We start from the raw sequence: 56901 nt of genomic DNA, 5'->3' as shown, positions 1-56901 counted from the left end.
CTGCTGGTGCCCGGCACGGCGCTGCTCGCGTTCACGGTGTCCGGCGACCGGATCCGCTCGATCGCGATCTACACCGCCGGCGCGCACCACGGACAGCGGCCGGACGGCCGGCCCTGGGTGCGGCCGGACCGCTCAGTCGCGATCGACGCCGTAGACGCGCACGACGGACGGCGGGAGGACGGCGGCGAGGGCGGCCAGGGCCGGTAGGAGCGCCACGATCCGGTCGGGGGCGAGGCGATCGCCGGGGCGGGAGACCCAGACGAGGTCGCGCCCGGCGATGCGCCAGCCGAGGAGCCCGTAGCGGCGGGTCACGTCGAGGACCTCGCCGGTCACGAGGGCGTCGGCGAACGCGGGGTGCCGCGCCGGCGGCGCGCCGTCGAGCTCGGGCGGGTGCTGGAAGGCGAGGGCGGCCCAGGGCGGCACGGGGCCGACACGCCCCTCGGCGCTGGGCTCGCCGTTGGCCGGGTCGGGGATCACCGCCACCGGCGGCAGCGCGACGGGCAGGTGCAGGACGCTGACGGTGCGGTACCCCGCGGAGGACCCCAGCACCGTCGTGTCGAACAGCGTGAAGAGGCGCCCGGCCGGCTCGACGGCGCCGGTGAGCTCGTCGGCCGGGTCGAGGTCGGCGACGGCGGCCCCGGCGGCGCGCCAGCGGTCCTCGACGGCCCCGAAGCCCGGGCGTGACCCGCGGCGGGCGTAGTGCCAGCCGCGCTCGAAAGCGAGCTGCGCACGCGCCGTCCGGCCCCGTCTGGCCACACAGACTCATCCCCCGAGCTCGATCATTCACCGAGAGCGTAGCCCTCGTCACCGGGCGCGCGCGACCTCGAACCAGACTTCCTTGCCTCCCGCGGGGATCGACGAGGTGCCCCAGTCCACCGCGACCGAGGCCACGATGAGCAGGCCGCGGCCGTTCTCGCTGTCGGCCCCGGCCGGGCGCGGGTTCGGCAGCCGCTCGCTGCGGTCCTCCACGGTGACCCGCAGCCGGTCGGCCCCGAGCTCGAGGCGCACCAGGACGGCCCCGACGGTGTGCTGGATGGCGTTGGTGATGACCTCGTCGAGCAGCAGCAGGGTGTCGTCGGCGATGCGGCGCTCGCCCCACGCGGTGAGCACGTCGGCGGCGAAGCGGCGGGCGGCCGAGGCGCTGACGGCGTCGCCGCGGAAGCGCCGCTGGGCGGTCGGGCGGAACCCGTCGGCGGGCTCGGGGCGCTCGTCGACGGCGAGGAAGACCACGGCGACGTCGTCGGAGCGCGGCTGCGGCCCGACGTCGGCGCTCAGCACGTGGTCGAGCACCGCGGCCGGCTCGCCGGGCGGGGCGGAGCGCACGGCGTTGCGCAGGTCGGCGAGGCCGTCGTCGAGGTGGTACCGGCGGTCCTCGACGAGCCCGTCGGTGTACAGCAGCAGCCCGGCCCCGCCCGGGACGAGGAACGTGGTCTCGCTGTAGACGATGTCCGGGCTGACACCGAGCGGCGGCCCGGGGCGCAGGGTCAGGATGTCGGCCTCGCCGCCGGCGCGCATCACGGGCGGCGGGTGCCCGGCCAGGACCGCGGTCGCGGTGCCCTCGGCCAGGTGCAGCTCCAGGTAGGCGCAGGTGGCGACGGCGTCGGGGGCGAGGTCGAGCAGGAGCCGGTTCACGCGCTGCATGACCACCGACGGGCTGTGCCGCTCGGCCGCGTAGGCCCGCAGCGCGTTGCGGACCTGCCCCATGACCGCGGCGGCGGTGGCGTTGTGCCCGACGACGTCGCCGATGACGGCCGCGACCACGCCGTCGCCGAGTGGGATGACGTCGTACCAGTCGCCGCCCACGTCGGCGCCGTGCGTCCACGGCAGGTAGCGGGCCGCGTGGCGCAGCCCCGGCACCTGCGGCAGCTCGGCGGGCAGCAGCGCCCGCTGCAGCTCACCGGCGATGGACAGCTGCGCCTCGAACAGCAGCGCCCGCTGCATCGCCTGCGCGCACACCGCGGCGAAGGCGGCGAGGTTGGCGCGCTCGGCCTCGTCGAACTCGCGCGGGCTGCCGTACCCGATGACCAGGGTGCCGAGCACGTCGCCGGCCGCGGCCAGGGGCAGGAACGCCCACGCCTGCCGGCCGCCGCTGGGGATCGGGGCGGCGTCGCCGGACTGCGCCGCCGCGAACTCCTGCAGGCTGTTGAGGTAGCGGGCCCGGCCGGTCCGCGCCACCTCGGTCGCCGGATACGGATGTTGCAGCGGTACCGCCTGCAGGCGCTGCACCACCAGCGGTTCGTAGCCGGCGTGGTACTGCAGCACCAGGTGGTCGTCGCGGCGCAGCAGCACCGCGAGGCCCTGGCCGCCGGCGGACGGGCGCAGGACGGCGCCGATCGCGGAGTACACGTCGGCGGCCGTGCTCGCGGCGACCAGCGCCGTGGTGACCGCCTGCAGCGCGGCGTTGCGCCCGGCCGCCCGGCGCGCCGCGGCCATGCTCTGCTCGAGCCGCTCCTGCTGGTGGACGAGCGCGGTGACGTCGCGGAACGACACGGCGACCCCGTCGGCCCCGGCGTTCGCGGCGCCGACCTGCCACACCTGGCCGACGTCCTCGTAGCGCAGCTGCTCCTGCCACGGCCGCCCCGACTCGGCGACCTCGCGCCAGCGCTCGATCAGGCCGTGCACCTGCACCTGGCCGCCGGCGAGCTCGCTCCAGCGGCGCCCGATCGTCTCCTCCACACTGCGCCCGGTGAGCGCGGCGCCGGGGCGGTTGACGTACTCGCAGACGAAGTCGTGCACCGCCCCGGACGCGTCGCGCAGGGCGCGCAGGAGCGTGAACCCGTCGAAGGCGGCGTCGAGCACCTCGTACAGCCGCGTCCCACCGGCCGACTGCGGCCCGAGCGTGACGGCGCGCAGGTCGACGAACCGCGCGGCGAACCCGTCGCCGCTGGGCCCGATCCACAGCTCGAAGTGCCCGGACACGCTGGGCCGGTCGTAGTAGACGGTGCGGGAGACGGGCTCGCGGGTCTCGACGACCTTGCGGTACAACGGGATCGTGCTGTCGTTCACGGTGTCGGGCCACAGCTGCCGGTACCGCCCGCCGACGAGCTCCTCGCGCGGCTGACCGAGGTATCGCGCCCCGGCCTCGTTGAGGTAGAGCAGCTGGAAGTCGACGATGTCCCCGCCGTCGCCGCGCACCGCGCGGGCGAAGGCCCACCCCTGCGGGTCGGCGTCGAGGACCGCGAGCACGTCGGCGGAGGGCAGCACGTCCGTCCCGTCGACCATGCCGCCATCATCCCGAACCCACCGCGCGGACGCCAACCACTCCCCGGCGAAGCCCCGCGCCGGCCTTCAGAGCGTATCGAACAAACGTACAACACCACTGGCCGCGGGGTCAGGGCTGCAGGCGGGCCGTTGTCCAGCCGGTCGGGGTGCGGTCATAGCGCAGGCGGCGGTGCAGGCGGTCGGTGCTGTCGTGCCAGAACTCGATCGACTCGAAGGCGAGGCGGTACCCGGCCCAGGTGTCCGGCCGCCCGGCCGGGCCCGCCGCGCCCAGTTCGGCCGCGCGGGCGCGCAGGGCGGCCTCGTCCCGCAGCGGCTCGCTCTGGCGCGAGGCGGCCGCCATCGCCCGGGCCACCGGTGCCCGCTCGGCGAACAGGGCGTCCGACTCGGGGTCCGCGAGGCGGTGCACCGGGCCGGCGACGTGGAGCTGCTGGAGGGTCTCGCGCCAGAAGAAGGTCGCCGCCGCGTACGGGTTGGCGGTCAGGTCGCGGCCCTTGCGGCTCACGGTGTGGGTGCCGAAGACGAGGCCGTCGGGGCGGATGTGCTGCACGAGCACGGTGCGGTTCGACGGGCGGCCGGCGGCGTCGGCGGTGGCCAGGGCGATCGCGTTCGGCAGGGCGATGCCCCGGCCGGCGGCGGCGTCGAGCCACGTGCGCAGCAGCGCCACCGGGTCCGCGGGCGGGTCGGCGAACTCGGGCAGCGACAGGTCGTCCATGCGGCCACGGTACCGACGCTCAGGTCGGCCGGGCGCGCTCGGGCGGGCGTTCAACCTCCGCGGGCGAGGCCGGCAAGATCGACCGAGCCGGGCGAGCCCGGCCGCGCTCAGGCCTCCTCCGGTGACGCCGGCACGTTCAGGCGGGCCAGGAGGGCGCGGCGCTCGGCGCCGAAGCCCGGTGCGTCCGCCGCGCGCGGGTGGGGCAGGGCGACGCGCCGATCCTCGGCGATGCGGCCGGCGTCGAGGATGAGGATGCGGTCGGCCAGCAGGAGCGCCTCGTCGACGTCGTGGGTGACGAGGAGGGCGGCGAAGCGGTGGCGGGCCCGCAGCCGGCCGAACAGGGCCTGCATCTTCAGGCGGGTCAGGGCGTCCAGGGCGCCGAACGGCTCGTCGAGCAGCAGCAGGTCGGGGCGGCGCACCAGAGCGCGGGCGAACGCGACGCGCTGGGCCTGGCCGCCCGAGAGCTCGAACGGCCACGCCGAGGCGCGGTCGGCCAGGCCGACCTCGGTGAGGGCCTCGCGGACGCGTGCGGGCAGGTCCGCGCCGCGCACGCCGAGGGCCACGTTGGCCGCCACCCGTTTCCAGGGCAGGAGGCGGTGTTCCTGGAAGACCACGGCGGTGGAGCCTTCGGTGCGGTACACCCCGGAAGCCTCGGCGTCGAGCCCGGCCAGGACGCGCAGGAGGGTGCTCTTGCCGGAGCCGCTCGCGCCCAGCAGCGCCACCACCTCGCCCCGGGCGATGGTCAGGTCGACGCCGTCGAGCACGACGGTGGCGCCGAACGCGCGGCGGACCGCCGTCGCGGTGGTCACGTCGCCCGCAGTCCCCGGTGCCATGCCAGGAGCCTCCTCTCGCCGTAGCGCAGCGCGAGGTCGGAGAGCAGGCCGAGGGTCGCGTACACGAGCAGGCCCAGCACCACCACGTCGGTCTGGCTGAACTCGCGCGCCTCCATCATCATGAAGCCGAGCCCGCCCTGGCCGTTGACCTGCTCGCCCACGACGAGGCTGAGCCAGCAGGCGGCGAAGGCGAAGCGCAGGCCGAGGAACAGCGAGGGCAGCGCGCCCGGGACGACGACGTGCCGCACCCGTTCCAGCGGGGTGAGGCCGCAGGCGCGGGCGGCCTCGACCAGGCGCTCGTCGATGCCGCGGATGCCGGCGTACGTGTTGAGGTACACCGGGAAGAACGCTCCCAGCCCCACCAGCGTCACCTTCAGCGACTCCCCGATGCCGACCCAGATGATGAGCAGCGGCACGAGCCCGAGATGGGGCAGCATCCGGGCCATCTGCACGGTCGGGTCGACGAGGTCGTCGCCGAGGCGCAGCAGCCCGGCCACCGCGCCGAGGGCGAGGCCGAGCAGGCCGCCGATGAGCAGGCCCAGCGCCGCCCGCTGCAGCGAGTCGAGCAGGTAGCCGCCGAGGGTGCCGTCGGCGGCGAGCCGCCAGCCGGTCGCCAGCACGGTGCTGGGCGCGGGCAGCTTGTCGGTGTCCAGCAGGCCGATGCGGGCGCCGCCCTCCCACGCGGCGGCCAGCAGGACCGGCGTGACGGCGCGCCGCCACCGGCGGGCCCGGCCGCGCCCGGCCGGCGGCTCGGCGCCCACGGCCCGGGCGGTGCGCGGGCGCCGGTCCAGCAGGGTCATCGCAGCAGGTCCGAGTACTGCTCGTCGACGCGGGACCTCATGTCGACCTTGCCGGGAATGAGCTGCAGGTCGGTGAAGCCGTCGGCGATCTGCTGCAGCTCGTCGCCGATCTGCGGGCTGATCGCGGCCAGGGGCTGGGCGCTGCGTTGCAGGGCCCGGCCGGCGACGTCCTCGGGGATGCCGAGCTCGGGGGCGAGGATCTTGACGCGCTCGGCCGGGTTGGCGATGCCCCAGTCGGTCACCTCGCGGTAGGTCTTGAGGAACTCGCGGATCTTCGCGCTCTTGGACCTGAGGGCCTGCGGCGAGACGAGCAGGTACTCGCGGTTGTTCGCCAGGCCCGTGGCGTCGACGAGCACCTTGACGCCGGCGTTCTCGGCGAGGGCGAAGTACGGGTCCCAGATGATCCAGGCGTCGACCTGGTCGTTGTCGAAGGCGGGGCGGGCGTCGGCGGGCTTGAGGTACTGCACGTCGATGTCCTTGATGGTCATCCCGTTGGCCGCGAGGAGCTTCACGAGCAGCCAGTTGACGTTGGAGCCCTTGTTCAGTGCGACCTTCTTGCCCTTCAGGTCCTTGAACGAGGTGTACCCGCGGGAGGCCTTGACGAGCACCGCCTCGCCCTTGGGCACCGGCTGCGAGGTACCGATGATCCTGAAGTCGATCCTGCCCGCGGCCGCGAAGATCGGGGGCGCCTCGCCGACCTGGCCGATGTCGATCGCGCCCGCCTTGGTGCCCTCGGTGAGGGCCGGCCCGCTCTCGAACAGGTTCCAGGTCGTGCCGGGCGCCTCGGCCTTGCGGGCCTTGACCAGGCTCAGGCCGCCGAAGCGCTGGTAGCCGATGCGCAGCGGCTCGTCGGCCGCGGCCGCGGCCGGCTCGTCACCCTTGGCGCAACCGGCCGTCAGCGTGGTGGCGAGCAGCAGCAGGACGCCGGCCAGGGCGGTCCGTAGACGCATCGATGACTTCCCGATAGTGGTTCGTGAATCCTTTGCCCCGGCACTATACCCACATGCCCTACCGGTTGACTAGGATTAGCACGTGACCCTCACCTTCCACTGGTTCCTGCCCACGAACGGCGACGGCCGCGACATCGTCGCCGGCGGGCACGGCGCCCAGCCCGGCGCGGCCGGCGGGGTCCGCCCCGTCACGGTGGCGTACCTCGGCCAGATCGCCCGCACCGCCGAGCAGCTCGGCTTCGAGGGCGCGCTCACGCCGACCGGGCTGTGGTGCGAGGACGCGTGGCTGACCACGGCGATGCTGGTGGCGGCGACCCAGCGGCTCAAGTTCCTGGTCGCCTTCCGGCAGCCACGCGGAGGTGGCCGACCGCATCGAGGAGTATCACCGCCTCGGCATCACCGAGTTCATCCTGTCCGGCTACCCGCACGTGGAGGAGGCGTACTGGTTCGGCGAGGGCGTGCTGCCCGTCCTGCAGGCCCGTGGCCTGTGGCGGCACCCGTCCGCCCCACCGGCGGAGCCGGCGTCGGTCCCCTTCGCGGGAAGGTAGCTGTCGGGAACCCGATGCCGCCACGGTGAACGGTTCCGGCCCGGCCGCGTGTCTCTCGGCAGGTGACCGAGCAAACTCGCGGAGGGGGCACCATGAACAGCATCGTCCGGCGAATCATCTGCATCGCAGGCGTCGCCGCGATCGCGGTCGCGGGCAGCGCCGTGCCCGCGCAGGCCTATCACTACAAGACCAGCAACGGGTGTACCCCGGGCAAGTGGTCGACCCCGGACCCGAACCCGAAGTACTACATCCACATCAACGAGTTCTTCGCCGCCGGCTGGAACGCGAGCGACCTCGGGGACCTCGACGCGGCCGTGTACGACGTCATGCGCGAGTTCAACGCGATGGGCGGGACCACCGCGTCGGTCGACACGTCCGGCATCAACAACAACGTCGAGCCGTACGAGGCGAACACGCCGTTCAACGACACCAGCCCGACCATCCACATCGGATTCACCGACGACCCGAACGAGGTCGACACGAGCGGCGTGGCCCGGGCCAGCGCGAAGTACCTGCCCGACGCGTCGTGCGAGTACGACGAGGTGCGCATCACCTTCGAGGACAAGAGCCTGCTGGACTGGAACTTCGGCACGCCGTCGAACTACTACACGGCCACCGACACCGACTCCTCGGGCGCGTTCTGGTTCCGGCCGGTCATGATGCACGAGCTGCTGCACGCGTTCGGACTGGACCACTCGGCCGACTCGTACTCGTTCATGAACGGCGGCTGGTACCCGTGGGCGGGCGGCGGCGGCGACATGGCCGACGCCATCAAGCCGCTGCCCGACGACGTCCGCGCGCTCCGCGACCTGTACCCGGCGTCCGGCGACCGGTCCGAGATCGCGCTCCTCACCACCTGGTACGACCGGAACCGCATCACGTCCGGCGCGGCCGACCAGGTGTGGGTGTGCAGCCCGAGCCGCGGCAGCGCCATCTCGACCGGCGCGCTCGCCACCGCGTACTGCGGCGTGGGCGGCCCGAACGCCGGCTCGACAACGGTCTGCGCGGGCGACAACGTCTATGCGTGGTACGTCATGGCGAACTACTCCACCGACACGGCCGACGACATCAGCGTGCGCATGTACCTGTCCACCGACGACGTGTACAGCAGCAACGACCTGCTGTCGCCGAGCACGCCGAGCCCGACCGTCGAGGCCGCGCGCTCGAAGGTGATCGGGAACCGGCTGGAGGTGCCGAGCGGGCTGACGTCCGGCACGAAGTACTACGTCATCCTCCACGCCCTCGGCACCACGTCGTCCGGCGACTGGGTCGAGGACTGGACCCCGCTGCCCGGCCGGCTCACCGCCTGCTGAGCGGTCAGGGCCGGGTTCCCGTGCGGGTCAGCTCCATGGCGAACGTCTGCCGCCGATCCGTCCCGGTGAACCCGGCCTGCCGCCAGGTGTCGCCCTCGATCGTGGCCTCGAAGCGGACCGGCACGCCGGGCGCGACCTCGTAGCCCCAGCCGAACGAGCCCGGGCCGACCTCCAGCGGCACCTCCACGCAGCCGCCGGCCGAGTAGGCCCGCCAGGTGCAGCCGCCGGCCTCGGCGTCGAAGCGCGCCACGGCGAACGCGGTGAAGCGCACGTCGTCCCGGTCGCCCGGCGCCGTGGCGCACCCCTCGACGGTGACCAGCGCGCCCCCGAGTACCGCACGGACCACCTCCTCCTGGTCGAACTCGACGGTCCGGGGGCCCACCGCGGTCCAGCCGCGCCCGCGCCAGTGCCCCAGCAGGAAGCCCAGCCGATCGGCGGCCGTGTTCACGCCGTGCCCACGGCCGGGGCCGTCGCCAGGCTCTCGGCCGCGGCGCGAGCGCGGGCCAGGCCGGCCGCCCGGGCCCGCATGCCGGTGCGGATCGAGTACCCGATCAGCGCGGCCAGGAACGCGAAGGGCAGCAGCGTGGCCACGGTGTTGGCGAGCTCGAAGTCGTCGATGCCGTACGCGGCCGCGATCCGCAGCGCCGCCTCGAGCAGGAAGCCGAGGCCCCAGACGATGGTGATGCGATACTGCGAGGCGCGGAAGTCCGGGTACTGCCACAGGCTCGACCAGTGCCGCATCCCCTCGCGGGTGCCGTCGGTGGCGAACTTCGCGCCGAAGTAGAACATCAGCGGGCGCGGCAGCAGCAGCGACAGCAGGCACACCGCGCCGAACCCGCCGGTCACCAGCGAGTCCTTGGCGATGAGCAGCCGCTGGTCGGCCCCGCCGAACAGGGTCGCCGCGGACGACAGCAGCAGGAACAGCAGGATGACGGCCGAGGCGCCGCTGAGCGTGCGCGCCCGGATCCAGGTGATGGCCATCATCGTCAGCGGGCCGATGCCGGAGACCAGGTAGGCGATGCGGTCGCCGGCGCCCAGCCGCTCCGCCACGGAGAACGCGACGAGCGCCAGGCCCACGTCGAAGACCGCGGTGAGCAGGAAACCGGTGAGCATCGCGCGGCGACCGGCGGGTTGACTCATGGAGGGGTACCCTTCAATTGTTACGGAGGAGCTCACGACCGTGAACGTAAACCTAACATCACCGGCCGATGCCGGGCCACCCCGGCGCAGCGCGAAGGTGGGGCTGGTGCCGTTCGTGTTCGGCGCCGCCGGGGCCGACGAGCTGCCGGGCACGGTGCTGGTGGGCGTGCTGGGCGACCTCGGGATGTCCGCGGTCGCGGCGCGCGGCCTGCTCGCCCGGATGCGCGATGACGGTCAGCTGGCCGTGCGGCGGCAGGGGCGGGGCGGGCTGTACCGGCTCGCCGGGCCGTTCGCGGACGCGTTCCGCCGCCTGCGCAGCGGGGAGCGGCCGGGCCCGCCCCCGCCCTGGCCCGGCCACTTCCACGCGCTGCTCTACCAGGTGCCCGAGGCCCGGCGCGCCTACCGGGACCGCCTGCGCCGCCTCGCGCAGCTCGCCGGCTTCGGCATCATGCAGCAGGGCGTGCTGATCGCGGTCCGCGACCTCGCCGGCGACCTGGCCGGCGTGCTCGCCGAGGCGCCGCCGGACTGCCGGGTGCAGCCCGCGACCCTCGGCCTGCCGGTCGCCGACGCGGCCGCGGTCGCGCGGACGGCCTGGAACCTTGACGCCGTCGCCGGCGGCCTGGCCCGGCACGTGGCCGTGCTCGCCGGGGCCCTGGCCGCCGCCGGGCCGCCGCCCACCGGCCCCGACGCCCTCGTCCGCCTGGCGGGCCTGCTCAACCCGGTCTACGTGGACCTGATCCAGGACCCGGGCCTGCCGGCCGCGCTGCTACCGGCGGGCTGGCCGCGGCCGGAGCTGGACCGGCTCATGGCCGAGACGCGGGCGCGCCACGTGCCGGCGGCGGCGCGGTACATCCACTCGCTGGTCGCCTTCACGGCCGGCTGAGCGCCTCGAGCTCGTCCGGCAGCCGGCCGCCCACGGGCACCGCCCCGGAGGCGGCGAGGTCCCGCAGGCGGCCGGCCACCGCCTCGGTTTCATTCCCTATCGGCGCTCAGCCGTACGCCTCGAACTCGTAGATCCGCGCGGCGCCGCCGGTGCCCGACTGCTCCGCGGCGATGACGTTGAGCCGCAGGTACCGCGCCGAGACGTTCACCCCGTGCGTGGTCACGCTCGCGGTGTTGCCGCGGGCCTGCACGATCGTCGTCCACGTGGTGCCGTCGGTGGACGCCTGCACGTCGTAGTCGCGGGTGTTCCAGGCCGCCGACTCCCCGCCCGCGCCGGCGTGGCGGATGGTGACGGTCCTGACGGTGGCATTGGCCCCGAGGTCGACGCGCCACCACTTGGACGCGCCCGTCGAGCACCACTTGTCGCTGGTGCCGCCGGAGACGCTGCCGTTCACCGCCTTGGCCGGGCCCTCGTTGGCGTTGCAGGACGAGTCGGCGGTGGCGGGCTTGTTCAGGGCCAGGTTCGCCGACGCCGGCGGCGCGGAGTCGAACGACGGCGGGGCGTCGGCGGCCGCGCTCCCCCACGCGGTGTTCGCGGTCGTGCCGAGGGTCAGGTCGACGGTACCGCCGGCCGCGAGCACGCTCTCCGGCAGCCACGGCCGCGTGGTCGTGGCCCCGTTGAGCTTCGCGCTCTGGATGTACGGCGCGTTCGTCGCCGCGCCGGTGCCGTTGATCGTGATGGTGGCGCCGTTGCCGCGGTGGATCGCGACCTGGCCGAACAGCGGGCTGCCCAGCAGGAGCTCGCCCCGGCCGGGCGCGAGCGGGTAGAGGCCGATGGCCGCGAACACGTACCACGCGGACATCGCGCCGAGGTCGTCCTGCCCCGGGATGCCGCCGGGCCCGTTCGACCACAGCGTGTTCACGACCTGGCGCACGGTCTGCTGCGTCTTGTACGGCTGGCCGGCGAAGTCGTACAGCCACGGGGTACCGATGGACGGCTCGTTGCTCAGGTCCGACTTCGTGCCGCCGGCGTTGGACAGCGCCCAGCTGCCGTCGCTGTTGTGGAAGAACCCGTCGAGCCGGGCCGCCGCCGTGGCCGCCCCGCCCATCTTCGCGAACAGGCCGTTGACGTTGAAGGGGACCATCCAGGTGTACTGCGCCGCGCTGCCCTCGGCGAACCCGTCGGAGCTCGCCGGGTCGAACGACTGCCAGGCCCCGGCCGAGTTGCGCTGCTGGATGTAGCCGGTCCCCGGGTTGAACACGTTCTTCCAGTTCTGCGCGCGGCCCAGGAACTGCGCGGCGTTCGTGGAGTCGCCGAGGCGCCCGGCGAGCTGGGCGATGCCGAAGTCGGCCGACACGTCCTCGAGGGTCTCCCCCGCGCCGCCCCAGGCGTTGCCGTCGGAGGGGACGTAGCCGATGGACAGGTACTTGTCCAGGGACGGCCGCTCGCCGACCACCATGACGTTCCAGCCGGTGCGGCTCAGGTCGGCGGCGGTGACGGTGGTCGCGGCGTGGACCATCGAGGTGAGCGCGCCGGGCGCGTCGAACGTGGTGCCGCCGAAGGCGTAGATGCTCGCCACCGCGGCGTGGCCGGGGTCGCCGGTCATCACGTGCGTGCCGCCCTGGTTGTGCGTCCAGCGGTCCCACACGCCGTTGTTCTGGCTCGCCTGGTTGAGCAGCGACTGGGCGATGTCGGCGCCGACGTCGGGGCGCAGCAGCGTGACGAGCTGGACCTGGTCGCGGTACACGTCCCAGCCGGAGAAGTTCGCGTACTGGGCCCGCTGCGCCCCGGCGACGGCGTGCACCTGCTGGTCCATGCCGCGGTACTGCCCGTTGGTGTCGCTGAACACGTTGGGGTGCAGCAGGGAGTGGTACAGCGCGGTGTAGAACGTGCCCTGCTGCGCGCTCGTGCCGCCGGTGATGGCGACCCGGTTCAGCTCGGCGTTCCAGGCGTCGTGGGCGCGGGTCCGCACCGTGTCGAACGCGGTGCCGGCCGGGTTCTCGGCGTCCAGGTTGGCCTTGGCGTTGGCGAGGCTGACGTAGGAGACGCCGACCCGCATCCCGACCGCCGCGCCGGTGCTGGTGTCGAAGGAGACGTATGCGCCGGAGCCCCTGCCCGCCGGCGGCCAGCCGGACGTGCCGTAGGTGGTGCCGCCGCTGGAGCTGGTCGAGCCGGGCGACAGCGTGCCGTCCTGCCACGTGCCCGTGCTCGCGAACGGCTTGTCGAAGGCGGCGTAGAAGTACAGCGTGTAGTAGCTGCGCCGGTCCTCGGTGTTGATGTAGCCGCAGAAGTTGCCGCTCGTCACGGATCCGCTGACGACCCGGTTCGCGGTGTCCACAGTGGTCGTCGCGGCGCTGGAGCCGACCTCGGAGTTCGACGTGCGCACGAGCAGCGACGCGGTCTTGCCGGCCGGGTAGGTGAACCGGCCCGCGCCCGTGCGCGTGGTCGCCGACAGCTCCACGTCGACGCCCGAGTCGAGGCCGACGCGGTAGTACCCCGCGGTGCCGGTCTCGTTCGCGTGCGCGAACGAGCTGGCGTAGGTCGCGTCGGTGCTGTCCGACGAGGGCGAGGAGGACACGGTCGCGGGGTACGGCAGGAACGGCACGTCCCCGGCGCCGCCGGCGCAGCCCGTGCCCGACATGTGGGTCAGGCTGAAGCCGCGCGTGCGGGTCACGTTGTAGTCGTAGCCGCCCGGCTGCGGGGTGCGGGTCTGGTCGCCGCGGGTGTTCTCCGGGCTCCACTGCACCATGCCGAACGGGGTGTCGGCGCCCGGGAAGGTCTCACCGGAGTTGGCGGAGCCGATGAGCGTGTTGACGGTGGCGGCGGGATCGGCCACCGCCGCGCCGGCGCCGGCCACGGCGCTGAGCTGGACGGCCCCGACGGCCGCGGCGAGGGCCGCCACGGCACAGAGGGCCCGCCTGAGGGCATTTGGACGCATGGGGACACGCCTCCTGAGGGGATGCTTCGCAGCGGCGCTCTGGCGGGAGCGCGGCGCGCGGAACGGGTCAACGACCTTCGTCGATCCCTAAAGGAAGCTAACAATGGCGACGATCGATAACAAGGGGGTTTTGTAAAAATTTGCCCTCTGGACGGGACGGGCCCCGCGCTTGTACCTTGCAGCTGACCGTGACGCCGCCCGAGGAGGTGAGACCCCATGAACGCTGTAGCGATGTGGGTGCTCCCCCGGCCGTCACGGCTGGGCGACTGACGTAGGTGTCGCCGGGAGCGCCCCGCCCACGAGGCACTCCCGAAAGGCAACACCCATGGACCCTGAATTTGACGTGATCATCGCCGGCTGCGGGCCGGCCGGTGCGATGCTGGCCGCCGAGCTGCGGCGGCACGATGTGCGGGTGGTCGTCCTGGAGCAGGACACCGAGCCCACGTCGTTCGTACGCATCGTCGGCCTGCACATCCGCAGCCTCGAGCTGCTGGCCATGCGCGGGCTGCTGGACGGCATGCTGGAACGCGGAAGGCGGCGCCCGGCCGGCGCTTACTTCGCCGCCATCGACAAGCCCGCGCCCGAGCGCGTGGACTCCGCGCACGCCTACCTGCTGGGCATCCCGCAGCCGGCCGTGGTCCAGCTGCTCGAGGAGCACGCGATCGCCCTGGGCGCGCAGGTCCGGCGCGGCTGTGCGGTGGCCGGCTTCGAGCCGGACGACGACGGGGTGACCGTCGAGCTGGCCGGCGGCGAACGGCTGCGGGCGCGCTACCTCGTCGGCTGTGACGGCGCGCGCAGCACGGTGCGCAAACTGCTCGGCGTCGGCTTCCCGGGCGAGCCCGCACGCAACGACACGCTGATGGGCGAGCTGGAGGCGAGCGCGCCGCGGGAGGAGATCGTCGCCCGGGTGGCGCAGATCCGCGAGACCGACAAGCGCGTCATGTTCGGGCCCGCCGGCCCAGGCGTCTACCGCGTCGTCATCCCCGCCGCGGGCGTCAGCGACCGCGCGGAACCGCCGGTCCTGGAGGACTTCCGGGAACGGCTGCACGCCATCGCCGGTGCCGACTTCGGCGTGCACTCCCCGCGCTGGCTGTCCCGCTTCGGGGACGCCACCCGGCTGGCCGAGCACTATCGGGTCGGGCGGGTGCTGCTGGCCGGCGACGCGGCCCACATCCATCCGCCGATCGGCGGCCAGGGCCTGAACCTGGGCCTCCAGGACGCCTTCAACCTCGGCTGGAAACTGGCGGCGCAGGTCCGCGGCTGGGCCCCCGAGGCCCTGCTGGACACCTACGAGGCCGAACGCCGCCCGGTCGCCGCGGACGTGCTGGACAACACCCGCGCCCAGACGGAGCTGCTGTCCGACGGACCGGGCCCGCAGGCCGTGCGCCGCCTGCTGACCGAGTTGATGGACTTCGACGAGGTGAACCGCTACCTGCTCGAGAAGATCACCGCGATCGGCGTGCGCTACGACTTCGGCGCCGGCCCCGACCTGCTCGGCCGCCGCCTGCCCGACATCGACGTCAAACCGGGCCGCCTCTACGACCTCCTGCGCGGCGGCCGCGGCCTGCTGCTGGACCGCACCGAGGGCCTGGCCGTGGGCGGCTGGTCGGACCGCGTCGACCACCTCGCGGACGCCACGGCGGCCCTGGACGTTCCGTGCGTCCTGCTGCGCCCCGACGGCCACGTCGCCTGGATCGGCGACGACCAGCGGGACCTGGACGCGCACCTCGCCCGCTGGTTCGGCCGCCCCACCGGCTGAGCGAGCACGGCGTCAGGCCCCGGCGGCCTCGGCGGCGTAGGCAGCGGCCAGCGGGCCGACCACGCGTTCGAGGAAGCCGGGGCCGTGACCGCCGCGCACGCCGCCGGCCGGGTCAGCGCCGGGTCAGCGCGATCAGGGGAATGCGCCGGCTGGTCTTCGTCTGGTAGTCGGCGAAGCCCGGCATCCGGGCGACCAGGCGCTCCCAGGTCGCGGTGTAGTCCTCGTCCAGGATCTCCTCGGCGTGCACGTCGAGCACGTCGGTGCCGACCTCGGCGGTCGTGTCGGGGTTGGCGCTGAGGTTGTGGTACCAGTCCGGGTTCTTGTCCGCGCCGCCGGCCGAGGCGACGATCACCATGCGGTCGCCGTCGGGCAGGTAGGCCACGGGGTTGACACGCTCGGTGCCGGTGCGGGCGCCGAGATGGTGGATGAGCAGCAGCGTGCCGCCCTCGAACGGGCCGCCGACCTTGCCGCCGTTGGCGCGAAACTCGTCGATGATCTTTGCGTTCCAGTCGCTCACGGCTCAATCACATCACCGTACGGCGCCGACGGCTACCTCGGCGCCGGCCACCGTCCGGGCGACCCACGGCCGCCCGGGCGGTGGCGGGCGGTTCAGCGCAGCAGGGACACGTCGGTGATGGTCACGCCCGGGGCGTCCTGGACCGCCCAGAACACGGTCTGGCCGACCTGGATCTCGACCTCGGCCGGCTCGGCCGCCGCGCCGCGGACGTGCACCAGGGTGCCGCGGGCCAGGGCCCGCTGCCACTGCGTGCGCCGCCCGTTCGCCTTCTGCGCCCGGGGCTCGGGCGCGGCGACGCGGACCACGCCGCGCAGGCCGCTGCCGTTGGCGTCCGCCCACTCGTACGTGCCGGGCAGGCCGAACGCGTGGGTGTAGACGGACTCGTCGCACAGCGCGGCGGAGTCCACGACGGTCTTGCCGATCGCGCCGCGCACCGCGAAGCCGGTGCCGGTGGTGCCGTCGGTCGACCAGGTGACGAGGTCGCCCCGGTTGACCTCGAGCCGCGCCGGGGTGGCGGTCAGCTCGCCGTCGACCCGGGCCACGGTGATGTGGTGCTGCTGCTGCGTGCCGCCCTCCCGGTCGGCCACGACGATCGCACGCGCGTCGTCGTCCTCGTCGGCGAGGCCGGTCGGCAGCGGCGACAGGTCGTAGCGGAAGGTGCCGGGCGCGCTGAAACGGTACGAGAAACAGTTCGTCAGGTTGAGGAACCTGCTGTCGAGCGTGTGCATCGGCCTCTCCTCACAGGTCCGCGCTGAGGACGAGCTCGTCCTCGCCGGTGGACTGGACCTCCGCCGCGAGCGCGGCGATGGTGAACGGCACGGCGGGGTCGTTCGGGCCGGCGGCCGGCAGGGTGATGACCTGCGAACGGCGGGTCAGCTCGATGGTGAGGCCGGCGACGAACAGGTTGACGACAGTGCCGAGCAGGCCGGCGATCGACGCGACGCCGAACGCGGCCATGATGACGCCGACGGCCAGGGCGAGCAGCGGGCCGATGAACGGCACGGCGGCGACGGCCGCGGCGACCGCGCCGCCGATCGCCAGCACCAGCGCGGTCGCGGCGGCGCCGAGGTCGAGCTTGCGCACCTGCTGGATGACGAGCGCGACCACCCAGTCGCCGCCGGCGAGCGTGACCGACAGGCCGAAGTCGGCGGAGACGACCGCGGTGCTGGAGAACGACACCGGCACGGTGATGGTCGGGAAGCCCAGGCAGATCTTCGGCGTGCAGATGTCGCCGAACGGCGTCGGGATGCAGATCCGCGGCAGGCAGAAGTCGAGGAAGCTCAGGTCGAGCGTGAGTTTCAGCGACAGCGTGTAGTGCACCGCGACGTCGTCGACGGCGGCGGTACCGGGAGCGACGAGCCGCAGCACGCCGCCGGTCAGGTTCGCGGAGGCGCTGTAGGCGGCGCCGAACGGGCCCAGCGCGGCCGAGCCGGAGGCGCTGCGGGTCCCCAGCGCCTGCTCCCCGCGCTGCAGCAGGACGTTCGCGGCGGCCTCGTCGACCGCGGCGATGATGTCGGTCGCCATCAGGCCACCCCTCCCCACACCTCGAGCCGGTCGTCCGCGACGGCCGGGCCGGACTGCAGCACGAGCTTGAAGAACCCGCCGTCGATGAGGTCGAACGGCAGCCGGACCTGGCTCAGCGCGCCGTTGAGCAGCGTGCGGACCAGGCATTCGAGCAGCCCGTCCAGCGACGGCGGCTCGACCTTCTCGATGGCCACCTGGTCGACGACGAGCGAGACGTCGCCGACGCCGGGCGAGAAGTACCGGGCGCTCGGGTGGCCGACCGCGACCACGTCGAGCGTCGTGCGCACCGGCGTCACCGTCCGGTGCCGGTCGTCCTTGGGGTCGTCGCGCAGGCAGCCGACGGTGATGGTGGCCGCGGTCGCGACCGCGAACTGGTTCGGGCCCAGGCCCAGCGGCGCCGGCAGCGCGCTGTCGGCCGGGAACAGGTCGACGTGCGGGACGGTGAAGTCGACCGCCCACGGGATGCCGCCGGGCACCCCGGGGAACGGGATCGCGCTCATCGCCGTGACCGCCGGAGAACTGGCGGACACGAACGGCGGCGAGGCGTAGTGCAGGTAGTGCGGGCGGACGGTGAACAGGGTCGTGAGTGCCTTGTTCACCCCCGCCTGGCCGAGGGCGCCGAAGACGCCGAAGGTTCCGGTCAGGCTCATGGAAGTACCCCCCAATCCTTTGCCTTCTCGACGCGCGGGGGTCACCGGTTGATACGACAGTGGTGCGGTTGCCCGGGCGGCGGCAGCAGCACGGCGCCGACGCCGGGGATCGCGTCGCGGCGGGCCTGGGCGATGAGCGCGGCCGCGGCGGCCGGGCCGTTTTCGCCGGTGCACGACATGCGGGCCGCGATGAGCCCGGCGACCATCGGCGTGGAGAACGAGGTGCCGCTCCACGTGGCCATGCCCTCGAAGCGCTGCGGGACGCCGCGGCGGGGCGGTTCGGTGTACGTGTACACGCCGCTCGGGAACGCGTTGACGAGCCGCTCGCCGGGCGCGTACACGTCGACCCACGAGCCGAAGTTGCTGAACCCGGCGCGGGCCCGCCAGTGCGCGGCGAGGGCCCCGACGCCGACCGCCCAGCGGCTCGCGGCGGGCCAGAACGGCGCCCGGCCGCCGTCGTTGCCGGCCGCGGCGACGAGTACCACGCCCTTGTACCGGTGCAGGAAGCCGTCGTGGAAGGCTTCGAGGACCATCAGCTTGGCCGGGTCGTCGGTGAGCGTGCCGGCCGACAGGCTGATGACGTCCGGGTGGTCGTGGACGAGGCCGTGCTCGAGCGAGGCCGCCAGCTCGCGCTCGAAGGCGGTGCCGGGCGGGTTCGTCGCCGGGCCGAACAGGCTCCCGGGCAGCCCGGCGCGCACGATGACCTCGGCGGCCGGGGCCACGGTGCGGATGACGCCGGCGATGAAGGTGCCGTGGCCGGCGTACCGCTTGATCCCCCCGCCGCCGACGCCCGGATCGGGGTCGCCGGTGACGCCCGCCAGCCACGGCTTCGCGGCCGCCTGCGGGTCCAGGCCGGTGTCGATGACCAGGATCCGGATGCCCTCGCCGGCCCGGTGCTCGCCGGTCGGCGGCGGGTCGGGCGGCGTGTGCGGCGGGACGTGGCCGGGCTCGTCGGCGGGGCAGACACCGGTGTGGTCGGTCAGGTGCAGCAGGTGCTCCGGGCCGACGTCGCCGGGGCTCAGCGGGTCGTGGGTGCGCCGGCCCTTCGTGTCGAACAGGCCGTTGCGCAGCACCCGCAGCGCGTCGAAGACGCTGCGACCGGCGCCGAGGCGCAGGTACCGCAGGCCGTGGAACGCATCGCCGTCGCGGGGCTCCTCCGGGCGCCGCTCCGCCCCCGGGTGCAGCGCCGCGATGCGCTCGGCGTCGTCGCGGGGCCGGAGGTGGGCCGCGGCCAGGATCTCGCGGGCCCGGGCGGCGGACTCCTCGCGGGCGAGCACGAAGCCGCGCCGCACGAAGTACCGGATGCCGCCGGTCTCGCGCCAGTCCGGCGGCCCGGGCTCGACGTAGTCGCCGTACTCCTCCAGCACCATTGCGGTCTGGGCCTCGGCCGGCGTGCGGGCCTCGCTGGACCGCGGCCATCCTTCGTCGTTCATCATCGGCTCCTTCCGGTATTGCCGTTGGTCGGTGGTCGGGTTGGCCCCACACTGGGAGGCGTGCCCGAGGGCGACGAGCTGCTGCTGCTTGCGCTGTCCCGCCCGGCCGACGCGCTGGCCGAGGCGGACCGGCTGATCGCGGCCGGGGTGGGGCCGGGCCCGGCGTCCGTGGCGCACCAGGCACGCGCGATCGTGGTTCGCGACGCGGGACGGTTCCCGGACGCGCTGCGGCAGCTGCGCCAGGCGCTACGGCTGGCCCGGGCCGCGGGCGACGGCGGGCGGGTCGCCGACGTGCAGGCGACGCTCGGCTCCACCCTCGCGATGGCCGGGCGGACCGCGGCGGGGCTCGCGGCGCTCGACGCGGCGGTGGCGGCCGGCACCGGGCGGGTCGCGGGCCGGGCGCTGATGCGCCGCGCGCACCACCTGGCGACGATGGGCCGGCGGGAGGCGGCGCTGGCCGACCTCGACCGCGCCATCCCCCTGCTGCACCGCCACGGCGACGTCGTGTGGGAGGCGCGGGCGCACAGCTGCCGGTTCGGGGTGTACGTCAACTTCGGCGAGGCGGCCCGCGCCGAGCGCGACCTGGCGATCGCCGGGCGCCTCTTCGCCGAGGCCGGCCAGGAGCTCGAGCTGGCCTTCATCGTGCACAACCGGGCCGAGCTCGCCGTGCTCGCCGGGGACCTGCCCGCGGCGCTGGCGCTGCTCGACGAGGCCGAGGGCCGGTACGCCCGGCTGGGCGCGTACGTGTCGGACCTCGTCTTCGACCGGTGCAAGGTGCTCGTCGCCGCGGGGCTGGCCACCGAGGCGCTCGCGCTCGCCGACGCGGGCGTGGCGCGGCTGCCGGGCCGTACCGCGGACAAGGCCGAGATGCTCTTCGCCGCCGCCCGCGCCGCCCAGGCCGCCGGCCGCCCGCACGACGCGGCCGAGCGGGCCCGGGCCGCCCGGGACCTCTTCCGCGCCCAGCACCGCCGGTGGTGGGCCGCCCGGGCCGCGTTCCTGCTCGTGCAGTCCGGCTACGACGCCGGCCGGCGCGACGGCCGCCTGCGCGCGGCGGCCGAGCGGATCGCCGACCGCCTCGACGAGCTGCACGCCGAGGAGGCCGGGGCGGCGCACATGCTGGCGGGCCGGCTCGCCACGGCCGGCGGGCGGCTCGCCGCGGCGGACCGGCACCTCGCGCGGGCGGCGGCGCTGGGGCGGCGCGGGCCGGCGTACGGGCTCGCGGCGGCCTGGCTCGCCCACGCGCTGCGGGCCGAGGCGCGGGGCCGGACCGGGGCGGCGCTGGCCGCGTGCCGGCGCGGCCTGGCCGCGGCGGCCGAGCACCAGCAGCGGCTGGGCGCGGTCGAGCTGCGCATCCACGCGGCCGCGCACGGCACGGAGCTGGCCGCGATCGGCCAGCGGCACGCCCTGCGCCGCGGGGACGCCGGGATGCTGCTGCGGTGGAGCGAGCGCTGGCGGGCGGGGGCGCTCGCACCGGCGCCGCTGCGGCCCGTGGAGGAGCCGGAGCTCGCCGCCGACCTCGCCGCGCTGCGGGACATCATGAACCGCATCGACCGGGCGCGGGCGGCCGGGGCCGGGATCGGGTCGCTGGAGCAGGACCGGCGGCGGCTGGAGGCGGCGATCCGCGCCCGCACCCGCCGGGCGGCGACGCGGCGCCGGGCCGACGAGGCCGCCGACCACCCGTCGCGCGACCACCGGGCGGCGGCGCCCCACCGCGCCGGCGAGGGCGCCGACCGTCCGCCGCGCAACCACCGGGCCGGCGCCGGCGCCGACGGACACCGGCCGCCCGGCCGCCGGGCGGCCGGACATGCACCGCGCGGCCGGGGGGACGGCGAATCCGGCGACCAGCCGCCGGGCGGCCACCGGGCCGAGGACGCCGCCGGAGACCCGTCGCCCAACCCTCCGGCCGGCCAGGCCGCCGGAGACCCGTCGCCCAACCCTCCGGCCGGCCAGGCCGCTGAGCACCCGCCGCCCCGCGCTGCGGCGGCCGGACACCCTCCATCCGGCCGCCGCAGCGACGACACCGCCGGGCCACTGCCGCGCGATCGCCGGGCCCGCGAGGCCGGGTACCCGCCGCGCGACGAGGTGCTCGGGCGGCTCGACGGACACCTGCTCGTGGAGCTGGTCGCGGTCGACGGCGTGCTGTACGCGGTCACGGCCCGGGCCGGGCGCACCCGGCTGTACGAGGTCGGGCCGCTGGCCGCGGCGGTCCGGGAGGTCGAGCTGGCGCGGTTCCTGCTGCGGCGCCTGGCCCGCGGGCGGGCGCCGCGCGGCAGCGAGGACCTGCTCGAGCGCGCGGGCCGGTGCCTGCAGGCCGCGCTGCTCGGGCCGGCCGCGGACGAGGTCGGCGGGCGGCCGGTGGTCATCGCGCCGCCCAGCCGGCTGCACGCGGTGCCGTGGGCGATGCTGCCGGCGCTGCGGCGGCTCCCCTGGTGCGTCGCGCCCTCCGCGGCGGTGTGGCTGCGGGCGCGGAGCCTGCCGCCGGACCCGCGGCGGCGCACCGTGGTCGTCGTGGGGCCGGGACTGCCGGGCACGCGCGCGGAGGCGGCGCAGATCGCCGCCGGGTACCGCCGGCCGGTCGTACTCACCGACGCGGAGGCCACCGCGGCCAAGGTGCTCGCGGCGGTGGACGGGGCGGCGACCGCGCACATCGCCGCGCACGGCGTCTTCCGCGCCGACAACCCGCTGTTCTCGTCGCTGCGCCTGGCCGACGGCGAGCTGACCGTGTACGACCTCGGGCGGCTGCGCCGGGCGCCGCGCCGGCTGATCCTGTCCAGCTGCGAGTCCGGGATGGTGGCCGCGATGCCCGGCGACGAGCTGCTCGGCATGATCAGCGTGCTGGTGCCGCTGGGTACGACGAGCCTGCTGGCCAGCGTCGTGCCGGTGAACGACGCGGCGACCGCCCCGTTCATGGCGCAGGTGCACGCGGGCCTGCGCGCGGGCGCGGCGGGGGGCGAGGCGCTGGCGGACGCGCGGGCGGGCACCGACGGCGGCCCGGTCGCGTTGGCCACCGCTCTCGCTTTCGTCGCGCTGGGCCACTGATCCAGGAGCGGGCGTCACACGGTCACCCAGGCCGTCGTGACACGCGCCCCGTCCGCCGCGCGGCAGTGCAGCCGCACCCGTCCGTGCTCGACGTCCTCCACCAGGAAGCGGCCCAGCTCGTCCAGGTCGACCCCGCGGCGGCCCGTGGCCGACTCCAGGTGGCAGTCCCCGGCGGCCGCGCCCGTGATCAGGCCGATCAGCCGGACCCGCCCCCCGCGCGCCTCGACCTCCAGCTCCACCGCGATCCCGCCCCCCTCGAACGACAGCAGCCACCGGCCCGGCGCCGCGGCCGGTTCGGACCGGACGGCCGCGTACACGTCGTGGGTGCGGGAGTCGGCGATGAGCAGCGCGATCTCGGCGTCCAGGTCGCGGGCGAGGAAGGCCGCGCGCGCCGCCGGCAGCAGGTGCGCCGGCGGCGGGTCGACGGCGGCCGCGATGCGTCGGAAGGCGGCGAGCGCGTCCTGCTGCCATCGGGAGAACATGTCGGGCGTCACCGCGATCACCCCTTCCGGGCGTCGGTCGGCCGGTGCGGGGCGTCGTCGAAGAGTTCGTCGCCGTCCAGCAGGTCGCGCAGGCACTGGAAGCAGCGCTGCCGGGTCGGGCCGATGCTGCCCATCGGGATGCCGAGCGCGGCGGCGATCTCGGCGTACGACGGCGGTGGATCGGCCATGAGCACGCGCATCAGGCGCTGGCAGGCGGGGCGCAGGCGGCCCAGGGCGTGCCAGAGGGCGGCGTCGCGCTCGTCGCGCAGCAGCCCGTCCTCGAGCGGGTCGGCGACGGCCACGATGGCGTCCCAGCCGTCGGCCTCGTCCGGGGCGCCGAGCTGGAGCCGGGCGGCGCGGCGGTGGATCGTGAGGCTTTCGTGACGTACCGTCGTGGCCAGCCAGGCGCCGAGCCGCTCCGGCCGCTGGATCGCGTCGAGATTCTCCAGCAGGCGCAGCCAGCTCGTCTGCACCGCGTCGGCGGCGTCGGCCTCGTGCAGGCCGAGGCTGCGGGCGACCGACCAGAGCAGGCCGGTGTACCGCCCGGTCAGCTCCTCCCACGCCGCCGCGTCGCCGCCCTGGATGCGTCGCAGCAGCTCCGCCGGGTCGAACTCGTCCATCGCGCCGCCCCCTGCCGACCTGGTCCCTGCCGACATGACGCCGGAGGGCACCGGTCTGATACATGCGCGAAGCCGGACCCGCCACAGAGGCGGATCCGGCTTCGCGGTAAAGGGACGGCCCTGGTCAGACCAGGTCGAACCGGTCCAGGTCGGTGACCTTGGCCCACGCCTTGACGAAGTCTCGGACGAACTTGTCCTGGGCGTCGGCCGAGGCGTACACCTCCGAGATCGCGCGCAGCTGGGAGTGCGAGCCGAACACGAGGTCGACCGCGGTCGCGGTCCACCTGACCTCGCCGTCGGCGCGCCGGCCCTCGTACACGTTCTCGTCCGACTTCGACGCCGACCACTGCGTGCCGGCACGCAGCAGGTTCACGAAGAAGTCGTTGCTCAGCGTGCCCGGACGGTCGGTGAACACGCCGTGCGCGGCCCCGCCGTGGTTGACGCCGAGCGACCGCAGGCCGCCGACGAGCACGGCCATCTCGGGCGCGCTCAGGTTGAGCAGGTACGCCCGGTCGACGAGCAGGACCTCCGGCGGGAGCTTCTCGCCGGCGCGCACCCAGTTGCGGAAGCCGTCGGCGCGCGGCTCGAGCACCTTGAAGGAGTCGACGTCGGTCTCCTCCTGCGTGGCGTCGGTGCGGCCGGGCGCGAACGGCACGGTCACCGTGTGGCCGGCCTCGTGGGCCGCCCGCTCGATCGCCGCGCCGCCGCCGAGCACGATCAGGTCGGCGAGGGAGACCTGCTTGCCCCCGGCGTTGAACTCGGAGCGGATGCGCTCGAGCACGGGCAGTACCGCCGCAAGCTGCTCCGGCTCGTTGACGGCCCAGTCCTTCTGGGGCGCGAGGCGGATGCGGCCGCCGTTGGCCCCGCCGCGCTTGTCGGTCGAGCGGAAGCTGGCCGCCGCGGCCCACGCGGTGGCGATGAGCTGGGTGGCGGTCAGGCCGGAGTCGAGCAGCTTGGCCTTGAGGGCCGCGACGTCGGCGTCGTCGATGAGCGTGCCCTCGACGGCCGGGACCGGGTCCTGCCACAGCTGCGGCGCCGGGATCCACGGGCCGAGGTAGCGCGCGATCGGCCCCATGTCGCGGTGCAGCAGCTTGTACCAGGCCTTGGCGAACGCGTCGGCGAGCTCCTCCGGGTGCTCGTGCCAGCGCCGGGTGATCGGCCCGTAGATCTCGTCGTAGCGCAGCGCCAGGTCCGAGGTCAGCATCATCGGGGCGTGGCGCCTGGCCGGGTCGTGGGCGTCGGGAACGGTGTCCGCGCCCGCGCCCTCCTTGGGCTTCCACTGCTTGGCGCCGGCCGGGCTCTCGGTCAGCTCCCACTCGTACCCGTACAGGTTGTCGAGGAAGCCGTTGTCCCACTGGGTCGGCGCGTTCGTCCACGCGCCCTCCAGGCCGGAGGTGAGCGCGTCGACGCCGACGCCGGTGCCGGCCTGGTTCTTCCAGCCGAGCCCCTGCTGCTCGATCGGGGCGCCCTCCGGCTCCGGGCCGAGGTGGTCGGGCTTGTGCGCGCCGTGCGCCTTGCCGACGGTGTGGCCGCCGATGATGAGCGCGGCGGTCTCTTCGTCGTTCATCGCCATGCGGCCGAACGTCTCGCGGATGTCGCGGGCGGAGCCCAGGATGTCGGGGTGGCCGGCCGGGCCCTCCGGGTTGACGTAGATGAGGCCCATCTGCACGGCGCCGAGCGGCTCGGCCAGCTCGCGCTCGCCGTCGTAGCGCTCATCGCCGAGCCAGGTGTCCTCCGGGCCCCAGAAGATCTCCTCGGGCTCCCAGATGTCCTCGCGGCCGAAGCCGAAGCCGAAGGTCTTGAAGCCCATCGACTCGTAGGCGACGTTGCCGGCGAAGACCAGCAGGTCGGCCCAGGAGATCTGGCGGCCGTACTTCTCCTTGACCGGCCACAGCAGCCGGCGCGCCTTGTCGAGGCTGGCGTTGTCGGGCCAGCTGTTGAGCGGCGCGAAGCGCTGGGCTCCGCTGCCGCCGCCGCCCCGGCCGTCGGTGGTGCGGTAGGTGCCCGCCGCGTGCCAGCTCATACGGATGAACAGCGGTCCGTAGTGGCCGTAGTCGGCCGGCCACCACTCCTGCGAGTCCGTCATGAGCGCGTTGAGGTCGCGCTTGAGCGCCTCGACGTCGAGCTTGGCGAACTCCGCACGGTAGTCGAAGTCCTCGTCCAGCGGGTTGGCCCGGGCCGTGTGCCGGTGCAGCACCGACAGGTCGAGCTGGTTGGGCCACCAGTCACGGTTGGTGTGCGGGCGGCTCGCCTTCGCGGTCGGGGCCGGGATAGACGGGTTCTCGCTCTCGCTGGTGCTCTCGGTAACGTCCTTGTTGTCAGACATTGTCCGCTTCTTCTTCCCCACGTTCTGGAATCAATCAAGTCTTAGTCGAGCACAGCCTACCGGTGACCGCGCCCTCCGTTCCACCGAACACCCCGATGATTTTGCGGCGGGCGGGTGACTCAGCGGCTGAGCGCGGCGGTGGCGTCGAGGCGGTACCCCCGCTGCAGGAGCAACGCCAGAAGCATCAGCGCCGCCGGTACCGCCCCGAAGCCGAGCCGGATCCAGGTGACCGCCGAGGCCGGCTGGACCACCTCGTCCGCGCTCGCCACGAAGCCGCCGAGGGCCAGGCACGCGGCGTACACGTACGGCCCGAGCGCCCCGCCGAGCGAGTCCACCGCGGTCCACACGCCGGTGTAGCTGCCCGCGCTCTCGGCCCGGCCCGAGGCGGCCACGACGTCGGGCAGCATCGAGAACGGCAGCAGCTGCAGCGCGGCGAACGCGACCCCGAGCACGGCGACCGCGGCGACGAGCACCGGCACGCCCACCGCCGAGCCCGCGGCCAGCACCAGGCAGCCGAGGACGAAGACGGCCTGGGCGACGAGCAGGCCGCGCTGCTTGCCGTAGCGGCGCGCGAGCGCGACCCAGGCCGGGGTGGCGATCAGGGCCGGGGCCAGGAACGCGGCCACGAGGACGGTGGTGAGCTTCGGGCGGCCGAGCTCGTACTCGGTGTAGTAGGGCACCCCGGCCAGCACCAGGTGCGACGTCGTGGACATGGCCAGGTAGGCCGCGATGAGCCGGCGGAACTGCCGGTCCCGCAGCGCGACCAGCAGCGCGTGGCCGCTCCGGGTGCGCTCCAGCGGGGCGGCCGCGGCGAGCCGGCCGACGCCGGCGACGCCGACCAGCATGGCGACGAGCATGCCGGCGCCGAGCGCGAGGGCCATCGTGGCGTAGCCGGCCCGGGTCGGCTCGTCGCCCCCGGCCAGCAGCGGCGCGGCCAGGCCGCTGGCGAGGATGCCGATGGTGAGCACGACCATGCGGAAGCCCATGAGGCGGGTGCGCTCGTGGTAGCCGATCGCGAGGTCGGCCGGGGTGGACAGGTAGGGCACCTGGTAGGCGGCGAAGAGCAGGTTGCCCGCGACGAAGGCGACCGCCACCCAGCCGGCGGCGGCGGGGCCGGAGAGGTGTGCCGGTACCGTGAAGAGCGCGGCGAACGCGGCGAAGAGCGCGCAGCCGAGCAGCAGCAGGCGGCGCCGGCTGCCGTGGCGGGCCAGGCCCGCGTCGGAGACGGTGCCGACCCAGGGGTGGAGCACCACGTCGGCGATCTTGGGCACGAGCAGGGCGGCCCCGGCCAGCAGCGGCGTGACGGCGAGGACGTCGGTGAGGAAGTACAGCAGGAGCAGGCCCGGCACCGTGATCCAGATGCCCATGCCGAACGACCCGGTGGCGAACGCCGCCAGCCCGGCCCGGGGAAGTCGTGCGCCGTCCATGCCGCCCCCTGGTTATCCAACGGTTGATGGATACTAGGCGATGATGGAACGCATTGACAGCCCCCGTCGCGGCCCCGGCCGGCCCCGGCGGGACGAGCGGGCCGCCACCAGCGAGTCGATCCTGGCCGTGGCCGTGGGCCTGTTCGCCCGGCACGGCTTCGCCGCCGTCAGCCTGCGGCAGATCGCGGAGGCGGCCGGCGTCGACGTGGCCACCGTGCACCACCACACCGGCGGGAAGGCGGCGCTGTACGAGGCCTGCTTCGGCGTCGTGTACGAGGCCGAGCGGGCGGCGCTGGGCCCGGTCCTCGCCGACGCGCGCCTCGCGCTGCCGGACGGGGCCGACGCGGTGCTGCCGGTGCTGCACCGTCTCGTGGACACGTTCGTCGACTTCCTCGAGGCGCATCCCGAGAACACCGGGCTGTGGCTGCGCCGCTGGCTCGACCCGGCCGGGCACGAGGGGCTCGACGAGCGTTACGCGGCGCCGCTGTACGACCGGGTCGCCGACGTCCTCGCCGCGGCCGACGCGGCCGGCATCCTGCACGAGCCCGCCCCGCACACCGCGGTACGCAGCCTCATCTGGGCCCTGCACGCGCACGCCGTGCAGGTGCTGCACGCGGGGCCGGACCCGGACCGGCAGCGCGAGGCCCGGGCGTTCGCGCACCGCTGGCTGCGGCGGATGTACGGCACCGCTTGACCTTCACCGATACCCCGGCGCATTATCCATCAGGTGTTGGATAAACCGGTCGTCGTCATCGGCGCGGGCCCGGCCGGCCTGGCCACGCTGAAGGCCCTGCGCGACCAGGGCGTGCCGGCGGTCGCCCTCGACGCCGGCGAGCGGCCCGGCGGCCTGTGGGTGCTCGGCGCGCCCGGCTCGGCGGCGTACCGCACCCTGCACCTCAACACCAGCCGCACCCGCACCGAGTTCGCCGACTTCCCGATGCCCGCGGACTGGCCCGACTACCCGGACCACGCGCGCATCGCCGGCTACCTCGCCGACTACGCCGCCGCCTTCGGCCTCACCGACGCCATCCGCTTCGGCACCCCCGTCACCCGCGTCGAGCGCGGCTGGCGCGTCACCACGGCCGCCGGCGAGACGCTGGAGGCCCCGGCCGTCGTCGTCGCCACCGGCCACAACGCGGTGCCGCGGCTGCCGTCGCCGATGTACCCGGGCCACTTCGACGGCGAGGTCATGCACAGCCACGACTACCGCGGCCCCGAACAGCTCGCCGGCCGCCGCGTGCTCGTCGTCGGCGGGGGCAACTCGGCCATGGACATCGCCGTCGACGCCTCCCACGCGGCCGCGGCCACGCTGCTGTCGCTGCGCCGGGGCGTGTGGATCGTGCCGAAGCACCTGCTGGGCCGGCCCGCGGACACGCTCAACGGCGCCCTGGCGCGACGGCTGCCGTGGCGGCTGCGGCAAAGGATCAGCGAGCGGCTCCTGCGCCTCGCGGTCGGGCCGCCGCAGCGCTACGGCCTACCGGTACCGGCGCATGGTTTTCTGCAGGATCACCCGACCCTGTCGGACGGACTGCTGGCGCGGATCACGCACGGGGAGATCGGCGTGCGGCCGGGCATCGAGCGCCTCGACGGCGAGGCGGTGCGCTTCACCGACGGCCGCCGCGACCCGGTCGACCTCATCGTGTGGTGCACCGGCTACCGCGTCGACCTGCCGTTCCTCGACCCGGCGCTGCTGTCCCCCAGCGCCGAGACCATGCCGTTGTACCAGCGGATCTTCCACCTCGACGCGCCGGGCCTGCACTTCGTGGGCCTCATGCAGTCGACGGGCGCGGCCCTGCCGGTCGTCGAGGCGCAGGCCCGGCTGGTCGCCGCCTTCCTGGCCGGACGCTACGCCCTCCCGCCGCCGGAGCAGCAGCGCGCGGCGTGCGCCCGGCAGCTGCGGGCGGCGCGGGACCGCTGGGGCGAGCGGAGGCCCGCGATGCGGATCGACTTCGACGCGTACCTGGCGGAGGCCGCAACGGAGCTCCGCACACGGCACTCCGGAGGTGTGACATGGCGCTGACGCTGCACGGCCGGCGGGTCCTGGTGACCGGCGCGTCAGGCACGTTCGGGCGCGCGCTGACGGCGCGGCTGCTCGCGGCCGGGGCCCGGGTCGTCGGCCTGGACCTGGTGCCCGGGCCCGCCGGTCCGGCGCCGATCCTGCCCTGCGACCTGACGTCCGACGCGGCGGTACCGCCCGCCGTCGCCGAGGCCGCCGGCCGCCTCGGCGGCCTGGACCTGCTCGTGAACAACGCGGGCGTGGGCGGCCCGGCCCCGGCCGAACTGCCGCCGGGCGCGGAGGTCCGCCGCCAGCTGGAGGTCAACCTGCTCGCCGCCTGGCGCACGACGGCCGCCGCGGTCCCGGCCCTCGAGGCGTCCCGCGGCCGCGTCGTGTTCGTGGCGAGCCGCATGGCCGTGCTGCCGCTGCCCCTGGCCGCCGCGTACGGCGTGAGCAAGCGCGCCCTCACCGCCTACGCCGACGCGCTGCGCCTGGAGGTGGGCTCGCACATCGGCGTGAGCGTGGTGTACCCGAGCATGGTCGCCTCCCCCATCCACGACGCGACGGCGAGCGCGGGACTGTCCCTGGAGGGGGTCTCGCGCTACGAACCGGTGGACGGCGTGGTGGACGCGATCCTGCGCGCGGCGACGGCCCGGCGCTCCCCGCGCGACGTGGCCACGACCGGGCGCGGGCGGGTCGAGCTGGCCCTGGCCCGGCATCTGCCGTCGCTGGCGGCGGCGATGGTCACGCGGACGGTGCGGGCGCGGCTGGCCGCGGGCGACCTGGACGGCGCCGAGCTCGCGGAGGGCATGCGCCGCCGCGCCCGGTGACCTCGGCCAGCCCGCCGTTGATGATCGACCGGACCGGCTGGATGGCCGAATTGGCCTGATCGGCGGAAAGTGCACGTCCCGACATCGGGGGCCCCTTCGGTCGAATGGCAAGAATCGTCCCGACGGCACCAGCGAGCATTGTTGCGGTCGCGGCGAGCGCCCTATATTGAACCCTCAGGCGGCGCAAACCGGCCGAAGGGAGCACGATGCCGGATCTCGGTGCAATCCATGAGAACGTTCGTTTCGACTGGGCCGCCGCCGACCGGCTCGCGGGCGAGCTCCGGGCGTCCGCCGACGTGCTGACAACGCAGGTCGGTTACCGCAACACGATCGCCGCGCAGGCCCGGCAGGAGTGGCGCGGCGGCTTCGCGGAGCAGTTCGACGGCCGGATGGGCAGCTGCACCGGCGACGCCCAGCGCCTGGCCACGGCCCTGCTCCGGGCCGCCGACCAGGTCGACGAACTGGCCCGGACGGCCCGCCAGGAGCAGGATCGCCGGGAGCAGGCCCGGGCCTGGGAGCAGCGTCAGCACGATGAGGGCAACTCCGAGACATTCAAGGACTTCTTCACCGGTGAACACGACGGGCCACCGGTTCCGCCGCCGGTGGAACCGCCGAAATTCGTCATTACCGAAACCGCCTGCTCGACCCGGAACGGTTAATACGAATGGCTACGAGCTCCGCCCGACCGGACGATCTCGACGCATTTGCACAACGCAGCCGAAATGCCGACGAGGAGCTGCGCGGACATTCCGGGCGACTCAACTCCCTGTACGCGGATTTCGCCGCCCGGACCGGCTGGGGCCGGCTCGAGGCCGAATCGCTGCTCGCGGCGGTGCACAGCTACGTCGACCTCAACGAGCAGGACGCGCGGTGGGTCGCACGGATCGCCGAGGCGTTCCGCATCGCCGGCGGCGGCCACGGGCCCGCGCGCCTGCCCGACGCGGCGATCCAGGCCACTCTGGGCGCGGCCGGCCTCGACGGCGGGCGCGCGGCGGTCACCTTCGACGACCCGGTCGCGTACGGCACGCCGCCGGCCACCGGCTACGCCGACGACCCCGTCAACACCGCCAGCGGCAACTTCGTCGAGGTCGAAACGGACCTGGTGCACGGCGGCCGCGACGCGCTGCTGACCCTCACCCGCACCTACAACAGCCGCAGCGACCGCACCGGCCCGTTCGGGCCCGGATGGTCGTCGTGGGCGTCGGTCCGCCTCGCCAACCGCCCCGACGGCCTGGAGTACGAGGGCCCGGACGGCCGGCGGGCGCTCTTTCCCCGGCTCGGCGACGGCTACGACATGGTTGCCGGCGTGGCCGCGCGGCCCCGGATCGCCGACGACCGGCCGGTACTGGAGTGGACCGGCGGCCGCCGATGGGAGTTCGGCGCCGACGGCCGGCCGATCCGGCTCGACGAGGGGCCGGGCACCGAGGTGCGGCTCATCTACGCCGGCGGGCGGCTCACCGGCCTGACCGGCTCCGGCGGCCACACCGTGACGCTGACGTGGGAGGGCGAGCGCATCGTCGCCGCGGCCTCCAGCGACGGGCGAGCGGTGACGTACTCCTACGACGAGCGCGGGGCGCTCGTCGGCGTCGACGCGCCGGGCTCGTCGCGCGCATACGAGGTCGACGAGGCCGGGCGAATCCTCTCGGTCCGCGACGGCGACGGCGTGGCCCAGATCCTCAACGTCTACGACGCCGAGGGCCGGGTCCTCCGGCAGACCTCCGCCTTCGGGCGCCGCAGCCGGTACGCCTACCTCCCCGGCCGCGTCACCGTCGTGGCCGGCGAGGGCGACGACGAGCCGGCCGACACCTACGTCCACGACCGCGCCGGACGGTTGCTGAACCTGGTCGACGCCCACGAACACCGTTTCTCGGTCACCTACGACCCCCGCGGGAACCCGGTGACGGTGTCCGAGCGGGACGGATCCGTGACGGTCAACGAGTGGGACGAGCGATCCCGGCTCGTCCGGCAGGTCCGCCCCGGCGGCGGCTCCATCGCGCTGCGCTACGACGATCACGACCGGGTCGTCGAGGCGACGGGCGCCACCGGCGGGCGCACCCGCCTGCGCTACGACGGCGACGAACGCGTGCCCTGGGAGATCACCGACGCCGAGGGTGGCGTCACCCGGCTGCGGGTCGCGGGCGGGCTCGTCCACGAGGTCACCGACCCCGACGGCGTCCGGACGAGGTTCCGGTTCGACCACAACGGCGAGGTCGTGGCGATCACCGACGAGGACGGCAACACCGCGACGCTGGAGCGCGACGCGGCCGGCCGGGTGACGGCGGTCGTGACCCCCGAAGGCCGGCGCACCACCCTGGAGTACGACCGGCACGGGCGGCTGACGCGGCGACGGCCGCCGTCGGGCAGCACGTGGCGGTACGAATACACGCCCGGTGGGCGCCTCGCCGCGGTCGTCGAGCCCACCGGGAACCGGCGCGAGTTCACCTATGGCCCGCACGGCCACCCGACGGCGACGGTGGACGGGCTGGGCCGGGTCATGACCCGGGAGTACGGCCCGCTGGGCAACGTCACCCAGGTCACCGGGGCGAACGGCGCCCGGTGGGAGCTGCACCACGACGGCATGTCGCGGCTCGTCGCCACGGTCGACCCGACGGGAGCGGCGTGGCGGTGGGAGTACGACGCCAACGGCAACGTCGTCGCCGAGACCGACCCGACCGGCGTCCGCCGCACGATGACGGTCGACCCGGCCGGGCGCCCGGTCACGGTCCACGACGGGCTGGCGGCGTGCGCGTACGAGTACGACGCGGACGGCCGGCTGCTCGTGGAGCGGCTCGCCGACGGCACGCACACCCGCGCCGAGTACGACCGGTGCGGCCGTCGCGTCGCCGTCGCGAACGCCGCCGGCGGCATCACCCGGTTCGTCTACACGGCCGGCGGCCGGCTCGCGGAGGTCACCCGGCCGTCGGGGCGCGTCGAGCGGTACACGTACGACCGCTGCGGCCGCCTGGAGTCGCACACCGACGGCGCGGGCCGTCGCACCCGGCGGCGGTACGACGCCGACGGGCTGCTCGTCGAGCGCGTCGACGCCGCCGGTACGGCCGAACGGTTCACCTACGACGCAGGCGCCCGGCTCGTCACCGCGACCGCCCCGGGCCGCGGCACCGTCCGCTACACCTACGACGACGCCGACCGGGTCGTGGCGGTCACCGACCGGCTCGCCGGGGCGCGGCGGTTCGAGTACGACCCGGCGGACCGCCTGACCGCGGCCGTCGACGCCAACGGCGGCCGGACCGCCTACCGCTACGACGACGCCGACCGGCTGGTCGGGGTGGTGGACGCGCTCGGCGGCACCGTCGTGCGCCGGTACGACGAGGCCGGACGGCTCGTCGCGGAGACCGATCAGCTGGGCCGCACGGTCACCCTGAGCCGGGACGCGGCGGGGCGGCCCAGCGGGTACGCCGACGCGTCCGGCCACGAGCTGCACTGCACCTACGACGCCGCGGGGCGCCTCGACTCGTTCGCCGTCCCGGGCCACCCGCCGGTCACCGTCCGGCGCGACGCGCTCGGACGCGCGGTCGAAGTCAACGAGCCCGGCCTGTTCCTGCACCGGCTGCGCTGGGACCACGACGGACGGCTCGTCGAGCGCCGCCGCGACGGGCTCGCCGAGCGATGGACCTACGACGCCGACGGGCGCCGTACCGCGATGGTGTACCCCGACGGCTCCCGCACGAAGTACACGTACGACGACGGCGGGCTCGTCGCCGGGCTGCACCATCCGGCGCTGGGCGCCCTGACGCTCGAGCGGGACCCGGCGGGCCGCCTCCTGCGGGTCACCGGAGACCGGCTGCGGCAGTGGTGGCACTACCGCGACGGCGACCTCGTCGGGCACCGGGTCGAGACCGACGGCGTGGTCCGGTTGACGGAGCTGTTGCGGGACCCGGACGGCCGGGTCGTGGCGAGCAAGGCCGACGGGGTCACGCTCCGCTTCGGCTACGACCCGGCCGGGCAGCTGATCTCGGCCGGCGACGCCACGTACGCCTACGACGCCAACGGCCGCCTCGAGCTCGAGCGCGGCCCGGCAACCGAGGTCCGCTACCGGTACGATCCGGCCGGGCAGCTGCTGGCCCGCCTCGAGGCCGGCGCCGAGACGACGTACGCGTACGACGCCGCCGGTCGCCGCACCCTCGAGCGGACCGGCGAGTCGTCCCGCGCCTACGACTGGGACGCCGCCGGTCGCCTGACCGGTGTCCGTGACTCCGGCGGCGCCACCGTGCCCGTCACCGTGGATGCGCTCGGCGAACTCGCCGAGGTGGGCGGGGTCGCGCTGCTGTGGGACTCGGCCGATCCGCTGGCCCCGCTCTCGTTCGTCGGCGACGTGGCCGTCGTCGGCCTGGGCACCCCGTGGGCGCTCGCCACCGCCACGGACGCGCTCCGGCTGCGGCCGGGCTGGCAGGGCACGGTCGGCGGGCCGCGTGACGCCTGGGGGGCCGGCGCCGAACCCACGCCCGCGCCGCAGGTCGGCCCCTGGGGCGAGATCGAGTTCGGCGGCCTGGTGTGGCTACGGCACCGGGTCTACCAGCCCGGCACCCGCGCGTTCCTGCAGCCCGACCCGCTCGACCCGGTGGCGGGCACGGCGGTCGCGGGCAACCCGTACCACTACGCGGGCAACAGTCCGCTCGCGCTCGCCGACCCGCTCGGGTTGCGGCCGGTGACGGACGACGAGCTGCGGCAGTACCGCGACCGCATGGGCCGCAACCTCTGGGACCGCACCGGCGACTGGATGGACGACAACTGGAAGTACCTGGCCGGCGGGGCCATGGTGCTCACCGGCGTCGGGACCCCGGTGGGCCTGGCGCTGATGTCGGCCGGCTCGAACGTCGTCATCCAGGAGGCCTTCACCGGCGACGTCAACCGGTGGATGGCCGGCGCCACCGGGGCGCTCGGCGGATTCGCGTCCATCAGCGGTGGCATGGCGGTCTCGGCGGGCATCGGCGCCATCACCAACGGCGCCTACAGCGGCCGGGACTACCTGGTCACGGAGGATCATCCCACCGCCCGCGGGTTCATCGCGAACGTGGCGGGCGGCGGTCCCGGCGGCGTCTCCGGCCCGGTCGGCGGCACCATCGCGAAGAACGCGCTCGGCAAGGCGGCCCGGGGCTTGACCGCCAAGGGCGTCACGGTCGCGCTCGGCAGCGGCGCCGACGTGGCCGGCACCGCGGTGCAGGACGTCTTGGCGGGCGCCCCGGTCCGGCCGGGCGACCTGGCGGTGTCGGGCTTCACCGGTGCCGTCGGCAACGCCGTCGCACTGCCGATCAGGACGGAGGCGATGAGCTCGGTGCGTCAGGTGACGAACGCCGAAGGGGCGCCGCGCACCCTGCACGGCATGTTCAACCCGCAGGGGAGGAACACCGTTCGGCAGTGGACCGGCGGACTCGTCAGCTCTGCCGTGCAAAACCTGCTCAAGGGCGACTGATCTGCACCAGCTCCACGGTGCCGTTGGGGACGAGGTAGCCGCGGCCCGGGTCCATCGCGACCGGGCGCGCCGGCGACCGGCCCCGCAGCGGCGCGCCGAGGGTCCGCACGCCGCCGGCCTGCCGCCGAGCGGTCACAGCCGGGCGGCCACCACCACCGCCAGCAGGCCCACGACCCACAGCGCCATCGTCCGCCGGGCGAGGGTGGCCTGGCGTTCGCGGTCCCGGGCCCGCAGCAGCCGGACGCCGTAGACGCACGCGGCGACCAGCACCGCCGAGCCGGCGACCCAGACCCCCCGGCCCGAGGCGTGGAACAGGTGGGCGGCGCCGGCCAGCAGGGCGATCCACGTCGTGGCGAGCGACAGCCAGGCCGGGGCCCGGCGGGCCTCACGCCACGGATCGCGGCGGAACTCCGGGTCCACGGCGGCACTCCCTGGTAGATCATGATCGGCGAACCGGTCCAGGGTGCCGCGAGAATTGCTCACATTCAAGTGCTTACGGCGTGTCGACCAGCTCGATCGTCACGGTGGCGCGGTCACCGATGCTCAGGCGCCGGGCGGTGCGGACGGCTTTCTTCAGCGGCAGCACGTACGCGCCGTCGCTGCCCGGGAAGATCGAGGTCCTCCACGCCGTGGTGCCGATCTGCGCGCGGACGCGCACGGAGCCGAAGCCGCGCCGCGTGCCGGTGGTCAGCTCGCGGATCTCCTCCGACGGCTCCGGCGGGAGGCTGACGAACACCCAGGACTCCCCGGGGCGGGCGTCCCACTCCCAGAGCTCGGCCTCGAACTCGACGATCACGCGCCCAGCATCACACACCGAGCCGTCGGAAGAGTGCCTCGGCCGGACCGGCCGCGCGTTTCGCGTCGGTCGCCTTCCGGTCCTCGGCCCGGCTACGCCACGTCGACCTGGGCGGACTGGGCGGTCAACCACGCGGCCAGGGCCGGGCCGGACAGGACCTCGCCGCCGATCGCCGCGGCGCCCGTCACGCGGCCCGTGGCGCCGGTCAGGGCGGCGCCGTCGAGACGGGCGCCGGACAGGCACAGCGGGGTGCGGGCGGTGCCGAGCACGCAGTGGCGCAGCGAGGCGCCGCGCAGGTCCGCGCCGCGCAGGTCGGTGCCGATGAGCGTGGCCGAGTTGAGCAGGGCGTCGCGCAGGTCGGCGCCCGTGAGGACGGCGGCGACGAGGTCGGTCGCGAAGAGGTTGGCGGCGCGGAAGGCGGCCCCCGGGGCGTTGACGCGGTCGGCGCGGGCTCGGGTCAGGTCGGCGCCGGAGAGGTTGGCAGCGGTCAGGTCGGCGCCGGAGAGGCGGGCGCGGCCGAGGTCGGCGCGGACCAGGCGGACGCCGGTCAGGGTGGCGCCCGTGAGGTCCGCGCCGCCGAGGTCGAGGCCGGTGAGGTCGGCGCCGCGCAGGTCCGCGTTGGCGCCGCCGAATGGGCCGGGCGCGGACAGGTGGCGCTCCAGGTCGGCCCGCGTGCATGCGTCGGTGGGCCACGCTACGGGAGTCCGGCCGTACGTCGTCATTCGAACCGGACCCGGCCCGCCCAGTCCGGGCGCTCGTCCGCGCGGCGGCGGGCGTCGGCGTTCGCGTCCTTCGACAGGCCGCTGGTGTCGACCACGACGTTCAGGCCCTTCGCCAGGGCGCCGTCCAGCTGGTTCTCGAAGATGTCGCCGTCGTAGCGGCCCGGCTGGTCGTCCGGCATCCGCTCGCCCGCGTTGGGGCCCGAGCCGAAGATGTCCGCCGGGGACTGGATGTCCCAGCCCTGGCCGGCGCCGTCCACGAACTCGCCGAGGTCGCGCTCCAGGCCCGGGCCGGCTCCGCTCAGTTCCGTGGCGCCCTCGACCGCGTGGACGGCCTCGGCCAGCGTCTGCCCCGCGCCACCGTCGAGCGCGGCCATCGCGGGCGCCGCGTCGCCGAGCGAAGGCGCCGCATCCCCCAACCCCGGAACGGCCGAATCCCCAAAACCGGGCGCCGCATCCCCCGAACCGGGAACGGCCGAATCCCCAAGAGCAGGCGCCGCATCTGCCGGACCGGGAACCGACGAGTCGGGGGCGTCCGGCAGAGGGGTCGAGTCGCCCCGGAACGGCACCGTGTCCCGGCCGCCGCCCATGCCCGGCGCCTCCCCCAGCCCTGCCGCACCCTCCAGCGGCGACTGCGGCAACGAGTCGGTCCCCCGCGCCGGCACGGTGTCACCGCCCGCCGCGCCCGCCCCGGACTCCGGCTGCAGGGGCGTCAGGTCGCCGAAGCGGTCACTCACCGCCGTCCACCGCCTTGCGCACGTCGCGGGCCCAGTTCACCGAGGACCGCCGGTCGTTGTCGGTCCACACCGCGGGCGGGTACCGCCGCCGGAACGCGTGCACGAACACGCACACACGGTAGTCCTGCCGCCAGGCCGCCGCGTCGGCCCCGGACGGGGCTGGCGGCGGGTTCCCGCCGAGGTCGTCGAGGCGCGAGGCGATCGAGCCGAACCACGCCGACGTCCCCATCGACCCGAGCAGCCGGCCCGCGGCGTCCTTGCCCTCGGCCCCGCCGAGCACCGACTCGGCCCGCGGGCGGAAGGCGCAGCGGTGCCGGCACTCGACGCACTCCGCGTAGGGCGCGAGCGCGTGGTCGACGCTCGGCTCCGCCGCCCGCCAGGCCTCGAACCGGGCGTTCACCATGACGTCGTCGGCGAGCGGCGCCTCGGGCAGGCCCCGGCGCGCCGCGTCCTGGGCGCGCACGTCCGGTACCGCCACCAGCACCGCCTGGTCGAGCGCGTTGTGCGACACGATGGCCTCGAACGGGCGCAGGGCGGCCGCCGACTCGATCTGGTCCTCGTGCATGCCCATGGTCGAGCCGAGCAGCTCGCGGTCCTCCTCGGCGGAGGTCCGGTGCATGATCTTCAGGTTCGTGATCTTGTACGCGTCCTCGGCGACCTTGCCCACCTGCTGGTCGATGAGCAGGTACGACTGGCGGTACTTGCGGTCCTCGGCGAGCCCCTGGGCGATGCGCTCGGCCGCGAGGGCCTGGGCGTTGCCCTCCTTCTGGTCGCCGGCGCCGTTCTGGGGCGTCGCGCGCGGGAAGACGCGGTGCGCCTCCTCCAGCAGTACCACGTGCGGGGTGTCGGAGGAGCGGCGGTGCTGGCGGTACCAGCCGCGCATCGCGGTGACGATCAGCAGCGTGATGAGCGACTGCTCCTTGGCGTTGTCGCCGACGCCCGCGAGCTCGAAGACGACCGGGCGGCGCATGAGGGTGCCGATGTCGTACGAGCGGCGGCAGTTCAGCGTCGTGCCGCACGCGCCCTCGACGAGCGCCTCGGCGCGCAGGCGGGCCGCGGCGTCGATGTTCGCGTGGGTCTCGCCGGCGTACCCGAGCTGCTCCACGACCTCCGCGAGGACCCCGGCGAACTCGGGCAGCACCGGCCACCGCTCGCCGTCGGCCGGCCGGGCGCGGTGCGTGGCGTGGAAACCGCGGCGCCGGTACGTCTCCACGAGCGCGCGGCGGTACAGGAACGGCAGCGGGTCCCAGAGCCCGAACGCGGCCTCGAAGCAGGCGAGCAGGTTTGACACGTGGGAATTCACGGTCGCGCCGTCGGGGACCTGGAACGGGTTGAGCCGCAGCGGCGCCACCTCGTCGTCGCCGACGGTGAACACGAGCAGGTCGTCGAAGTCCTCGAGGGTGGCCAGCCAGCGGTAGTCGTCCAGGGCCGAGTTCACCGGCTCGATGACGGCGAACGGCACGCCGTGGCCGCGCAGCTGCCGGCACAGGTGCAGCGCGGTGTTCGTCTTGCCGGACCCGGGCGTGCCGACGATGAACCCGTGCCGCGGCAGGTCCGCGACCGCGAGCCCGACCTCGCCCCCGGTGCTCGCGCCGGGCTGGCGGCCGAGCAGCAGCGCCGGGCCGCTCGGGGCGTTGACGACCCGGACGGGATCGCGGGGCGCGACGACCGGGATGCCGGGGGTGTGCCCCTCGAGCGCGAGCGGGAGCCGGAAGAGGCTCGCGGCCTCGTCCCGGTCGACGAGCAGCCGCAGCTGGCGCAGCGCGTCGCGGGCCGAGGCGCGGCCGGGCACGGACTCGGCCCGCAGCACGGCGTCGAGCTCCCCGCCGCCCCACTCGAACGGCTGCAACGTGGTGAAGGCGCGCACGAGCGCGTCGTGCTCGGCCGGGCCCGCCGGGCGGGCCACCGTGTGTCCACTGAGGACGGTCTGCGGGTCGTCGCGGTCCGGCTGGGCCTTCGGCGCGGGGCTCAGGGTCGCGGCGACGTGCCCGGCGAGGGTCTCCGGCAGCGGCTCAGGGCTGGCGATGGTGACCGCGAAGCGGAAGGCGCGCCCGTCGTAGCGCCGCAGCGCGTCGAGGTAGTAGGGCTCGATGACGACCGCGCCGCCGTCGGCCGGCATGCGGATCTGGCCGCCGACGTCGGCCGGGATCTCGTTGGGCTGGGCGAGCCGGCGGTACCGCGTCGTCTCCGTCTCCAGCAGCCGGCGCAGCGCCTGCGGCACCGCCCCGGCGGTCAGCTCCACCGACAGGGCGAGCGGCGACGGGTGCAGCCGCACGGCCTCGAGCAGGCTCTCCCACCCGTGCGGCTGGCGGCCGAAGGGCTCGACGGCGATGTACGCGGGCACGCCGGCGTCGACGCGCTCGGGCCGGGCCAGCCGGATGCGCTTGTGCACCTGGGCGAGGCCGCCGGGCGCGGGCACGAAGGGCGAGAGCACCTCGCGGACCCGTTCGGCCTCGAACAACGGCTCGGCCCGCACGTGCTCGGGCAGGTTCGCCAGGGTGGCCGCGAGCGAGCGGGCGGCGGCGAGGGCGCGGTCGGCGTTCGGCTGCTCGACCCGGCCCAGCAGGTACACCTCGATGCGCCCGGGCTCGAGGTGCAGCAGGCGCAGGGCGACGGACTCGGTCTCCGGCAGCGCGAGGAACTGCCCGAGGTAGGCGGCCTGCTCACCGACGGCACGAGCGAGCCGCTCGGAGACGTCCAGACGGGCGTACTCCGAGCGGCGCGCGAGGTCGACGGCGGCGGTGACCCGCAGCGCGACCCAGCCCCAGACCCGGCCGGGCCCGTTGAGCAGGTACGGCGCGGGGACGAGCGCTCCGGTCACTGCGGCGGCTGGGTTCCGTAGTACGGCGGGCCGGACGCCGGCGGCGCGCTGCTGGGCGGTGCGCTGCTGGGCGGTGCGCTCGTCGGGTAGCCCGGCTGCACCTGGGGCCAGCCGCCGGTCACCGGCGGCTGGTGCGTCGGGACGACCATGGCGGGGGCTATGGCGGGCGGCGCGATCTGGCTGCCGGGCGGCATCGGAGCCTCGGGCGTGGTCGCGACGAGCCGGTTGGTCTCCTCGGTCGCGGCGAGCCCGGCGATCGCCGACTGCACGCCGAGGCGGGTGATGCTGTGCGTGATCTCGCGCAGCGCCCGGATGCGGCCGCCGTTGATGGCGGAGCGGTACGAGGCGCCGCCGGCCATGGCGCGGAACCCGTCGCGCAGCGCGTGCCCGATCAGGATGATCGTCGAGCGCGAGCGCCACATGGTCCAGCCGAAGTACAGGTCGGTGCCGTAGGTCTGCACGGCGACGAGCGACTGCAGCCGCGTGTCGCCGAACGACATGAGGTACTGCCCGGCGATGCGCACCGGCGCCATCGGGAACGGCAGCGCACGCTGGGCCGCGGACTGCAGCATGTACCCGTACACCGCCGGCGCGGCCGCGGCCCGGTTCTCCACGAGCAGTGCGTACTCGGCGATCGGCTCCTTGATCGGGAAGAACAGCACCACGATCCAGGCGATGAACGCCAGCGCGATGACGATGGCCGGCACCAGGAAGGAGGCGCCGCCGACCGCGGTCAGCGTGTCCACGTCCTGGGCGTTGGAGCCGATGTTCGCGAACAGGCCGCAGGTGCAGCACACGATGACGAACGTGACGAGCGACAGCACCAGGGCCACGTTCGCGGCTCGCACCGTGTGCGGCCGCAGCTGCTTCCAGGTGACGCTGTCGTCGGCGAACTCGTCGGGCTCGGCGTACGTGACGCGCGCGTTGCGGTAGGCGGCCTGCACGTTGTGCATCGCCTGCTCCCAGGGTTCGCCGCCCGCGCCGCCCCAGCCCTGCGTACCCATCGAACTCCCGGTGGTTTCGGCGTGACGCGCGGTAGGTCGCGCGGTCTCGTCGGTCAATCTATGGAAGCCGCGGGCACCGTCACAAGTCCGGCACACGGAATCCGGCGTTCTTCGCCCCGTTCGGTGCGGCCGCCTCAACCGGTCGGCGCCACCCCCGGTCCGTTCGCCGGACCGGATCCGCGAGCGGGGTTGCCGGGCGGGCCTAGGCTGTTCGTCGATGCCTCCGCTGCTCGTGTCGCTCGGATACGCGGTGCTCGTCGTGGCCGGCTATCTGGGTTTCGTGCGTCTCGTGACCGCGCTCCGCTCGCGGCCGCGGGCCATCGTGCCCGGGCCCCCGACGCCGGAGCTGCGCGACGAGCCGCCGGCCGTGGTCAACCTGCTGGTGAACCGGCTCCAGCCGACGCACGGGGCCAGCGCGACCCTGCTCGACCTGGCCGCCCGGCGGGCGCTGGAGCTCTTCGCGACCGGCGACACGGTGCGGGTGCGGGTCCGCGGGCCACGGCCGGACGGGCTCGCCCCGCACGAACAGCGCGTGCTCGAGCGGGTTGCGCGGGTGGCGGGCGATCAGTCGGTACCGCTGGAGCTGCTCCTGGAGCGGCACGCCGCGGGAGGCCGGCGGTGGCTCGGGTGGCTGGCCCGGGAGGTGCGCTTCGAGGCCCGCCGGCTCGGGTTGGTCAGCCGGTCGGAGCGGTTCATGCCGATCGCCGCCGTGGTCGCGGGCGCGCTGCTCGCGCTGGCGGTCGTCCCGCTGATGCCGGCCGGCTCATGGCTGCCGGCGTGGGCGTGCCTGGCCGCCTTCGCGTGGCTGCCGCTGTTCCTGCTCGAGACGGTGGTCATCGACGAGCGCGACCGCATCACCGCCCAGGGCCGCGCGGTGGCCGCGCACTGGCTGGGGGTCGCGGCCTGGCTGCGCGCCCACGAGAGCCTGCGCGACCTGCCGCCCGAGGCGGTCGCGGTCTGGGACCGGTACCTGGCCTACGGCGTCGCCCTCGGCGTGTTCCGGCACGCCGCCGACGTGCTGGACTTCGAGACCGTCGGGCGCGACGACGAGCTGTGGTCCGATGTCACCGGCACCGCCCGGCTCGTGCGGGTGCGTTACCGGCGCCCCAGCCGGCTGCTGGAGCCGCTGGGCCGCGTCGACGCCCGCGCGCGGCTGATCTGGTCGGCCCTGTCGCTGCCGGTGTGGTCCCTGGTGGCCGGGCTGGCGCTGCGCGTCGACGCCCTCGCGCCCCGCACGGTCGTGCTGGCGCTGGCCGGGTTCCAGGTGCTGCGGCATCTGTTCCGCATCGCGCGCTCGGCCTACGAGCTGCTGCGCCCGGTCCGCCTGACCGGGACGGTGCTCGACGTGACGCTCAACAGCCGGGTCCCGGTCGACTCCATGGGCGTGGCCGACCTGCCCGCGTCCTACGCCTTCGTGGTCGACGACGGCACCGCCGACCGGCTCACGCCGTGGCTGGTGCACCGGGCCCTGGCCGGCGGCCGGGACCGCCGGGGGCCGAGCGGCGCGGACGACGACTTCCAGGGCCGGCTGGCCGCCGCGCGCCACCTCGGCTACGCGCCCGGCGACCGCGTGCACCTCGTCGGGCAGCGCTTCAGCCGGTACGTCCGCGAGCTGCGCCACGCGAAGTCCAGCCCGGCCGGACCAGGCCCGACTCGTAGGCGATGACGACCACGTGCGAGCGGTCGCGGGCGCCGAGCTTCGCCATCAGCCGCGACAGGTGGGTCTTCACCGTGGCGACGCTGAGGTACAGCCGCCCGGCGATCTGGTGGTTGCTCAGGCCCTGCGCGGCCAGCGCCATCACCTCGCGCTCGCGCTCGGTGAGCCGGTCCAGCGTCCCGGACGGCGGCCGGTCCCGGGCGTGGGCGGCGAACTCGCGCACGACCCGGCCGGTGACGCTCGGCGCGAGCATCGAGGCGCCCCCGGCCACCGCCCGCACCGCGCGCAGGAGGTCGTCGGGCTCGTTGTCCTTGACGACGAAGCCGCCGGCCCCGGCGCGTAAGGCGGCGAAGATGTACTCGTCGAGCTCGAACGTGGTGACGATGAGGATGCCCACGCCGGCGATGCGGGCGTCGGCGCGGATCGCCCGGGTCGCCTCGATGCCGTCCAGGGCCGGCATGCGCACGTCCATGACGACGACCTCGGGCCGCAGCTCGGCGGTGCGCCGCACGGCCTCGTGCCCGTCCGCGGCCTCCCCGACGACGCGGATGTCGTCGCTCTCCTCCAGCAGCGCCCGCAGCCCGGCGCGCATCATGGCCTGGTCGTCGGCGAGCACGACGCGGATCACGGCGCCTCCCCGTAGGGCAGCCACGCGCTGACCCGCACCCAGCCCCCGACGGACCGGGCCCGCTCCCGCATCCCGGCCAGGCCGTGCCCCTCGGTCACCTCGATGTCCAGGGCGTCGCGGCCGTAGCCGAGCCGGACGGTCGCCGATCCGGCCGCGGAGTGCCGGCGCACGTTCGTGACGGCCTCCTGCACGATCCGGTACGCGGCCAGGTCCACCGCGCTCGGCAGCGGCCGGGGCTCGCCGGTCGTGACCGCGTCGACCGCCAGCCCGGCCGCGGCCGACTGGGCGCGGAGCTCGTCGAGGCGGTCGAGCCCGGCCGGTGGGCGCCGCTCGCCGCCGGGGCCGGCCCGCAGCGTCGTGAGGATCGCGCCCAGGTCGGCCTTCGTGGCCCGGCTGACGTCCTTGATGGCGGCGAGCGAGGCGCGGACGCGCTCGAGGTCGCCGGAGCCGGGCTCGCGGTCGAGGATGCGCAGCGCGAGGTTGGCGTGCACGGTCACGAGGGAGACCTGGTGCCCGAGCACGTCGTGCAGGTCGCGGGCGGTGCGCAGGCGCTCCTCGGCGATCCGGGCCCGGCGCTGCTCCCGGGTGCGCTGGCCGCGCACGCGCGCCACCTCGCCGGCGGTGAGCACGAGCGCGAGCACGGCGGCGATCGCGGTCACGGCGACCGGGCCGGGGCCGTCCGGCCGGTCGAGCAGGCGGCCGAGCAGGACGTACCCGGCGAGACCGGCCCCGGTCGTGACCCACGCGGCGGCGCGGCGCTCGTGGCGCACCGCGGACACCATCGCCGCGCCGAGCGCGATCATGCAGGGCGCGTAGCGGTAGCCGAGCGCGAAGTACAGCGCGGGCGGGGCGAAGCTCGCGGCCAGGGTCAGGACCGGCGCCCGGTGGCGCCCGGTCAGCAGGGCCGGCCCGGCCAGCAGCAGCGCGACGGCGACGAGGTCGAGCGGGCGCCGCGGTGAATCCCGCTGCGTGGCCACGTAGACGGCGACGAGCTGCACCACCGCGACCCGCAGCGGCAGCCCCCGATCCCACCGCGACGCCTCCACGCACCGATGCTATGAGCGCGGGCGCGTTCTGGAAGCCCACCCCGGTCCCGTCCGCGACTACATCCGTGAGCGTATGTCGGCCGTTCCCGGCTACGCCCGCGGTACTACGCCCCGGCCGCGGCGGACCCCTCGGTCACGAGCAGGACCACGGTGGCGTCCGGCGGCAGCAGCGCCCCGGCCCGCAGGACATCGAGGGCGGCCAGCGGGGCCGCGCCGCACGGGCCCGCGTCGACGCCGTGCGCCGCCAGCTCCCGCCCGGCCGCGGCCGCGGCCCCGTCGTCCACGCTGACGCACGCGTCGAGGCCGGCGCGGATGTACGGCCAGGCCAGCGCCGACACGGTGCCGCAGTTCAGGCCGGCCATGATGGTCGTCGCGGTGGCCACGGTGACCGGCCGGCCGGCGGCGACGCTCGCCCGGACGCACGCGGCCGTGGCCGGCTCGACGCTCACGACCCGCACCGCGCCCGGGCGGCTGCGGTAGTGCGTCAGCGCCGCCTGCAGCAGGGAGCCGACGCCCGTGGGCACGAGGACCAGGTCCGGCTCGCCGTCCAGCTGCTCGTCGAGCTCGGCGAAGAGGGTCGAGTAGCCGTCGACGATCCAGGCCGGGATCTCCTCGTACCCCGCCCAGGCCGTGTCCTGCACCAGCAGCCCGCCGGGAGCCTCCGCCGCGGCCCGGACCGCGGTGTCGTAGTCGCCCGGGACGTGCACGACCTCGCCGCCCTCGCCGCGGATGGCCTCGACCGCGAACGCGGACACGCCGTCGGGGACGTAGATCGTCGCGCGGTGGCCGAAGGCGCGGGCGAAGTGGGCGACGGCGCGGCCGTGGTTGCCGTCGGTCGCGGTGACGATCGTGACCGGGCCGGCGGGCCGGTGCTCGCGCAGCGCCCGGTGGATGGCCCAGGACGCGCCGAGGGCCTTGAACGCGGGCAGGCCGAGGCGGTCGGACTCCTGCTTGGCGTACAGCCGCGAAATCCCGGCGGCGCGCGCCAGGGCGGGCAGCTCGGCCAGGCGGGTCGGCGCGTAGCCGGGCAGGCTCCGGTGGAAGTCCGGCACCGCGGCGGGCGCCGGCCGGCACGCCCATGCGGTGTTGCGGAAGGGGTTCTGCACCGGCCGATTATGCCGCCGGCAGCAGCGCGGTCGCCCGGTGCAGCACCGTGTCGAGCACGCGGCCGGCCGTCGCCAGGTCGGCCTCGGGCACGTCGCCCCAGAGCCGCTGGGTGACCTCGAGGACCGCGGCCCGGACCTCGCGCCACGTCTCCCGGCCCCGATCGGTGGCCTCCGCGGAGCCGTCGGCGCCGAGGCGCACCAGCCCCGCCGCGGCCAGCTCGGCGAGCAGCCGCCGCTGCGTGGCCGCGTCCACGTGCAGGGCGTCCGCGATCGAGCCGCGGCCGTTGACGGTCAGGGTGAGCGCGATCCACTGGTGCTCGGTGAGCCCGGGCCCGGCCAGCAGCCGGTCGAGGATCGCGTTGAGGGCCTTCTCGGTGCGCCCGATCAGCTGGGCGTCGAATGTCGGCATGTCCCGCCTCCATAGCGTTAGTGACACTAACGAAGCTAGACCGTTAGTCCCACTAACGCAAGTGCTATCGTTCCGGGTGTGAGACCGCTGCGCATCCTGCCGACCCGCCTGCTGTCGCTCGCCGCCATGCGGTCCGACCGGCGGGTGAACGAGGGCCTGGCGCGGGCCGGCGCGCGCAAGTGGCACTACGCGATGCTCGCCACGCTCGCCGAGTCCGGCCCGGCGAGCCAGGCCCAGCTCAGCGAGCGCACCGGCATCTTCCGCAGCGACGTCGTCGCGGTCGTCAACGAGCTGGCCGAGCGGGGACAGGTCGAGCGGGCCCCGAACCCGGCCGACCGCCGTCGCAACGTCATCACGCTCACCGCGGCCGGCCGCCGCCAGCTGGCCCGGCTCGACGAGCTGATCGCCGAGGCCGAGACCGACGTCTTCGCGGCGCTGACGCCCGCGGAGCGGCAGGAGCTCGTCCGGCTGCTGTCAGCCCTGGTCGGTGAATAGCCGCACGAGGTTGACGTAGTACCGCACGCCGACCTCGAGCGCGTCGTCGTCGAAGTCGTAGCCGGGGCTGTGCAGCGGCACCCCGCCGGCGCCGTTGCCGAGCAGCATGAATGTTGTGGATGCCGAACATCGCCTGCCGATCCGGTTGTCGATCCGGTCCAGGCCCCACGGCGGCCGGCTCTGCGATCCCTCGGTGTGCGGAGCCGAGTGCCCCGGCCCCGGCCCGTGCCCCTGCGGCGCGCGCAGCAGCACGTTGCGCTCGACGCGCGCGACCTCGGGAGCGGACGCGAGCTGCCGGGCGTGGGCCTCGTCGAGCCCGCCGATCGCGAACCCCTCGACGGCGCTGCTGTACTGCTCGCGGACCGTCCCGCCGAACCGCCGGGCAGCACCGCCGCCGCGAAAACGCCGACCTTACCGAGCACCCACATCATCCCGAGAGACGAATCGATCACTAAGCGTGACACTAGCAGGGCAGTGGCGGTACCACTCTCACCGCGGTCTGGTTGGGCATCCGTGATCGCGCGACGGTGGTGGCATGACCAACACGCACAGACTCCTGATCATCGTCGGCAGCGTCCGGGAAGGCCGCTTCGGGCCCACGGTCGCCGAGTGGGTCGCGGCGCAGGCCCGCACCCACGGCGCGTTCGCGGTCGAGGTCGCCGATCTCGCCGGCGTCGAGCTGCCGCTGGAACTGCCCGCGGTGTCGCCGAAGTTCGCGGGCGAGCAGTACCCGCGCCCGGCCGGGATGGCCCCGCTGACCGCCGCGCTCGAGCGCGCCGACGCGTTCGTGGTCGTGACGCCGGAGTACAACCACAGCTACCCGGCCGCGCTGAAGGCGGCGATCGACTGGCACTTCACGCAGTGGACGGCGAAGCCGGTCGCGTTCGTCAGCTACGGCGGGGCGGCCGGCGGGCGGCACGCGGTGCTGCACCTGGAGAACGTACTCACCGAGCTGCACGCGGTGACGATCCGCGACGGGCTGGCGTTCCCGGCGTACTTCCACACCTGGCGCGACGGCGAGCCGCTCGACCCGGAGGCCGCGGGCTACGCCAAGACGCTGCTCGACCAGCTCGCCTGGTGGGCCGGCGCCCTGCACACCGCCCGGGCCGCGGTGCCCTATCCCGCCGGATGACGGGCCGTCGTACCCTTCGGGGGTGACCGTCGCCGCGAGTCCGCCGCCGATCGCCTGGTACGGCGGGAGCTTCGTCTACTACGACGACGAGCCCGCCGCCGAGCCCGAGCCCGGCGAGCCCGAGCTCGACGCCGCCGCCGCGCTCGCCCGGGAACAGCGGCGGGCCACGCCGGAGCAGTTCGGGCCGGAGCCGGGCCCGCGCGAGCGCACCGGCGTGGTCCTCGGCCGGTTCCTGCCCGTGCACGAGGGCCACCGGTACCTCGTCGAGTTCGCCCGGGCCCACGCCGAGCGCCTGCACCTCTTCGTGCGCATCGCCGACGACGACCCGATCCCGTGGGAGGTGCGCAGCGGCTGGATGGCCGAGCTGTTCGCGGGCCTGCCGGTCACCGCGATCGGCGGCGGGCAGGACGAGTGGGTGCCGCGCATCCTGGCCGAGGTACAACCGGATTATCTCTTCAGCGCCGAGCTGTGGGGCCCCGGGTTCGCCGCGAAGCTCGGGGCCACGTTCGTCGGCGTCGACCGGCTCGCCGTCCCGGTCTCCGGCACGTCGGTGCGCAACGGGCCGTGGGACTACGAGCAGTACCTGCCGCCGCCGGTCCGGGCCTGGTACTCCCGCCGCGTCTGCCTCATCGGGGCCGAGTCCACCGGCAAGACGACCCTCGCGAAGAAGCTCGCCCGGCAGTTCGACACGGTGTGGGTGCCGGAGCGCCTGCGCACCCTCGGCCCGGACTTCGGCCCGGCCGACCTCGCCCTCGCCGCGCACGGCCAGCTCGCCGCCCAGGAGGCGCTCGCCCGCCGGTCCCGCCTCGCGGTGTTCTGCGACACCGACCTGCTCTCGGCGCGGCTGTGGAGCGAGCGGCTGTTCGGCACCGCCCCGGCGTGGCTGGTCGAGGCGGCCGAGCGGCCAAGCCAGGATTTGTACCTGCTGTGCGCTCCCGACGTGCCGTACTACGGCGACAGCCGGCACAACGCCCCGGCCGAGCGCCGCGAGTTCCACGCCGCCGTGGAGCGCGAGCTGATCCGGCTCGGCCGCCCGTACGTGGTGCTCGACGGCGACTTCGACGCGCGCTACCCGCGGGCGCTCGAGGCGGTGCGGGAGCTCATAGCGCCGCGCCGGCGATGACGGACCCGGTCGCCTGGGACGGCCGGCTCCGCCGGTTCATCGTGTCCGGGCACGCCGAGGTGGTCGCGGTGCTGCAGGACCCGGCGACGTTCTCGTCCGCGGTCGCGCCCGCGGTCCCCGCCGCCGACCGCGCCCAGCTCGCCGAATTCGGCGCGTGGTCGGCCCGCTGGCTGTTCTTCCTCGACCCGCCCGAGCACACGGCCCGGCGGGCGCCGCTGGCCCGCGCCCTCGCGCCGCACGCGATCGCCCCGCTGGCCGGGCCGATCACGGAGCTGGCCCGCGACCTCGCCGCCCGGCTGCCCGGGGCCGGGTTCGACGCTCTTGCCGCCTTCGCACACCCGCCGCCCGGGGCCGGGTTCGACGCTCTTGCCGACTTCGCACACCCGCCGCCCGGGGCCGGGTTCGACGCTCTTGCCGACTTCGCGCACCCGCTCGCCGCGCGGGTCATCGCCGGGCTGCTGTGCGCGCCGGGGCCGCCGACGGAGGCGTTCCTGGCCCGCGCCCGGATTCTGGAGCACGCCGACGCGTACGCCCGCGACCCGGACGCCCGCCGGGCCGGGCTGGACGCGATCGCCTCGATCACGCCGGGGTCCTTCTCGGACGACGCCCCCATCCCGTCGGCGTTGCGAGCGGCCTGGGGCGCGGCGGACGAGCACGTGCCCGCCCACAGCGTGATGCTGCTGTTCGCCGGCGTCGAGACGACCCAGAACCTGATCGTGAACACGCTGCACGCGCTGCTGAGCCGGGGGCTGTGGCCGGCCTCGGCCGCCGGCGCGGTCGAGGAGGGCGCGCGGTTCGCCCCGCCGGTCCTCGGCGTGCTGCGCCGCGCCACCCGCGACGCCGAGCTGGCGGGCCGGGCGATCCCCGCGGGCGCGGAGCTCGTGGCGATGACCGCCGCGGCGAACCGGGACCCGGCGCGCTTCGCGGACCCGGACCGCTTCGACGTGTACCGCCGGCCGAACCCCCATCTGTCGTTCGGCCTGGGGCGGCACTACTGCCCCGGCGCCGAGCTGAGCCGCCTGACCGCGCGCGCGGCGCTGACGGCCCTGCTCGACGCCTTCCCGCGGCTGGAGCTGGCCGAGCCCGACCCGCCGTGGCGGGACCATGACCCGATCATCCGCGCCCCGAAGCGGTTGCTCAGCCGGCGGCCGAGCGGAACACCGGGTAGTACCCGCCCGACTGGCCCGCGGCCGTCGGGTGGTACGACACCGTGAGGTTGACGTAGTTCAGCGCGTGCAGCCACTTCTCGCCGTAGCTGCACAGCTGGTGCCCGACGAACACGGACCGCACGTCGGCGAACGTGAACCCCGCCGCGGCGGCGGCCGACTTCGTAGTGTCGTCGAGCAGGTTGATGCCCTCGTTGATCTTCGCCCGCGAGTTGGCGCTCAGCCCCACACAGATCGTGCCGAGCTGGTAGAACACCGGGTACCCGACGACCACGACCCGCGCCGAGGGCGCCTTGGCCTTGATCCCGTTGTAGACCCCGGCGAGCTTGCCGGGCAGGTCGCTGCGCACCTTGGCCTCGGCCGCCGACACCGCGGCGACGCAGTCGGCCTCGCCCTGCAGCACGCAGGTGGTCATGATGCTGGTGAACCCGACGTCGTTGCCGCCGACGGTGACGCTCACCAGGGTGGTGCTCGTGGTGAGCGCGGACAGCTGCCCGTTCACCACGTCGGCGGTGGTGGCGCCGGAGCAGGCGACCGACTTGTAGGCGGCGGGCTTGACGTTGGTGTTGTAGAGGGCGGGGTAGGCGTTGGTGCTGCGCTGACAGGAGCCGCTCTCGGAGGTGTAGCTGTCGGCCCCGACGCCGGAGGCGTAGGAGTCACCGAGGGCGACGTACCGGTCGGCGGCGGCCGCACTGGCGGGCGCGGCGATGGCGAGCGCGACACCGAGACCGGTGGCCGCGCTGAGGACGAGGGAAACGAGACGGAATCTCCGCACGCCGTACTCCAGGGGTGAAGGAGTGAGTCGGGGAGATTGATATCAAACGATGACTAAGGAAGTGAAGATCGTTTCGCGCCCGTTGATCAAACGCACAATAGGCGCAATCTGATCATCCCCGCGCCCCGACGACCGCACCGTCCTCAACGTGAACGCACAATGAGGCGTGATCGAGAAGCGCAACCCGCCGGACGTGCACGAGCCGGCCGGCTACAGCCACGTGACGATCTCGGACGCCGGCCGGCTCGCGCACCTGGCCGGGCAGTGTCCGCTCGACCTGTCGGGCCAGGTCGTCGGCGCGCCCGGCGACCATGCGGCGCAAACGGGGCAGGTGATCGCCAACTGCCTGGCGGTGCTGGACGCGGCCGGGGCGGCCCCGGACGACGTGGTGAGGTCGGTCGTCTACGTGGTCAGCGCGGACAGCGCCGTCCTGGCCGCGGTCTGGCGGCAGCTCAACGCCTCGGCCCTGGCGCCGGCCTTCACCTCCGCGAGCACGCTGCTCGGCGTGGCCTCGCTCGGCTACCAGGGGCAGCTCGTCGAGGTCGACCTCACCGCGGCGCTGCCGGGCTGATCACACGAGCCGGTGTCGCCGATGCGGGGCCACCGCACGATCATCGCCGCCGCACGCTCGTCACCGCGGGGTGCGCCGGTTGAGCGCGTTGAGGCCGATCAGGTCCTCCGGCTCGGTGTCGGGTACCTCGGCGTCGAAGCGGGCCAGCGGGCGGTACCGCATCGCGGCCAGCACGATCGCCGCCATCGCGCCACCGAAGAGCAGGTAGCTCGGGCCCAGGCCCAGGGCCGACGAGACCGCCGGGGCGATCACCAGGAAGGCCGGCGGCAGCGTCGCGAAGGCGAAGACCGTGTTGACGGCGAAGACGCGGCCGTGGGCCCGCGGCGGGATCTTCACCTGGATGATCGTGGTGTAGATGGCGTTCATCACCGTCAGGGCCACGAACATGCCGAAGACGCCGACGGCGATGAGCGGGATCGAGCGGTGCACGCCGGTCAGGGTCGCGAACGCGGCGAACGTCAGCGCCGAGAGCATGACGCCGCGCATGCGCCGGTGGGCCGGGCCGCCCCAGAACGCCATGATCAGGCCGCCGGTCACGACGCCCGCGCCGCCCGCCACCGCGACCTGGGTCACCGCCCGCAGGTCGGCGATGCTCAGCACGAGCGGCTGCACGAGGATCAGCGACGGGCCCAGGAACAGGTTCGTGACGGCGAAGAACAGCAGCATGGAGCGGAACCCGGGGGTGCCCATGGCGAGGCGGAACCCGCCGCGGATCTCCTGCGCGATCGGCTCGCGGCGGCGGTACCCCATCAGCGCCGGGAACTTCACCAGTGCCAGCACGACCAGCGCGACCGAGTAGCTGATCACGTCCAGCGCGAGGATGCCGTCCAGGTCGATGGCGGCCATCACGCCGACCGCGACGACCGGCACCAGGAACTGCGCGACGCCCGCGCCGACCTGGACCATGCCGTTGGCGTGGCCGAGGTACCGCTTCGGCACCAGCTGCGGCACCGCCGAGTTGTAGGCCAGGCGCTGGAAGGTCAGCGCCACCGACAGGCCCGACAGCAGCACGTAGATGTGCCAGATCGCGAGCGTGTCGGTGAGCAGCAGGGCCAGGAAGACGCCCTGGATCAGCAGCGCGGCGCCGTCGCCGGCGAACATGACCGCGCGGCGGCTGTGCCGGTCGACGAGGGTGCCCGCGAACGGCAGCGCGAGCATGCCCGGCACCAGCGCGACCGTGGAGAACAGCGCCAGGTCGAACAGCGAGTGCGTGTGCAGGAAGATCCAGACCGGGATCGCGAACTCCGTCATCGCGGTGCCCAGCATCGACACCAGCTGGCTCGCGGCCACGCCCGTGAAGCGGCGCATGCTCGGCGCCGGCCCGGCCGCGGGCTCGACCCGGTCGCGGACGGAGACACCGGCCAGCCGCCAGGTGCCGGTGGCGGGCAAGGAGGGGTCGGCGGCGAACGGGCGGCGGGCGGTCAGGATGGCCGCCAGCTCCGCCGCGCGCCACTTGAGGAAGTAGTGGCCGCCCTCGTCGAGCACGTACAGCGCCGTCGTCCCGCTCAGGAAGTGCCACTCGCGGTAGCGTTCCTGGTAGTACATGGTCGCGTCGTCGCGCTCGCCGACGACCGACACGATCGGCGCCCGCAGCCGGGTGGTGCCGCGGCGGAACAGCTCGGTGAAGAACTCCTCGGCCGCCTCGCTGTCGCGGCGCATGCCCCGCACCATCGCGCGGACCTGGTCCGGGCCGAGGTCGCTGAGGTCGATGCCGACCGAGGTGAGCCAGTTGGAATACGTGCGGTCGCTGCGCAGGCGCTCGAACCGGTTGAGCAGCGTCGCGAACCGGCCCCGGGGGCGGGCGAACGGGAAGATGGCCCCGATGAACAGCGTCTCGACCTCGCGGCCGGCCGCCTCCAGGGCGACCGCGACCGCGACCGCCAGGGCGCCGCCGACGCCGCAGTGGCCGTAGACGGCGACCGGGCCCTCGACGCGTTCCAGGATCTCGGCGGTGGTGTCGGCGACGAGGGCGTCGAAGGTGGCGCCCTGCTCCTGCAGGCCGACGTCGTTGCCGGGGATGGCGAGCGCGTAGAGCGAGTGGCCGGCCGGGAGCGCGTCGGCGAGCGGCTGGTACACGATCGCGCTGCCGCCGCCGTAGGGCAGGCACACGAGCGTGAGCACCCGCTGGGCCCGCGGCACCGGCTTCGTCAGCTCGTACAGCAGCCGCTTGGGTCCCCGCTCGTCCTGCGGGGTGTCGACGAGCGCGGCGAGCCCGCGCACGGTCGGGTGCTTGAACATGTCCATCACGCTGACCGGCGCGGGCAGGAGACCGCGCAGCTTCGCCACGACCTGGGTGGCGAGCAGCGAGTGGCCGCCGAGGTCGAAGAAGTCGTCGCCGGCGCCGACGCGGGGCAGGCCCAGGACCGCAGCCCACACCCCGGCGATCGCGGTCTCGGTGGGGGTGGCCGGCTCGGCGAACGACGCCGCTTGCGCGACGGGCGCGGGCAGGGCGCGCCGGTCGAGCTTGCCGTTGGCGGTCACCGGCAGCGCGGGCAGCGTCACGTACGCGGCCGGCACCATCGCGTCCGGCAGCACCCGCTTGAGCGCGGCCCGCAGGTCGCCGGTCTCCTCGCCGACCACGTACGCGACCAGGCGCTGGTCCCCGGGCTGGTCCTCGCGCACGACCACGGCCGCGTCCCGCACCCCGTCCTGCGCGCGCAGGACGGCCGCGATCTCCCCCGGCTCGATCCGCATCCCGCGCAGCTTCACCTGGTCGTCGAGGCGGCCGAGGTACTCCAGCGAGCCGTCCGGGTTGCGCAGGGCCAGATCGCCGGTGGCGTACACCCGCTCGCCCAGCGCGTCCTTGAAGCGCTCGGCGGTCAGCTCGGGCCGGTTCAGGTAACCGGCCGCGACCCCGACGCCGGCGATGTGCAGCTCCCCCGGCACGCCGACGGGCACCGGTTCGCCGGCCGGGTCGAGCACGTACAGCCGGATGTTCTGGATCGGGCGGCCGATCGGCACCCGCGCCCGACCGGCGAGGGCGGCCGGCGTGCACTCCCACCAGCTGACGTCGATCGCCGCCTCGGTCGGCCCGTAGAGGTTGTAGACCGGGCAGCCGAGCCGGTCCAGCGCGGTGCGGGCCAGGTCGACCGGGAGCGCCTCGCCGCTGGCGATGACCCGGCGCAGGCTCGTGCCGCCCTCGATCCCGTCCTCGGCCAGGAACACGGCGAGCATCGACGGTACGAAGTGGACGGTCGTGATGTTCTCGGCGGTGATGAGGTCGCGCAGGTAGGCGGCGTCGCGGTGGCCGCCGGGCCGGGCCAGCACCAGCCGGGCGCCGGCGATGAGGGGCCAGAACAGCTCCCAGACGGAGACGTCGAAGCCGATCGGGGTCTTCTGCAGCACCGAGTCGTCGGGGCCGAGGCCGTAGGCGCGCTGCATCCAGTCGAGCCGGTTGTGGATGGCCCGGTGGGAGTTCGGCACGCCCTTGGGCCGGCCGGTGGAGCCCGAGGTGTAGATGACGTAGGCGATGTCGTCCGGGCCGGCCAGCGGCTCCAGGGGTGTCCCCGGCGGCCCGTCGAGGTCCACCGTGGACAGTACCGCGACCGGCTCGGCATCGCTCACCATGAACGCGGTGCGCTCGGGCGGGTTGTCCGGGTCGAGCGGCAGGTAGGCCGCGCCGGACTTCAGCGCGGCGAGCAGGGCGACGACGAGCTGCGGGCCGCGCTCGGCGTGCACGCCCACGATGCGGCCCGGGCCGGCCCCGTCGGCCCGCAGGCGGGCGGCGAGCGCGTCGGCCCGGCCGTCCAGCTCGCGGTACGACATCGAACGCCCCTCGAACACGACGGCGGGCGCGTCCGGGGTCCGGCGCGCCTGCTCCTCGACGAGCCCGTGCAGGGTCTTGGCGGGGCCGATGTCCACGGTGGACGCGTTGGCCGCGTCGACGACGAACGCGCGCTCGTCCGGGGCGAGCATCGGGATGGCGCCGATCCGCCGGTCCGGATCGGCGACGACGGCCCGCAGGATGGCCTCGAGGTGCCCGGCCATCCGCACGATCGTGGCGGGCTCGAAGAGATCGGTGTTGTACGTGAAGAAGCCCGACAGGCCGCCGGCGTCCGGGTCGAACAGGTACAGCTCCAGGTCGAACCGGGTCTGCCGGGCGTCGATCGGGAACGGCTCGAGCTCCAGGCCCGCGTCGGGCAGGCCGCCGCGGGCGTAGTTGAGCATCGTGAACGTCGCCTGGAACACCGGCGAGCGGGACACGTCGCGGGGCATGCGCAGGTGGGTGACGAGCCGGTCGAACGGCGTCTCCTGGTGGTCGAACGCGTCCAGGACCCGGTCGCGGACCCGCCCGAGGAGCTCGGCGAAGGTCGGGTCGCCGGACAGGTCGGCGCGCAGGGCGAGGACGTTGGCGAAGAGGCCGACGACGCCCTCGAGCTCGGGCAGGGTGCGGCCGGCGACGGTGGAGCCGACGGCGAAGTCGTCCTGGCGGGAGTACCGCAGCAGCAGCGTCTGGTACGCGGCCAGCAGCGTCATGTACGGGGTGGCGCCGAAGCGGCGGCCGAGCTCGGCGACGGCGCGGGCGAGCGGCTCGCCGTACCGCAGGACGTGCCCGGCCCCCTCGAAGCGCTGCTCGGGCGGGCGGGGCCGGTCGGTCGGCAGGTCCAGCGGCGCCACCCCGGCGAGCTGCCCGTGCCAGTAGTCGAGGTCGCGCTCGAGCACCGCGCCGGCGTAGCGGGCCCGCTGCCAGGCCGCGTAGTCGCCGTAGCGCACCGGCAGCGGCGTGAGGTCGTGGCCGTCGTAGGCGCTGAGCAGGTCCCGCAGGAACACGTCGATCGACCAGCCGTCGGAGCCGATGTGGTGCAGCACGACCGCGAGGACGTGCTCCCCCTCGGCGATCCGCACGAGGGCGGCGCGGGCGAGCGGGCCGGTGGTGAGGTCGAACGGGCGGGCGCCGTGCTCGGCGACGATCGCGCGCACCGCGGCCCCGTCGGGCTCGGCGTGCGTCTCCAGCGGCACGCGCACCCGCTCGTCGACGACCGCCGCCGGCCGCCCGTCGGCGTCGGTGACGAACCGGGTGCGCAGGGTCTCGTGGCGCGCCACGACCGCGTCCAGCGCCGCCTGCAGCCGCTGCGCGTCGAGGGGGCCGCGGAGCCGGACGGTGATCGGCACGGTGTAGGCGCTCGTGCCGGGGGCGAGCTGGTCCATGAACCACAGCCGCTCCTGGGCGAAGGACAGCGGCGGGTGTACGTCGTCGGCGCGGCGCGGCACCGCGGGCGCGGCGGCCTCGGCGCGGCGGGCCTGCAGCCGGCGCCGCAGCAGCTCGGCACGGGCGGCGGAGAGCTCGACATCAGTGGTCACGGCGGTTCAGCCCCCGTACCGTTTCGCGGGCTCGCGGTTCCA

General features: G+C 74.9%; 49 protein-coding genes and 1 pseudogene (2 of these 50 cut by a window edge). 17 read left to right on the top strand and 33 right to left on the bottom strand.

Translation table 11 applies throughout. The features are described from left to right. Nucleotides 1-207 carry the 3' end of a sigma-70 family RNA polymerase sigma factor gene (locus AB0B76_RS32600; RefSeq protein WP_360382605.1) on the top strand. Its footprint begins 696 nt before the window's first position, so the window shows 207 of its 903 coding nt (coding positions 697-903); its start codon lies off the left edge, out of view; the stop codon is at nucleotides 205-207. Here AB0B76_RS32600 and AB0B76_RS32595 read toward each other — a convergent pair. The 6 genes from AB0B76_RS32595 to AB0B76_RS32570 form a co-directional block, all read right to left on the bottom strand. Next, nucleotides 133-756, bottom strand: coding sequence for a hypothetical protein (locus AB0B76_RS32595; protein WP_360382603.1), 624 nt, complete (start codon nucleotides 754-756; stop codon nucleotides 133-135). The genes AB0B76_RS32600 and AB0B76_RS32595 overlap by 75 nt on opposite strands. A 48-nt stretch (nucleotides 757-804) precedes the next feature. After that, nucleotides 805-3222, bottom strand: a complete 2418-nt coding sequence (locus AB0B76_RS32590) for a SpoIIE family protein phosphatase (protein WP_360382601.1) — start codon at nucleotides 3220-3222, stop codon at nucleotides 805-807. A gap of 109 nt (nucleotides 3223-3331) precedes the next feature. Then, nucleotides 3332-3934 (bottom strand): phenazine biosynthesis FMN-dependent oxidase PhzG, encoded by a 603-nt coding sequence (gene phzG / locus AB0B76_RS32585; RefSeq protein ID WP_360382600.1) that lies wholly within the window; start codon nucleotides 3932-3934, stop codon nucleotides 3332-3334. 107 nt (nucleotides 3935-4041) lie between these two features. Further along, a complete protein-coding gene (locus AB0B76_RS32580; RefSeq protein WP_360382599.1) occupies nucleotides 4042-4767 on the bottom strand; it encodes an ABC transporter ATP-binding protein in 726 nt (241 codons plus the stop codon). Beyond that, nucleotides 4740-5567 (bottom strand): ABC transporter permease, encoded by an 828-nt coding sequence (locus AB0B76_RS32575; protein ID WP_360382598.1) that lies wholly within the window; start codon nucleotides 5565-5567, stop codon nucleotides 4740-4742. Before AB0B76_RS32575 ends, AB0B76_RS32580 begins: the two co-directional genes overlap by 28 nt. Beyond that, nucleotides 5564-6517, bottom strand: coding sequence for an aliphatic sulfonate ABC transporter substrate-binding protein (locus AB0B76_RS32570; RefSeq protein ID WP_360382597.1), 954 nt, complete (start codon nucleotides 6515-6517; stop codon nucleotides 5564-5566). The genes AB0B76_RS32575 and AB0B76_RS32570 overlap by 4 nt, the downstream gene beginning before the upstream one ends. Nucleotides 6518-6599: 82 nt before the next feature. Here AB0B76_RS32570 and AB0B76_RS32565 point away from each other — a divergent pair. After that, nucleotides 6600-7065 (top strand): annotated as a pseudogene (locus AB0B76_RS32565) (LLM class flavin-dependent oxidoreductase). A gap of 92 nt (nucleotides 7066-7157) precedes the next feature. Further along, a complete protein-coding gene (locus AB0B76_RS32560; RefSeq protein WP_360382596.1) occupies nucleotides 7158-8378 on the top strand; it encodes a hypothetical protein in 1221 nt (406 codons plus the stop codon). 4 nt (nucleotides 8379-8382) lie between these two features. Here AB0B76_RS32560 and AB0B76_RS32555 read toward each other — a convergent pair whose 3' ends face one another. Both AB0B76_RS32555 and AB0B76_RS32550 read right to left on the bottom strand, forming a co-directional pair. Continuing rightward, nucleotides 8383-8826 (bottom strand): hypothetical protein, encoded by a 444-nt coding sequence (locus AB0B76_RS32555; RefSeq protein WP_360382595.1) that lies wholly within the window; start codon nucleotides 8824-8826, stop codon nucleotides 8383-8385. After that, nucleotides 8823-9518: a VC0807 family protein gene (locus AB0B76_RS32550; protein WP_360382593.1), complete on the bottom strand. Its 696-nt coding sequence runs from the start codon at nucleotides 9516-9518 to the stop codon at nucleotides 8823-8825. The genes AB0B76_RS32555 and AB0B76_RS32550 overlap by 4 nt, the downstream gene beginning before the upstream one ends. A gap of 106 nt (nucleotides 9519-9624) precedes the next feature. Here AB0B76_RS32550 and AB0B76_RS32545 point away from each other — a divergent pair, with 106 nt between their 5' ends. After that, nucleotides 9625-10401: a PaaX family transcriptional regulator C-terminal domain-containing protein gene (locus AB0B76_RS32545; protein WP_360382591.1), complete on the top strand. Its 777-nt coding sequence runs from the start codon at nucleotides 9625-9627 to the stop codon at nucleotides 10399-10401. A 106-nt stretch (nucleotides 10402-10507) separates the two neighbouring features. Here the strand turns inward: AB0B76_RS32545 and AB0B76_RS32540 are convergent, their stop codons facing one another. Continuing rightward, the gene (locus AB0B76_RS32540; protein WP_360382590.1) at nucleotides 10508-13339 is read right to left on the bottom strand and encodes a GH92 family glycosyl hydrolase; all 2832 of its coding nucleotides are present in this window, start codon (nucleotides 13337-13339) and stop codon (nucleotides 10508-10510) included. 325 nt (nucleotides 13340-13664) lie between these two features. On the opposite strand from AB0B76_RS32540, the gene AB0B76_RS32535 reads away from it, so the two are divergent. Further along, the gene (locus AB0B76_RS32535; protein WP_360382589.1) at nucleotides 13665-15098 is read left to right on the top strand and encodes an FAD-dependent monooxygenase; all 1434 of its coding nucleotides are present in this window, start codon (nucleotides 13665-13667) and stop codon (nucleotides 15096-15098) included. A gap of 112 nt (nucleotides 15099-15210) precedes the next feature. Here the strand turns inward: AB0B76_RS32535 and AB0B76_RS32530 are convergent, their stop codons facing one another. The 5 genes from AB0B76_RS32530 to AB0B76_RS32510 all read right to left on the bottom strand — a co-directional run bounded on the left by AB0B76_RS32530 (nucleotide 15211) and on the right by AB0B76_RS32510 (nucleotide 19222). Next, entirely contained in the window at nucleotides 15211-15615 is a 405-nt protein-coding gene (locus tag AB0B76_RS32530) for a nitroreductase family deazaflavin-dependent oxidoreductase (RefSeq protein WP_360382587.1), read from the bottom strand. A 92-nt stretch (nucleotides 15616-15707) separates the two neighbouring features. Then, complete coding sequence (locus AB0B76_RS32525) at nucleotides 15708-16343, bottom strand: hypothetical protein (RefSeq protein WP_360382586.1); 636 nt, start codon at nucleotides 16341-16343, stop codon at nucleotides 15708-15710. Nucleotides 16344-16353: 10 nt separating this feature from the next. Continuing rightward, nucleotides 16354-17139, bottom strand: coding sequence for a hypothetical protein (locus AB0B76_RS32520; RefSeq protein ID WP_360382584.1), 786 nt, complete (start codon nucleotides 17137-17139; stop codon nucleotides 16354-16356). Then, nucleotides 17139-17789 (bottom strand): hypothetical protein, encoded by a 651-nt coding sequence (locus AB0B76_RS32515; RefSeq protein WP_360382583.1) that lies wholly within the window; start codon nucleotides 17787-17789, stop codon nucleotides 17139-17141. The genes AB0B76_RS32520 and AB0B76_RS32515 overlap by 1 nt, the downstream gene beginning before the upstream one ends. 41 nt (nucleotides 17790-17830) lie before the next feature. Next, nucleotides 17831-19222, bottom strand: a complete 1392-nt coding sequence (locus AB0B76_RS32510) for a S8/S53 family peptidase (protein WP_360382582.1) — start codon at nucleotides 19220-19222, stop codon at nucleotides 17831-17833. Between the two features lie 60 nt (nucleotides 19223-19282). Between AB0B76_RS32510 and AB0B76_RS32505 the strand changes: the two genes are divergently transcribed. Beyond that, nucleotides 19283-22261 carry a CHAT domain-containing protein gene (locus AB0B76_RS32505; protein WP_360382581.1) on the top strand — a complete coding sequence of 993 codons (2979 nt, stop codon included), beginning with the start codon at nucleotides 19283-19285 and terminating at the stop codon, nucleotides 22259-22261. A gap of 14 nt (nucleotides 22262-22275) precedes the next feature. Here the strand turns inward: AB0B76_RS32505 and AB0B76_RS32500 are convergent, their stop codons facing one another. The 4 genes from AB0B76_RS32500 to AB0B76_RS32485 all read right to left on the bottom strand — a co-directional run bounded on the left by AB0B76_RS32500 (nucleotide 22276) and on the right by AB0B76_RS32485 (nucleotide 27116). Beyond that, nucleotides 22276-22755 carry a hypothetical protein gene (locus AB0B76_RS32500; protein WP_360382579.1) on the bottom strand — a complete coding sequence of 160 codons (480 nt, stop codon included), beginning with the start codon at nucleotides 22753-22755 and terminating at the stop codon, nucleotides 22276-22278. A gap of 5 nt (nucleotides 22756-22760) precedes the next feature. Then, nucleotides 22761-23363 carry a sigma-70 family RNA polymerase sigma factor gene (locus AB0B76_RS32495; RefSeq protein ID WP_360382578.1) on the bottom strand — a complete coding sequence of 201 codons (603 nt, stop codon included), beginning with the start codon at nucleotides 23361-23363 and terminating at the stop codon, nucleotides 22761-22763. 124 nt (nucleotides 23364-23487) lie between these two features. After that, the gene (gene katG / locus AB0B76_RS32490; RefSeq protein WP_360382577.1) at nucleotides 23488-25689 is read right to left on the bottom strand and encodes a catalase/peroxidase HPI; all 2202 of its coding nucleotides are present in this window, start codon (nucleotides 25687-25689) and stop codon (nucleotides 23488-23490) included. A gap of 119 nt (nucleotides 25690-25808) precedes the next feature. Continuing rightward, nucleotides 25809-27116, bottom strand: coding sequence for an MFS transporter (locus AB0B76_RS32485; protein WP_360382575.1), 1308 nt, complete (start codon nucleotides 27114-27116; stop codon nucleotides 25809-25811). A 40-nt stretch (nucleotides 27117-27156) separates the two neighbouring features. Between AB0B76_RS32485 and AB0B76_RS32480 the strand changes: the two genes are divergently transcribed. The 5 genes from AB0B76_RS32480 to AB0B76_RS32460 all read left to right on the top strand — a co-directional run bounded on the left by AB0B76_RS32480 (nucleotide 27157) and on the right by AB0B76_RS32460 (nucleotide 35373). Further along, nucleotides 27157-27810 (top strand): helix-turn-helix domain-containing protein, encoded by a 654-nt coding sequence (locus tag AB0B76_RS32480; RefSeq protein ID WP_360382574.1) that lies wholly within the window; start codon nucleotides 27157-27159, stop codon nucleotides 27808-27810. A gap of 33 nt (nucleotides 27811-27843) precedes the next feature. Further along, nucleotides 27844-29136: an NAD(P)-binding domain-containing protein gene (locus tag AB0B76_RS32475; protein WP_360382572.1), complete on the top strand. Its 1293-nt coding sequence runs from the start codon at nucleotides 27844-27846 to the stop codon at nucleotides 29134-29136. Beyond that, nucleotides 29127-29942, top strand: a complete 816-nt coding sequence (locus AB0B76_RS32470; protein WP_360382571.1) for an SDR family NAD(P)-dependent oxidoreductase — start codon at nucleotides 29127-29129, stop codon at nucleotides 29940-29942. Before AB0B76_RS32475 ends, AB0B76_RS32470 begins: the two co-directional genes overlap by 10 nt. A gap of 206 nt (nucleotides 29943-30148) precedes the next feature. Then, complete coding sequence (locus tag AB0B76_RS32465; RefSeq protein WP_360382570.1) at nucleotides 30149-30601, top strand: hypothetical protein; 453 nt, start codon at nucleotides 30149-30151, stop codon at nucleotides 30599-30601. Nucleotides 30602-30606: 5 nt separating this feature from the next. Further along, nucleotides 30607-35373, top strand: coding sequence for a DUF6531 domain-containing protein (locus tag AB0B76_RS32460; RefSeq protein WP_360382568.1), 4767 nt, complete (start codon nucleotides 30607-30609; stop codon nucleotides 35371-35373). Here the strand turns inward: AB0B76_RS32460 and AB0B76_RS32455 are convergent. From AB0B76_RS32455 to AB0B76_RS32425, 7 genes are all read right to left on the bottom strand, one after another. Beyond that, nucleotides 35360-35509, bottom strand: a complete 150-nt coding sequence (locus AB0B76_RS32455) for a hypothetical protein (protein WP_360382567.1) — start codon at nucleotides 35507-35509, stop codon at nucleotides 35360-35362. The genes AB0B76_RS32460 and AB0B76_RS32455 overlap by 14 nt on opposite strands. Next, nucleotides 35506-35856, bottom strand: a complete 351-nt coding sequence (locus AB0B76_RS32450) for a hypothetical protein (protein ID WP_360382565.1) — start codon at nucleotides 35854-35856, stop codon at nucleotides 35506-35508. Before AB0B76_RS32450 ends, AB0B76_RS32455 begins: the two co-directional genes overlap by 4 nt. Nucleotides 35857-35866: 10 nt before the next feature. Further along, nucleotides 35867-36169, bottom strand: a complete 303-nt coding sequence (locus tag AB0B76_RS32445; protein ID WP_360382563.1) for a DUF1905 domain-containing protein — start codon at nucleotides 36167-36169, stop codon at nucleotides 35867-35869. Between the two features lie 92 nt (nucleotides 36170-36261). After that, a complete protein-coding gene (locus tag AB0B76_RS32440) occupies nucleotides 36262-36891 on the bottom strand; it encodes a pentapeptide repeat-containing protein (protein ID WP_360382561.1) in 630 nt (209 codons plus the stop codon). Continuing rightward, nucleotides 36888-37625, bottom strand: a complete 738-nt coding sequence (locus tag AB0B76_RS32435) for a hypothetical protein (protein ID WP_360382560.1) — start codon at nucleotides 37623-37625, stop codon at nucleotides 36888-36890. The genes AB0B76_RS32440 and AB0B76_RS32435 overlap by 4 nt, the downstream gene beginning before the upstream one ends. Continuing rightward, nucleotides 37618-40446, bottom strand: coding sequence for a hypothetical protein (locus AB0B76_RS32430; RefSeq protein WP_360382558.1), 2829 nt, complete (start codon nucleotides 40444-40446; stop codon nucleotides 37618-37620). Before AB0B76_RS32430 ends, AB0B76_RS32435 begins: the two co-directional genes overlap by 8 nt. After that, nucleotides 40443-41450 (bottom strand): hypothetical protein, encoded by a 1008-nt coding sequence (locus AB0B76_RS32425; protein WP_360382556.1) that lies wholly within the window; start codon nucleotides 41448-41450, stop codon nucleotides 40443-40445. Before AB0B76_RS32425 ends, AB0B76_RS32430 begins: the two co-directional genes overlap by 4 nt. A gap of 217 nt (nucleotides 41451-41667) precedes the next feature. Between AB0B76_RS32425 and AB0B76_RS32420 the strand changes: the two genes are divergently transcribed. Beyond that, the gene (locus AB0B76_RS32420) at nucleotides 41668-43116 is read left to right on the top strand and encodes a hypothetical protein (RefSeq protein WP_360382554.1); all 1449 of its coding nucleotides are present in this window, start codon (nucleotides 41668-41670) and stop codon (nucleotides 43114-43116) included. On the opposite strand, the gene AB0B76_RS32415 is transcribed toward AB0B76_RS32420, so the two are convergent. The 4 genes from AB0B76_RS32415 to AB0B76_RS32400 form a co-directional block, all read right to left on the bottom strand. Then, nucleotides 43043-43735 (bottom strand): response regulator transcription factor, encoded by a 693-nt coding sequence (locus tag AB0B76_RS32415; RefSeq protein ID WP_360382552.1) that lies wholly within the window; start codon nucleotides 43733-43735, stop codon nucleotides 43043-43045. The two genes, AB0B76_RS32420 and AB0B76_RS32415, sit on opposite strands and share 74 nt — an antisense overlap. After that, entirely contained in the window at nucleotides 43732-44781 is a 1050-nt protein-coding gene (locus tag AB0B76_RS32410) for a histidine kinase (RefSeq protein ID WP_360382551.1), read from the bottom strand. The genes AB0B76_RS32415 and AB0B76_RS32410 overlap by 4 nt, the downstream gene beginning before the upstream one ends. Nucleotides 44782-44885: 104 nt before the next feature. Next, nucleotides 44886-45887: a pyridoxal-phosphate dependent enzyme gene (locus AB0B76_RS32405; RefSeq protein WP_360382549.1), complete on the bottom strand. Its 1002-nt coding sequence runs from the start codon at nucleotides 45885-45887 to the stop codon at nucleotides 44886-44888. 7 nt (nucleotides 45888-45894) lie between these two features. Then, nucleotides 45895-46296, bottom strand: a complete 402-nt coding sequence (locus AB0B76_RS32400; protein ID WP_360382547.1) for a hypothetical protein — start codon at nucleotides 46294-46296, stop codon at nucleotides 45895-45897. Nucleotides 46297-46374: 78 nt separating this feature from the next. Between AB0B76_RS32400 and AB0B76_RS32395 the strand changes: the two genes are divergently transcribed. Further along, nucleotides 46375-46791: a MarR family transcriptional regulator gene (locus tag AB0B76_RS32395; protein ID WP_360382546.1), complete on the top strand. Its 417-nt coding sequence runs from the start codon at nucleotides 46375-46377 to the stop codon at nucleotides 46789-46791. Here AB0B76_RS32395 and AB0B76_RS32390 read toward each other — a convergent pair. Beyond that, nucleotides 46771-47043: a hypothetical protein gene (locus tag AB0B76_RS32390; protein ID WP_360382544.1), complete on the bottom strand. Its 273-nt coding sequence runs from the start codon at nucleotides 47041-47043 to the stop codon at nucleotides 46771-46773. The genes AB0B76_RS32395 and AB0B76_RS32390 overlap by 21 nt on opposite strands. Before the next feature lie 283 nt (nucleotides 47044-47326). Here AB0B76_RS32390 and AB0B76_RS32385 point away from each other — a divergent pair, with 283 nt between their 5' ends. From AB0B76_RS32385 to AB0B76_RS32375, 3 genes are read left to right on the top strand one after another with little or no spacing between them, the layout of a single operon-like run. After that, nucleotides 47327-47923 (top strand): NAD(P)H-dependent oxidoreductase, encoded by a 597-nt coding sequence (locus tag AB0B76_RS32385; protein WP_360382543.1) that lies wholly within the window; start codon nucleotides 47327-47329, stop codon nucleotides 47921-47923. A gap of 22 nt (nucleotides 47924-47945) precedes the next feature. Beyond that, nucleotides 47946-49046, top strand: a complete 1101-nt coding sequence (locus AB0B76_RS32380) for an AAA family ATPase (protein WP_360382542.1) — start codon at nucleotides 47946-47948, stop codon at nucleotides 49044-49046. Beyond that, nucleotides 49043-50260: a cytochrome P450 gene (locus tag AB0B76_RS32375; RefSeq protein WP_360382541.1), complete on the top strand. Its 1218-nt coding sequence runs from the start codon at nucleotides 49043-49045 to the stop codon at nucleotides 50258-50260. Before AB0B76_RS32380 ends, AB0B76_RS32375 begins: the two co-directional genes overlap by 4 nt. Here the strand turns inward: AB0B76_RS32375 and AB0B76_RS32370 are convergent. Further along, on the bottom strand, nucleotides 50184-50987 hold the full coding sequence (locus tag AB0B76_RS32370; RefSeq protein ID WP_360382539.1) for an SGNH/GDSL hydrolase family protein: 804 nt from the start codon (nucleotides 50985-50987) through the stop codon (nucleotides 50184-50186). The two genes, AB0B76_RS32375 and AB0B76_RS32370, sit on opposite strands and share 77 nt — an antisense overlap. A 166-nt stretch (nucleotides 50988-51153) precedes the next feature. Here AB0B76_RS32370 and AB0B76_RS32365 point away from each other — a divergent pair, with 166 nt between their 5' ends. Further along, nucleotides 51154-51558, top strand: a complete 405-nt coding sequence (locus AB0B76_RS32365; protein ID WP_360382537.1) for a RidA family protein — start codon at nucleotides 51154-51156, stop codon at nucleotides 51556-51558. A 60-nt stretch (nucleotides 51559-51618) separates the two neighbouring features. Here AB0B76_RS32365 and AB0B76_RS32360 read toward each other — a convergent pair whose 3' ends face one another. After that, nucleotides 51619-56859 (bottom strand): amino acid adenylation domain-containing protein, encoded by a 5241-nt coding sequence (locus AB0B76_RS32360; RefSeq protein ID WP_360382535.1) that lies wholly within the window; start codon nucleotides 56857-56859, stop codon nucleotides 51619-51621. A 6-nt stretch (nucleotides 56860-56865) separates the two neighbouring features. Beyond that, nucleotides 56866-56901 carry the 3' portion of a glycosyltransferase gene (locus tag AB0B76_RS32355; RefSeq protein ID WP_360382533.1) on the bottom strand. Its footprint extends 1002 nt past the window's final position, so only the last 36 of its 1038 coding nucleotides appear in the window; its start codon lies beyond the right edge, outside the window; it ends in the stop codon at nucleotides 56866-56868.

It is taken from the genome of Dactylosporangium sp. NPDC049140, from assembly GCF_040648435.1.
This window is presented reverse-complemented; position numbering and strand designations above follow the sequence as displayed.

What these genes read in the sequence shown, in the direction of transcription:
- AB0B76_RS32590 (WP_360382601.1), bottom strand. Translation starts at nt 3,222, where the DNA reads ATGGTCGACGGGACGGACGTGCTGCCCTCCGCCGACGTGCTCGCGGTC.
- phzG (WP_360382600.1), bottom strand. Translation starts at nt 3,934, where the DNA reads ATGGACGACCTGTCGCTGCCCGAGTTCGCCGACCCGCCCGCGGACCCG.
- AB0B76_RS32580 (WP_360382599.1), bottom strand. Translation starts at nt 4,767, where the DNA reads ATGGCACCGGGGACTGCGGGCGACGTGACCACCGCGACGGCGGTCCGC.
- AB0B76_RS32575 (WP_360382598.1), bottom strand. Translation starts at nt 5,567, where the DNA reads ATGACCCTGCTGGACCGGCGCCCGCGCACCGCCCGGGCCGTGGGCGCC.
- AB0B76_RS32570 (WP_360382597.1), bottom strand. Translation starts at nt 6,517, where the DNA reads ATGCGTCTACGGACCGCCCTGGCCGGCGTCCTGCTGCTGCTCGCCACC.
- AB0B76_RS32560 (WP_360382596.1), top strand. Translation starts at nt 7,158, where the DNA reads ATGAACAGCATCGTCCGGCGAATCATCTGCATCGCAGGCGTCGCCGCG.
- AB0B76_RS32550 (WP_360382593.1), bottom strand. Translation starts at nt 9,518, where the DNA reads ATGAGTCAACCCGCCGGTCGCCGCGCGATGCTCACCGGTTTCCTGCTC.
- AB0B76_RS32540 (WP_360382590.1), bottom strand. Translation starts at nt 13,339, where the DNA reads ATGCGTCCAAATGCCCTCAGGCGGGCCCTCTGTGCCGTGGCGGCCCTC.
- AB0B76_RS32535 (WP_360382589.1), top strand. Translation starts at nt 13,665, where the DNA reads ATGGACCCTGAATTTGACGTGATCATCGCCGGCTGCGGGCCGGCCGGT.
- AB0B76_RS32525 (WP_360382586.1), bottom strand. Translation starts at nt 16,343, where the DNA reads ATGCACACGCTCGACAGCAGGTTCCTCAACCTGACGAACTGTTTCTCG.
- AB0B76_RS32520 (WP_360382584.1), bottom strand. Translation starts at nt 17,139, where the DNA reads ATGGCGACCGACATCATCGCCGCGGTCGACGAGGCCGCCGCGAACGTC.
- AB0B76_RS32515 (WP_360382583.1), bottom strand. Translation starts at nt 17,789, where the DNA reads ATGAGCCTGACCGGAACCTTCGGCGTCTTCGGCGCCCTCGGCCAGGCG.
- AB0B76_RS32510 (WP_360382582.1), bottom strand. Translation starts at nt 19,222, where the DNA reads ATGAACGACGAAGGATGGCCGCGGTCCAGCGAGGCCCGCACGCCGGCC.
- AB0B76_RS32495 (WP_360382578.1), bottom strand. Translation starts at nt 23,363, where the DNA reads ATGGACGAGTTCGACCCGGCGGAGCTGCTGCGACGCATCCAGGGCGGC.
- katG (WP_360382577.1), bottom strand. Translation starts at nt 25,689, where the DNA reads ATGTCTGACAACAAGGACGTTACCGAGAGCACCAGCGAGAGCGAGAAC.
- AB0B76_RS32485 (WP_360382575.1), bottom strand. Translation starts at nt 27,116, where the DNA reads ATGGACGGCGCACGACTTCCCCGGGCCGGGCTGGCGGCGTTCGCCACC.
- AB0B76_RS32480 (WP_360382574.1), top strand. Translation starts at nt 27,157, where the DNA reads ATGATGGAACGCATTGACAGCCCCCGTCGCGGCCCCGGCCGGCCCCGG.
- AB0B76_RS32470 (WP_360382571.1), top strand. Translation starts at nt 29,127, where the DNA reads ATGGCGCTGACGCTGCACGGCCGGCGGGTCCTGGTGACCGGCGCGTCA.
- AB0B76_RS32465 (WP_360382570.1), top strand. Translation starts at nt 30,149, where the DNA reads ATGCCGGATCTCGGTGCAATCCATGAGAACGTTCGTTTCGACTGGGCC.
- AB0B76_RS32460 (WP_360382568.1), top strand. Translation starts at nt 30,607, where the DNA reads ATGGCTACGAGCTCCGCCCGACCGGACGATCTCGACGCATTTGCACAA.
- AB0B76_RS32440 (WP_360382561.1), bottom strand. Translation starts at nt 36,891, where the DNA reads ATGACGACGTACGGCCGGACTCCCGTAGCGTGGCCCACCGACGCATGC.
- AB0B76_RS32425 (WP_360382556.1), bottom strand. Translation starts at nt 41,450, where the DNA reads ATGGGTACGCAGGGCTGGGGCGGCGCGGGCGGCGAACCCTGGGAGCAG.
- AB0B76_RS32420 (WP_360382554.1), top strand. Translation starts at nt 41,668, where the DNA reads ATGCCTCCGCTGCTCGTGTCGCTCGGATACGCGGTGCTCGTCGTGGCC.
- AB0B76_RS32400 (WP_360382547.1), bottom strand. Translation starts at nt 46,296, where the DNA reads ATGCCGACATTCGACGCCCAGCTGATCGGGCGCACCGAGAAGGCCCTC.
- AB0B76_RS32385 (WP_360382543.1), top strand. Translation starts at nt 47,327, where the DNA reads ATGACCAACACGCACAGACTCCTGATCATCGTCGGCAGCGTCCGGGAA.
- AB0B76_RS32375 (WP_360382541.1), top strand. Translation starts at nt 49,043, where the DNA reads ATGACGGACCCGGTCGCCTGGGACGGCCGGCTCCGCCGGTTCATCGTG.